General features: G+C 47.7%; 53 protein-coding genes, 1 tRNA gene and 1 pseudogene (1 of these 55 running past the window's edge). 43 read left to right on the top strand and 12 right to left on the bottom strand.

Annotated features, from left to right (window positions below):
• On the bottom strand, window positions 1-798 hold a 798-nt coding region (locus tag B2U97_RS02960; protein ID WP_286823497.1), incomplete at its 3' end, for an AraC family transcriptional regulator.
• Between the two features lie 208 nt (window positions 799-1,006).
• Between B2U97_RS02960 and B2U97_RS02955 the strand changes: the two genes are divergently transcribed.
• The 7 genes from B2U97_RS02955 to B2U97_RS02925 are packed head-to-tail and all read left to right on the top strand — an operon-like array spanning window position 1,007 to window position 10,264.
• Window positions 1,007-3,331 (top strand): TonB-dependent receptor, encoded by a 2,325-nt coding sequence (locus tag B2U97_RS02955; RefSeq protein WP_286823496.1) that lies wholly within the window; start codon window positions 1,007-1,009, stop codon window positions 3,329-3,331.
• A 9-nt stretch (window positions 3,332-3,340) separates the two neighbouring features.
• Window positions 3,341-5,518: an FAD-dependent oxidoreductase gene (locus tag B2U97_RS02950; protein ID WP_286823495.1), complete on the top strand. Its 2,178-nt coding sequence runs from the start codon at window positions 3,341-3,343 to the stop codon at window positions 5,516-5,518.
• Window position 5,519: 1 nt separating this feature from the next.
• Complete coding sequence (locus tag B2U97_RS02945) at window positions 5,520-6,587, top strand: ABC transporter substrate-binding protein (protein WP_286823494.1); 1,068 nt, start codon at window positions 5,520-5,522, stop codon at window positions 6,585-6,587.
• Window positions 6,566-8,185 carry an ABC transporter permease subunit gene (locus tag B2U97_RS02940; RefSeq protein WP_286823493.1) on the top strand — a complete coding sequence of 540 codons (1,620 nt, stop codon included), beginning with the start codon at window positions 6,566-6,568 and terminating at the stop codon, window positions 8,183-8,185. The genes B2U97_RS02945 and B2U97_RS02940 overlap by 22 nt, the downstream gene beginning before the upstream one ends.
• On the top strand, window positions 8,169-8,837 hold the full coding sequence (locus B2U97_RS02935; protein ID WP_286823492.1) for an ATP-binding cassette domain-containing protein: 669 nt from the start codon (window positions 8,169-8,171) through the stop codon (window positions 8,835-8,837). The genes B2U97_RS02940 and B2U97_RS02935 overlap by 17 nt, the downstream gene beginning before the upstream one ends.
• Window positions 8,830-9,468, top strand: coding sequence for a CDP-alcohol phosphatidyltransferase family protein (locus B2U97_RS02930; protein WP_286823491.1), 639 nt, complete (start codon window positions 8,830-8,832; stop codon window positions 9,466-9,468). Before B2U97_RS02935 ends, B2U97_RS02930 begins: the two co-directional genes overlap by 8 nt.
• Window positions 9,461-10,264: a sterol desaturase family protein gene (locus tag B2U97_RS02925; RefSeq protein WP_286823490.1), complete on the top strand. Its 804-nt coding sequence runs from the start codon at window positions 9,461-9,463 to the stop codon at window positions 10,262-10,264. Before B2U97_RS02930 ends, B2U97_RS02925 begins: the two co-directional genes overlap by 8 nt.
• A 6-nt stretch (window positions 10,265-10,270) precedes the next feature.
• Here B2U97_RS02925 and B2U97_RS02920 read toward each other — a convergent pair.
• The 6 genes from B2U97_RS02920 to flgA form a co-directional block, all read right to left on the bottom strand.
• Window positions 10,271-10,347, bottom strand: a tRNA-Arg gene (locus tag B2U97_RS02920).
• A gap of 40 nt (window positions 10,348-10,387) precedes the next feature.
• On the bottom strand, window positions 10,388-11,551 hold the full coding sequence (locus B2U97_RS02915) for a flagellar assembly protein FlgT (protein WP_286823489.1): 1,164 nt from the start codon (window positions 11,549-11,551) through the stop codon (window positions 10,388-10,390).
• A gap of 97 nt (window positions 11,552-11,648) precedes the next feature.
• On the bottom strand, window positions 11,649-12,128 hold the full coding sequence (locus tag B2U97_RS02910; RefSeq protein ID WP_273024788.1) for an LPP20 family lipoprotein: 480 nt from the start codon (window positions 12,126-12,128) through the stop codon (window positions 11,649-11,651).
• 57 nt (window positions 12,129-12,185) lie between these two features.
• On the bottom strand, window positions 12,186-12,587 hold the full coding sequence (gene flgN, locus B2U97_RS02905) for a flagellar export chaperone FlgN (protein WP_153848898.1): 402 nt from the start codon (window positions 12,585-12,587) through the stop codon (window positions 12,186-12,188).
• Complete coding sequence (gene flgM / locus B2U97_RS02900) at window positions 12,587-12,910, bottom strand: flagellar biosynthesis anti-sigma factor FlgM (RefSeq protein ID WP_011234402.1); 324 nt, start codon at window positions 12,908-12,910, stop codon at window positions 12,587-12,589. The genes flgN and flgM overlap by 1 nt, the downstream gene beginning before the upstream one ends.
• 116 nt (window positions 12,911-13,026) lie before the next feature.
• Window positions 13,027-13,749 carry a flagellar basal body P-ring formation chaperone FlgA gene (flgA, locus tag B2U97_RS02895; RefSeq protein WP_011234401.1) on the bottom strand — a complete coding sequence of 241 codons (723 nt, stop codon included), beginning with the start codon at window positions 13,747-13,749 and terminating at the stop codon, window positions 13,027-13,029.
• 162 nt (window positions 13,750-13,911) lie between these two features.
• Between flgA and B2U97_RS02890 the strand changes: the two genes are divergently transcribed.
• The 19 genes and pseudogenes from B2U97_RS02890 (at window position 13,912) to B2U97_RS02800 (ending at window position 31,109) form a co-directional block, all read left to right on the top strand.
• The gene (locus B2U97_RS02890; protein ID WP_034819609.1) at window positions 13,912-14,847 is read left to right on the top strand and encodes a chemotaxis protein CheV; all 936 of its coding nucleotides are present in this window, start codon (window positions 13,912-13,914) and stop codon (window positions 14,845-14,847) included.
• 155 nt (window positions 14,848-15,002) lie between these two features.
• Window positions 15,003-15,839 (top strand): CheR family methyltransferase, encoded by an 837-nt coding sequence (locus B2U97_RS02885; RefSeq protein ID WP_286823488.1) that lies wholly within the window; start codon window positions 15,003-15,005, stop codon window positions 15,837-15,839.
• A gap of 99 nt (window positions 15,840-15,938) precedes the next feature.
• Window positions 15,939-16,343, top strand: coding sequence for a flagellar basal body rod protein FlgB (flgB, locus tag B2U97_RS02880; RefSeq protein ID WP_153848901.1), 405 nt, complete (start codon window positions 15,939-15,941; stop codon window positions 16,341-16,343).
• Between the two features lie 6 nt (window positions 16,344-16,349).
• Window positions 16,350-16,802, top strand: a complete 453-nt coding sequence (flgC, locus tag B2U97_RS02875) for a flagellar basal body rod protein FlgC (RefSeq protein WP_153848902.1) — start codon at window positions 16,350-16,352, stop codon at window positions 16,800-16,802.
• Window positions 16,803-16,816: 14 nt separating this feature from the next.
• Window positions 16,817-17,500 (top strand): flagellar hook assembly protein FlgD, encoded by a 684-nt coding sequence (gene flgD, locus B2U97_RS02870; RefSeq protein WP_273024796.1) that lies wholly within the window; start codon window positions 16,817-16,819, stop codon window positions 17,498-17,500.
• 15 nt (window positions 17,501-17,515) lie between these two features.
• A complete protein-coding gene (flgE, locus tag B2U97_RS02865) occupies window positions 17,516-18,871 on the top strand; it encodes a flagellar hook protein FlgE (protein ID WP_286823487.1) in 1,356 nt (451 codons plus the stop codon).
• 120 nt (window positions 18,872-18,991) lie between these two features.
• A complete protein-coding gene (locus B2U97_RS02860) occupies window positions 18,992-19,735 on the top strand; it encodes a flagellar basal body rod protein FlgF (RefSeq protein WP_011234394.1) in 744 nt (247 codons plus the stop codon).
• A 21-nt stretch (window positions 19,736-19,756) separates the two neighbouring features.
• Complete coding sequence (flgG, locus tag B2U97_RS02855; protein ID WP_011234393.1) at window positions 19,757-20,545, top strand: flagellar basal-body rod protein FlgG; 789 nt, start codon at window positions 19,757-19,759, stop codon at window positions 20,543-20,545.
• A gap of 34 nt (window positions 20,546-20,579) precedes the next feature.
• Window positions 20,580-21,254 (top strand): flagellar basal body L-ring protein FlgH, encoded by a 675-nt coding sequence (gene flgH, locus B2U97_RS02850; RefSeq protein WP_011234392.1) that lies wholly within the window; start codon window positions 20,580-20,582, stop codon window positions 21,252-21,254.
• 10 nt (window positions 21,255-21,264) lie between these two features.
• Entirely contained in the window at window positions 21,265-22,365 is a 1,101-nt protein-coding gene (locus B2U97_RS02845) for a flagellar basal body P-ring protein FlgI (protein WP_011234391.1), read from the top strand.
• 14 nt (window positions 22,366-22,379) lie between these two features.
• Window positions 22,380-23,348 (top strand): flagellar assembly peptidoglycan hydrolase FlgJ, encoded by a 969-nt coding sequence (flgJ, locus tag B2U97_RS02840; RefSeq protein WP_286823486.1) that lies wholly within the window; start codon window positions 22,380-22,382, stop codon window positions 23,346-23,348.
• Between the two features lie 90 nt (window positions 23,349-23,438).
• Window positions 23,439-25,454, top strand: a complete 2,016-nt coding sequence (flgK, locus tag B2U97_RS02835; protein ID WP_286823485.1) for a flagellar hook-associated protein FlgK — start codon at window positions 23,439-23,441, stop codon at window positions 25,452-25,454.
• A gap of 5 nt (window positions 25,455-25,459) precedes the next feature.
• On the top strand, window positions 25,460-26,674 hold the full coding sequence (gene flgL, locus B2U97_RS02830; RefSeq protein ID WP_272989683.1) for a flagellar hook-associated protein FlgL: 1,215 nt from the start codon (window positions 25,460-25,462) through the stop codon (window positions 26,672-26,674).
• Between the two features lie 215 nt (window positions 26,675-26,889).
• Window positions 26,890-27,339 (top strand): annotated as a pseudogene (locus B2U97_RS14115) (flagellin); the annotation flags it as partial.
• A gap of 249 nt (window positions 27,340-27,588) precedes the next feature.
• Window positions 27,589-28,344, top strand: a complete 756-nt coding sequence (locus B2U97_RS02820; protein WP_339613141.1) for a flagellin — start codon at window positions 27,589-27,591, stop codon at window positions 28,342-28,344.
• 215 nt (window positions 28,345-28,559) lie between these two features.
• Complete coding sequence (locus B2U97_RS02815) at window positions 28,560-28,970, top strand: flagellar protein FlaG (RefSeq protein WP_286823484.1); 411 nt, start codon at window positions 28,560-28,562, stop codon at window positions 28,968-28,970.
• A 12-nt stretch (window positions 28,971-28,982) separates the two neighbouring features.
• Window positions 28,983-30,374 (top strand): flagellar filament capping protein FliD, encoded by a 1,392-nt coding sequence (gene fliD / locus B2U97_RS02810; RefSeq protein ID WP_286823483.1) that lies wholly within the window; start codon window positions 28,983-28,985, stop codon window positions 30,372-30,374.
• 16 nt (window positions 30,375-30,390) lie between these two features.
• Window positions 30,391-30,813: a flagellar export chaperone FliS gene (gene fliS / locus B2U97_RS02805; RefSeq protein ID WP_286823482.1), complete on the top strand. Its 423-nt coding sequence runs from the start codon at window positions 30,391-30,393 to the stop codon at window positions 30,811-30,813.
• 2 nt (window positions 30,814-30,815) lie between these two features.
• Window positions 30,816-31,109, top strand: a complete 294-nt coding sequence (locus B2U97_RS02800) for a hypothetical protein (RefSeq protein ID WP_286823481.1) — start codon at window positions 30,816-30,818, stop codon at window positions 31,107-31,109.
• Between the two features lie 107 nt (window positions 31,110-31,216).
• Here B2U97_RS02800 and rpsT read toward each other — a convergent pair whose 3' ends face one another.
• Window positions 31,217-31,477, bottom strand: a complete 261-nt coding sequence (gene rpsT / locus B2U97_RS02795; RefSeq protein WP_054486760.1) for a 30S ribosomal protein S20 — start codon at window positions 31,475-31,477, stop codon at window positions 31,217-31,219.
• 193 nt (window positions 31,478-31,670) lie between these two features.
• Here rpsT and murJ point away from each other — a divergent pair, with 193 nt between their 5' ends.
• The 6 genes from murJ (at window position 31,671) to ispH (ending at window position 39,046) form a co-directional block, all read left to right on the top strand.
• The gene (murJ, locus tag B2U97_RS02790) at window positions 31,671-33,233 is read left to right on the top strand and encodes a murein biosynthesis integral membrane protein MurJ (RefSeq protein WP_114981612.1); all 1,563 of its coding nucleotides are present in this window, start codon (window positions 31,671-31,673) and stop codon (window positions 33,231-33,233) included.
• Between the two features lie 61 nt (window positions 33,234-33,294).
• Window positions 33,295-34,233: a bifunctional riboflavin kinase/FAD synthetase gene (gene ribF, locus B2U97_RS02785; RefSeq protein WP_286823480.1), complete on the top strand. Its 939-nt coding sequence runs from the start codon at window positions 33,295-33,297 to the stop codon at window positions 34,231-34,233.
• A 26-nt stretch (window positions 34,234-34,259) separates the two neighbouring features.
• On the top strand, window positions 34,260-37,094 hold the full coding sequence (gene ileS, locus B2U97_RS02780) for an isoleucine--tRNA ligase (protein ID WP_286823479.1): 2,835 nt from the start codon (window positions 34,260-34,262) through the stop codon (window positions 37,092-37,094).
• Complete coding sequence (gene lspA / locus B2U97_RS02775) at window positions 37,087-37,614, top strand: signal peptidase II (protein ID WP_253619815.1); 528 nt, start codon at window positions 37,087-37,089, stop codon at window positions 37,612-37,614. Before ileS ends, lspA begins: the two co-directional genes overlap by 8 nt.
• Before the next feature lie 10 nt (window positions 37,615-37,624).
• Window positions 37,625-38,065: an FKBP-type peptidyl-prolyl cis-trans isomerase gene (gene fkpB, locus B2U97_RS02770; protein WP_034819709.1), complete on the top strand. Its 441-nt coding sequence runs from the start codon at window positions 37,625-37,627 to the stop codon at window positions 38,063-38,065.
• Between the two features lie 36 nt (window positions 38,066-38,101).
• Window positions 38,102-39,046 carry a 4-hydroxy-3-methylbut-2-enyl diphosphate reductase gene (gene ispH / locus B2U97_RS02765; RefSeq protein WP_286823478.1) on the top strand — a complete coding sequence of 315 codons (945 nt, stop codon included), beginning with the start codon at window positions 38,102-38,104 and terminating at the stop codon, window positions 39,044-39,046.
• A gap of 5 nt (window positions 39,047-39,051) precedes the next feature.
• Here the strand turns inward: ispH and B2U97_RS02760 are convergent, their stop codons facing one another.
• Genes B2U97_RS02760 through B2U97_RS02745 form a run of 4 tightly spaced genes read right to left on the bottom strand, consistent with a single transcriptional unit; the run spans window position 39,052 to window position 40,494 of the window.
• A complete protein-coding gene (locus tag B2U97_RS02760; protein WP_034819765.1) occupies window positions 39,052-39,396 on the bottom strand; it encodes a PulJ/GspJ family protein in 345 nt (114 codons plus the stop codon).
• Window positions 39,377-39,571, bottom strand: coding sequence for a hypothetical protein (locus B2U97_RS02755; protein ID WP_034819768.1), 195 nt, complete (start codon window positions 39,569-39,571; stop codon window positions 39,377-39,379). Before B2U97_RS02755 ends, B2U97_RS02760 begins: the two co-directional genes overlap by 20 nt.
• Before the next feature lie 12 nt (window positions 39,572-39,583).
• A complete protein-coding gene (locus tag B2U97_RS02750) occupies window positions 39,584-40,084 on the bottom strand; it encodes a prepilin-type N-terminal cleavage/methylation domain-containing protein (protein WP_114981607.1) in 501 nt (166 codons plus the stop codon).
• Window positions 40,078-40,494 (bottom strand): prepilin-type N-terminal cleavage/methylation domain-containing protein, encoded by a 417-nt coding sequence (locus B2U97_RS02745; protein WP_286823477.1) that lies wholly within the window; start codon window positions 40,492-40,494, stop codon window positions 40,078-40,080. Before B2U97_RS02745 ends, B2U97_RS02750 begins: the two co-directional genes overlap by 7 nt.
• 167 nt (window positions 40,495-40,661) lie before the next feature.
• Here B2U97_RS02745 and flhA point away from each other — a divergent pair, with 167 nt between their 5' ends.
• The 11 genes in view from flhA to B2U97_RS02690 are tightly spaced (at most 56 nt apart) and all read left to right on the top strand, a layout consistent with a single transcriptional unit that may run on beyond the window.
• A complete protein-coding gene (gene flhA, locus B2U97_RS02740) occupies window positions 40,662-42,815 on the top strand; it encodes a flagellar biosynthesis protein FlhA (protein WP_011234371.1) in 2,154 nt (717 codons plus the stop codon).
• Between the two features lie 12 nt (window positions 42,816-42,827).
• Window positions 42,828-44,162, top strand: a complete 1,335-nt coding sequence (gene flhF, locus B2U97_RS02735) for a flagellar biosynthesis protein FlhF (protein ID WP_286823476.1) — start codon at window positions 42,828-42,830, stop codon at window positions 44,160-44,162.
• A 56-nt stretch (window positions 44,163-44,218) separates the two neighbouring features.
• Window positions 44,219-45,091, top strand: a complete 873-nt coding sequence (locus tag B2U97_RS02730; RefSeq protein WP_011234369.1) for a MinD/ParA family protein — start codon at window positions 44,219-44,221, stop codon at window positions 45,089-45,091.
• A complete protein-coding gene (locus tag B2U97_RS02725; RefSeq protein ID WP_034819776.1) occupies window positions 45,084-45,809 on the top strand; it encodes an RNA polymerase sigma factor FliA in 726 nt (241 codons plus the stop codon). The genes B2U97_RS02730 and B2U97_RS02725 overlap by 8 nt, the downstream gene beginning before the upstream one ends.
• A gap of 37 nt (window positions 45,810-45,846) precedes the next feature.
• Window positions 45,847-46,230: a chemotaxis response regulator CheY gene (cheY, locus tag B2U97_RS02720; protein WP_016341317.1), complete on the top strand. Its 384-nt coding sequence runs from the start codon at window positions 45,847-45,849 to the stop codon at window positions 46,228-46,230.
• Between the two features lie 13 nt (window positions 46,231-46,243).
• Window positions 46,244-46,993, top strand: a complete 750-nt coding sequence (locus B2U97_RS02715) for a protein phosphatase CheZ (RefSeq protein WP_286823475.1) — start codon at window positions 46,244-46,246, stop codon at window positions 46,991-46,993.
• 13 nt (window positions 46,994-47,006) lie between these two features.
• The gene (locus tag B2U97_RS02710; protein WP_286823474.1) at window positions 47,007-49,157 is read left to right on the top strand and encodes a chemotaxis protein CheA; all 2,151 of its coding nucleotides are present in this window, start codon (window positions 47,007-47,009) and stop codon (window positions 49,155-49,157) included.
• 15 nt (window positions 49,158-49,172) lie between these two features.
• On the top strand, window positions 49,173-50,333 hold the full coding sequence (locus B2U97_RS02705) for a protein-glutamate methylesterase/protein-glutamine glutaminase (protein ID WP_286823473.1): 1,161 nt from the start codon (window positions 49,173-49,175) through the stop codon (window positions 50,331-50,333).
• Window positions 50,334-50,345: 12 nt separating this feature from the next.
• Window positions 50,346-51,122 carry a ParA family protein gene (locus tag B2U97_RS02700; protein ID WP_286823472.1) on the top strand — a complete coding sequence of 259 codons (777 nt, stop codon included), beginning with the start codon at window positions 50,346-50,348 and terminating at the stop codon, window positions 51,120-51,122.
• A 3-nt stretch (window positions 51,123-51,125) separates the two neighbouring features.
• Entirely contained in the window at window positions 51,126-51,983 is an 858-nt protein-coding gene (locus B2U97_RS02695; RefSeq protein ID WP_286823471.1) for a chemotaxis protein CheW, read from the top strand.
• A 21-nt stretch (window positions 51,984-52,004) separates the two neighbouring features.
• A protein-coding gene (locus tag B2U97_RS02690; protein WP_011234361.1) for a chemotaxis protein CheW crosses the window boundary here: on the top strand, window positions 52,005-52,159 show its 5' portion. It continues 349 nt past the right edge of the window; only the first 155 of its 504 coding nucleotides appear in the window; its start codon is at window positions 52,005-52,007; its stop codon lies off the right edge, out of view.

Raw genomic sequence — 52,159 nt, 5'->3', positions numbered from 1 at the left:
CAACACCATGCTGACACACAGGGGTTGTAACCTGAGTTGGTCGACGAGTTTTTTCGGGGTTACGCCAGTTTTCTTTATACACCTTTCTGCAAAAGCACTGACTGATAAATAAGCGAGTTCTGCCAGTCGTTCTACAGTCCAGTCCGCGCCCGGCTCGTTAATCACGGCCATAATGACTGTACGCAACTGGCGATCACTCAGAGCAGCTAAAGGGCCGCGAAGAGACTTACCCTCATCAATAACTTGCCGCAGCAAATTCAGAGAAAGAACGTCACTTAGCCGACTAATGACAGTTTGGTATCCGGGAGACTGATTAATTGCCTCAGCTCTGATTAACTCAATAATATGTGATAGCTGCTGATGCTGGTCTGCTTGTTTTAGAATGAGCCAGGGTGGGAGTAGTTGAAATAGAGTATCATTTGCTCCCGGAGCGGAGTTAACGTCATAACAAACAACACCAGATTGTTCGTGGTCGCGCTGACAATACTGGGGAATATCGGATTCGTTTATGTCAGATGGAATTTGAGTCTTACTCAGAAAGTGAGAAACGCCTTTATTAACAAAAATAATGTCTGAGGCACTTAGTTTGATTGGTTCGACCGAAGAACCCGGTAAACCAAACCAGCAGTCTCCATTTGTGACAACATGAAACGCTACTTTTCCCGGCTCTTTGGCCATTAATGTCCAGTGGCCGCAAAGGCCTGATTCAAAGTGCAGTTCGGTACCCCGGGCAACTTGCTCTAGCAGTTCGTTGAGAGCTTCCGTTGTTTGAGTTGGGTTTCCTGTTGTTTTTGTCATTCCGTTATAAGCTTAAGTAGTGAATACTGACTATTATGCGTGATGCGTTTCAAGAGTAAAGGTTTTGAGCCTTTGCCATTGATTTCTGAAGGTTAATACCTTCAGAAGAACGATCTTATTTCTGGCGATAAACGTAACTGACTAGCGCAACAAATAACGCTTTTAGTTTCGTTTAGTAAGTCATTTGGTTTAATAAGGAAATACAAGAATGAAAAAGTGGTGGTGGCTAGGGTTCTTGCCGTTAACGGCGGTGGCACAAGAAAAACCAATGGAAGTTATTGAGGTTATTGGTCGCGACGACGGAAGTGTCGTGCTGCCATCGGAAGAAACAACCGAGGGTTTGTTCGGTTTAGCGGAGAGCCTGCAGGAAATCCCCCGTGCTGCCACGGCTATTAGTGAGTCGTTAATGGAAGAAGCTGCCATTAATGACTTACACGATATTGCGCGCTTTGCGCCTAACAGTTTTGCTGCGGCAGGTTTTGGTAATCCATCGCTGCCGACCATTCGCGGCCAACTGGGCGAGTTATTTGAAGCGGGCATGCGCCGTCAGGCCGGTAACAATGGGCTTGGTATTCCCATGTCGTTTAACGCCATTGAAGGTATCGCTGTTGTTAAAGGCGCGCCGCCGGTCATGCTGGGCACTACTCAACGCGTGGGTGGCTTTGTCAATTTGCAGCCCAAAAACGCTCGTCTGACTGAGTCGGACTCAACCTTGAAAGCCCAATTGGGTGAGTGGGAGCAGTACCGGTTACAGCTAGACCATAATTGGGTGTTAAAAGAGGGGGAGCAAGGCCTGCGAGTAAGCGCCGAATATGTGGATGAAGACAGCTTTTACGACTTTCATCAGCATCGCAGTAATGACCTTTTGCTGGCGTATAAGTTTGCGCCTAACGACGACACGCTGCTGGATATTTCCTTAGAATATTACGATGTTGACTGGACAGACAACGCAGGCATTAACCGGCCAACGCAAAACCTGATAGACCATAATTTGTATATTACCGGTCAGGGTGTTCAGCCAAATGGTTCGAGGGTTCCGGGGGCTGGGGCTGTTGTTAGCCCAACCGGAGAGGTTCGAATTGACCGCAGTACCACGTTAACTGACCCGCTCGACACCAATACCGCTGAAACCACTTTGTTGCACGCAAAGCTTCAGCACTGGCTGAACGATGACATGGTTCTGGTTAACCGCACGTATTATCAGTATTTAACCCGCGAAGGCATTAACCAGAACAGTTTTGTTGAAATTATTGGTGACGCTCACACCTTTGAAAACCGCACCGAGCTGCACATAAATAAGAAAACGGTAGTAGGTGTTAACTTACGAATTAACGATGTACTGGGTTACAGCCAGTTCTCAACCGAGGCGGATAATCCTATTGACTTGACGGGCCCGCTCAGTAACCGCCGCATTCCATTAACTAATGATCAGAAAGCCAGTTTAATCGAGCTGCGCCCGGGTCTCTGGGTATCGCCGGGCAGCCAGTACGATATTGACGGCGATGGTACGGGCGATTTTATTACGTCAGACACCACCGACTCAAAAAGCTACCAGTGGGGTGTTTTCGCTCAACACGAGCTGAATATTACGGACAAATGGCGAGTCACCGGTGGCGTAAGAGCGGACTATTATGACGTAGATGCGAAAGATCCCATTCCACCACAGGGTGTTCAAGCTGCAAGCGATACCTACAGTGACTGGCTAACCGCGGTAAGCTTATCAACTCAGTATAACTGGACACCCGATCTGACATTCTATGCAACCGCCTATGAGAGCGACTCTACGTCGAACGCGATGGCGGGCGGTACGGTATTAAATGCCGACGGTGAAATTGATTCGCAAAACTTTGCCACAGAAAATTCACTTTATGAACTGGGTGTTAAGTACGCTCCTAGTGGTGCCCGCTGGTATGCAGACGCTGTAGTCTTTGACCAAAAGCGAAGCTTGCGCAACCGCGATGGCTCTAACAGTGGAGTTCGTACTGAGGGTTTTGAAACTCAGTGGCACTTCTCTTCAGCTTCAGGAACTCACGAAGCCGGCTATTGGATAACTCTGGCGGCCAGTTATATTGACGCGCACTACGATAACTCTACAGCTTCACAGGGTACAGGTCAGGTAGCTGATGTGTTTGATGATTCACGCCCCGATATTATTGAAGGTACTGGTGTTGGCTCGCCTAAGTTCACCGCGTTTCCCGCTTCCAATCAACAATTACAGGGTATTCCGGAGGTGCAGGCGTCAGCGGTTGCCGGTTGGCGGATAACGTCCGAATGGTCGATAGGTGGCGATTTAAGCTATACCAAGCATTATCCGCTAGATTATCTGCAAACGGTGTTTATACGTGACCAGCACACGCTAAACCTGAACGCACGTTATCGCTTTGACGAGCAGTTAAGTGCCCGTATTGATGTGTTCAATGCTACCGATCAGGACAACTGGTCACCGGTATTTGAAGGCGGTTACTTTGGTGCAACCCTGGCCTTTCCGTCGCAGCCAAGACACGCGCGTTTAAGCGTCGATTACAAATTTTAAGGAAAGCTCATGTCACTGAAAAAGTTGTTGTTGCTGTTGGTTATTGTCGCGTTATTTATCAGCGCTTTTGCATTTGATTTAACGCAGTATCTGTCTCTGGATGTACTAAAAGAAAAGCAACAGCAGCTTAATCAGCTTTTTGTTGATTACCCCTTTCAAGTATTTGCAGTTTATTTTGTTGTTTATGTTGCGGCCACAGCGTTATCGCTACCCGGCGCGACTATTTTAACTCTGGGTTCTGGTGCCATATTTGGTCTGGGTTGGGGTCTTTTACTGGCCAGTTTTGCCAGCTCATTTGGCGCATTCCTCGCTTTTTTAAGTGCCCGTTTTATTCTGCATGACTGGGTTCAGGAAAAATTCGGTGAGCGGCTAACCGCCATTAATCGCGGAATGGAGCGAGATGGTGCGTTTTACTTACTCAGCCTGCGTCTTGTTCCACTGTTCCCGTTCTTTGTCATTAACCTGGTTATGGGTTTGACCAGAATAAAGGCGTGGACTTTTTACTGGGTCAGTCAGGTGGGCATGCTATTGGGCACCGCTGTATACGTTAACGCAGGAACTCAGTTAGCACAGATATCAAGTCTGGGTGATGTGGTTTCAGCGGACCTAATCGGTGCTTTTGTTTTACTGGGTATATTCCCGTTAATTGCCAAAGCGGTACTAGCCCTCCTTAAACGCCGCAAAGCCTTTAAAGGCTATAAAAAGCCTAAGTCCTTTGACAATAATTTAGTGGTTATTGGCGCCGGTTCAGCAGGGTTAGTCAGTGCTTACATAGCGGCCACAGTAAAAGCAAAGGTTACCTTAATTGAAAAGCACAAAATGGGCGGTGACTGCCTGAATACCGGTTGTGTACCTTCAAAAGCTTTACTTCATGTGGCCGAACTTGCTCATAATGCGCGTAACGCCTCAAGTGCGGGGGTTCATGTTGGCGAAGTGTCGGTTGATTTCAAACAGGTTATGCAGCAGGTGAAGTCGGTTATAAAAGAGATAGAACCGCACGACTCGGTTGAACGTTACACCAACTTGGGTGTGAATGTTGAGCAAGGCGATGCGCGCATTGTTTCACCCTGGGAAGTTGAAGTGAGAAGCAATGGCGAGACTAAACGAATCACCACCCGCAGCATAATTATTGCCACCGGCGCGAAGCCGTTCGTACCTAACTTCGAAGGACTGGATCAAGTCGACTATTTAACCTCAGACACGCTCTGGGAATTGGAAGAATTGCCCAAGCGCTTGTTAGTTCTGGGGGGCGGGCCTATTGGTTGTGAGTTATCGCAGGCGTTTCAGCGTTTAGGTTCACAAGTTACTCAGGTGGAAATGGCCGAGCGGCTTATGGGCCCGGAAGACGCCGACACAGTAGAACTGCTAACGCAGCGTTTAACGGCAGAAGGCATTGATATTAAGCTGAACCACAAAGCTTTGCGCTTCGAGCAACACAATGGCGAATCCGTGCTTATTGCTGAGCACACTGTTGATGACCAGAATGCCGACCAGAGTGCCGACCAGAGCAAAGACGTTGAGATACCCTTCGACAAGGTGCTAATTGCGCTGGGGCGGCAACCGAATATAACAGGATTTGGTTTAGAAGAGCTTGGCGTGCAAACCAATAAAACGGTAAGCACCAACGAGCTTTTGCAAACCAACTTCCCTAATATTTACGCCTGTGGCGATGTTGCAGGGCCTTATCAGCTCACCCATGTTGCTTCGCACCAGGCCTGGTATGCCTCGGTGAATGCCTTGTTTGATCCTTTCAAAACTTTCCGGGCTGATTACTCTGTCATTCCCTGGGTTACCTATACTTCGCCGCAAGTGGCGAATGTGGGGTTAACCGAGCAGCAGGCGAAAAAAGCCGATAAACCTTACGAAGTAACCGAGTACGACATCGGTGAACTGGATCGCGCCATTGCCGATGACAGTGCCTATGGCCGGGTGAAAGTGCTGACCAAGCCCGGTAAAGATGAACTATTGGGTGTGAATATTGTTGGCCCGCAGGCCGGTGAGCTGCTGGCTGAATATGTGCTGGCAATGAAACACGGCATTGGTCTGAATAAAATACTGGGCACCATACACAGTTATCCGACTCTGGCCGAGGCGAATAAGTACGTGGCCGGCGAGTGGAAGCGCGCCAATGCGCCGCAGAAGCTGCTAACATGGGTTGAGAAATTTCATCGCTGGCGCCGGGGTTAATATGCGTTTTATTGCTGCCATCAGTTTATTGCTAGTGACACTTTTTTTCGCCGTACCTTTAAAGGCAGAAGTGGTTAACTTTTATGCCTGGGGTGGCTCGCCGGAAGTAAACAGTTACTTACGTTGGGCGCAAAAAGAACTGCAAGAGCAGGGCATTCAGCTGCGCCATAATAAAGTGGCGGACGCCTCCGAGGTGGTTAAGCAGATTATAGACGGCCATTCCAACGCGGATATTATCTGGATAAACGGTGAAAACTTTCATGCACTTAAAGAAGCTGGCGCTTTGCGTTCCATTGCCGGTGAAATTAAGGCAATGAATAATATTAACCCGGAGCTTAACTGGCAAACTGACTTCGGCGAACCGGTGGAAGAGCTGGAAGTGCCCTGGGGCGTTGGGCAATTTAATTTGATTAGCCGCCCCGGGCTTTTCGCCAAAAAAACGGTGAGCGCCGAGAGCCTACTTAACGCCGCCCGGGAAAATAAAGGGCGCATCAGCTACCCCAAACCGCCGGACTTTCATGGCACTACCTTATTAAAATCGTTGTTGTTGTCTCTGTGTCCGCAACAGCGCGACCTATTTCAGCAGCCGGTGAATAGCACCAATGCAAATGAACTAACAGAGCCTTTATGGAGCTATTTAGACAAACTGCACCCATTGTTATGGCAGCAGGGCGAGAATTTTCCTTCCTCAGCTGGTGAGCAAATATCATATCTGGCAAATGGCCAGTTACTGATGGCGGTCAGCTTTAATGCCAATGATTATAAAACCCTGGTAAATCATGGTCGGTTGCCTGCGGGCGTTGAGCGTCATACGTTGTCAGACAAAGCCATAACCAATAACCATTATTTGGCGGTGCCGAACAGTTCCAATAACCCCGAAGCCGCGAAAACGGCTATCGAATTTTTATTGTCTGAAAAAGCACAGCAACGCAAAGCCGATACCAACCGCTGGGGAGATCCTTCCGTTCTTAAAAGTGCGCAAGGCTCATCGCTGCTGGAACCCACCGACGACTTTCATGCCAGTTGGCAGGAGTATCTGGAGCGGGAATGGTCCGCACGTTATCAATAGTTGTCTGGTTATTGCTGATCATCCTGCCGGTTGGCAGTGGTGTGCTTTTTCTGCTGGTTACGTCATTTGACCCTGAAACCGGCGTCAACGTAATAGCCTTAACTGAGCTGCTGGCAGATTACGATTCAATAGTTTCAAGCCTTATACTCGCCGTAGCCGCGCCACTAGTTGCTTGCTATTTAGCGCTGTGGATGGCTCCGGTATTATTAAAAAACGTTCGTCTGCAGCAACTCCTGTCTCCACTTTTGTCCATTCCGCATGTGGCTTTTGCGATCGGCCTTATGTTGTTAATGAGCCCGTCCGGTTGGCTGATACGCTTAGTGGAAAGCGTCAGCGGCATGTTCCCGGCACCACCGGCAGGCTGGCCATTACCCGAAAAGTCGCTACTAACCGCTATGGTGGTTCTAATTTTAAAAGAGCTGCCATTTTTACTACTAATGGTATCAGCCCAATTAAAACAGCTGCCTGTTAATTCGTGGATGATCCAGGCGCAAAGCTATGGTTACAGCGAACGGCAAGCCTGGTGGCGCATTGTTATGCCGGAACTTTTAAGACGGCTGACGCTTCCTATGGCGGCTGTCATTATTTACTCACTGTCGGTGGTTGATATTCCGCTGTTAGTGGGCAGTAACACACCGGGCGTGCTGGCGCAGCGTGTGTATGAATGGAGCTTTCAGTTCTCTGCCGGTAGTCAGGTTAAGGCAATAACCGGTGCCTGGGTTTTACTGGCTATGGCTTTAATACTGCTATTAATAAATGCCCGGCATTATGCTTTCTATCGCCGCTTCGTGCTCGGTAAAAAAGTAACCCAACCCGTAAAACTCAACACAGATAAAGCCAGCCGCTATACCTGGATTCTTCTGGGTGTACTGTCGTTGGGGGTTATTGTTGTTTTAGCCCTGCAGAGCTTAGCGACACATTGGTTTTATCCAGACTTATGGCCGGCAGAACTGACTCTTGAACGCTGGCAAACCGAATGGGACTATTTGACTGAGCCAGCAGTAAACAGTTTTTGGCTGGCGCTGCTTAGTGCGTTATTTGGTACGCTAGCTGCAATTGTTCTACTACAGCAGCAACGACAGAAAGCCGCCGATTCGTTTTACTGGCCTGTACTTTTGGCTTTGTTTATTCCGCAGGTGCCTTTGGTACTCGGTTGGCAACGGCTAGTTGGCGGGCAACTGAGTAGTGGCTGGCAAGCCTGGTGGGTGTTCTGGTCTCATGCCGTTTATACTCTGCCTTACGCCTACTTGGTTTTGCACGGGGCTTATACCCGCTTTAACGAACAATGGTTAACCCGGGCGCAAAGCCTGGGCTATAGCGCCCGAGCCGCCTGGTGGCGAATTATGCTACCCATGATAAAGCAGCCCATAGCAGTGGCTTTTGCGGTTGCCTTTTCGGTTAGTATTGCTCAGTACCTGCCAACTCAATGGCTGGGGCAGGGCTTAACGCCCACTTTAACCACCGAAGCCGTTAGCGTTGCCAGCGGCGGCGACTGGCGTATTGGCAGTCTTTATGCGCTACTACAAATGCTATTGCCATTGGTGGTGTTTATTGCTGTCGGACTCATCAGGACAAAAAGTTATGCTGAACATTCGTAACCTCGAAATAAAAAGGCGCACAAAAAATGGCACCGAGCCTTTATTCAGCCTGAGTGAGCTGACGGTTGAAAAAGGTGAGATTGTTACCCTGATGGGCCCGAGTGGCGTAGGTAAGTCGACCTTGCTGCGCTGGGTGCTTGGTGAGCCCTTGCCTAACTTTCATATTCAGGGCGAGTTAAGCTTAAACGGCGAAGATATCGGCGAGCGCTCAATTGCCGCGCGCCAACTGGGCATGATGTTTCAAAAAGGCGGTTTGTTTCCGCACTTAACGGTTGAAGAGAACTGCTATTTTGCGCAAAAGCCACGTTCATCACTAAATCGCCAGCAGCAAAAAGACAAAGCTCTAGCCATGCTGAACAATCTGGGGTTAACGGATAAATGGACGGTTTACCCCGACAGCTTAAGCGGCGGGCAATACGCTCGCATCGCTTTAATCTGTTCATTACTAGCAGAGCCGCAGGCCATGTTACTGGACGAACCGTTTTCGTCATTAGATGCCAGTTTGCGAGAAGATGTCAGGCAGTGGACCTTTGCACAACTCAAAAACAAACAAATTCCAACCTTATTAGTCACTCACGACAGTACAGATGCTTGCGGTCGTGTGCTTGAAATACAGGGCACTGAGGTAAAAGGAGTCGCCGCCAATGTTTGATCCGAAAATACTGCCGCTAACCCGAAAAATTCTCGACCTCCCTGCGCGCTTACTCGTCCGTGCTGGCGTCAGTGCTGATCAGGTTACCATAACGGGTTTTATTATCGGTTTGCTGGCAGTGCCATTTTTAGCCTTTGAACTCTATGAACTAGCGTTAGCGGCTATTTTACTGAACCGCCTGTGCGACGGTCTGGACGGCGCAGTAGCACGACGCACTCAGTTAACCGACGCCGGCGGTTTTCTTGATATTGTGATGGATTTCATTTTCTACAGCGCGGTGGTATTTGGTTTTTTATTGGCGTCGCCGGAACAGAACGCCATTGCTGCGGGCCTGTTGTTAGTTACTTTTATGGGTACTGGGTCAACCTTTCTGGCCTTTGCCAGCGTTGCCGGAAAGCGCGGTATCGAAAACCCGGAATATCCGAATAAGTCGCTGCATTATATGGGCGGTCTAACCGAAGGCTTTGAAACCATTCTGTTTTTTGTGGCGTTTTGTTTGTGGCCACAGCACTTTCCGGTACTGGCCTATCTATTCGCTGCCGCTTGCTGGCTTACCGCAATAACCCGCATTGTTGCCGGTTACTGCACACTGAAACAGCCACCGGCAAAGCCGGAGGGCTCCAATGTCTGAAACGGCCTGGCGCTTAAGTATTTTTCTTGGCGTATTGCTTATTATGGTGTTGTGGGAATTTGCCTCGCCTAAACGCAAGCCTCGCTACAGTCGTAAACAGCGCTGGCCGGCAAACCTCGCCATAGTTGCCGTTGATACTATATTGCTGAGAGTTATTGCGCCCGTTGGCCTGACTGGAGCGGCGCTTCTGGCATCAGAAAACGGCTGGGGGCTTTTCCATTACTTGAGCAAGGCGGGTACGGAAATACCTTTTTGGTTGGTTATGGTAGTCAGCATTGTCGCACTGGATATCGTTATTTACTGGCAACATAGGCTATTCCACCGAGTTCCTCTGTTATGGCGAATGCACCGGGTGCACCATGCCGACCCGGACTTCGACGTTACCACCGGGTTGCGCTTTCATCCGGCCGAAATTGTGCTGAGTTTTTTCATAAAAGCAGCCGCCATTCTTGCTTTGGGCGCTCCGGCGCTAGCCGTTATTGTATTTGAGATTATTCTTAACGCCTGCTCCTTGTTTAATCATGGCAATGTGGCACTGCCCAAACCTGTGGAAAAGCTCGTGCGCAAAGTGCTCATTACCCAGGAGTTGCACCGCATTCACCACAGTACAGAAAAAGAAGAAACCAACAGTAACTACGGCTTTAGTGTCAGTTGGTGGGATCATCTCTTTCGTAGCTTCACCGCAAAGCCAAAGGCCGGTTCCGACAATGTCGATATTGGTCTGAACGAATACCGCGACGCAAAACTTACCACCAAACTTTGGGGGTTATTGAAGATCCCCATTACCCGGAATTAATAGACATGGCGTCCCCGGCAGGAGTCGAACCTGCGACCTGCCGCTTAGGAGGCGGCGGCTCTATCCGGCTGAGCTACGGGGACGTGCCGCGAATTATGCCAGAAGCTGCCGCGGGTTTCACCCTCAGTTAACCGGTACCACCCAGTCGTTCACCTGAACGTTGTGCAGCATGTTCCCTTTCGTCAACTTAGCGACGGCGGTGGACTGCTGCACCTGGGACACCTCAACTTCAAATTCACTCACCTGCCACTTCTGACGATAACGTCCCTGATCATCGGTAAAATGGCTGGGTTGCACAATTTTTAGCTTATCGCCGGTGTGTACGCCGTGCTTTTCACCTAAGTTGAATTGAACGGTGTTTTCATCAACGGCAATAATTCTGGCGCGCACCGGCTTACAAACCACCTGTTCTTTTACGCCGGAAGCTAAGTCGCGCAGGCCGCTATCCAGTGCTGCACCAAAAGGTTCATTCCAGAATTGTGCGGTGGCAACATCGACGTCGGTGGTGCGATCAAAGGTCCAGGGTTGGGTGTTCTCAACTCGTGCACGGGTTACTAGCTGCCCGGTGGTGGCATCGAGAAGGTAAAGTGTTAATGCATAATGTCGGTCGGGGTCGCTGGACCAAAACCAGCTAGATTTGGTATCCATCATGGCCAGGTCGTCAAACATGCCGAAAATAACGAACTGACTGTCATTAGCTAAGCCAATGCTGCGGGACATGCGGCCTAATTCTTCCAGGTTCAGGCCGCTGAGAGCCTGGTCTAAACCGGCTTGACGGTGCAGGGTGTGGGCAATCTGCAACTGGCTGCCAACGCCGCCTAATTCACGGGCTAAACGTTCGGCCGCTACTTTGCCTATTTCCCAAATTTGTCCCCAGGTACCATGGGCGCGGTCGCGCAGCTCAAACGGCACAACGGTAACGGAGTTTTTGTAGCTGCTGCGGGTACAGTCGCCTTCGCGGTTCCAGATATCCGCGCGAAGCAGAACAATAACGCGGTCGTCGCGTACTTCCTCGCGAACTATGGTTACTTGGTCAACATTGCCCTGGCTATTCCACTGGGTTTCAGTGTTTTGTAAAACGCCGTCTACGACTTGCTGAATACTGGAGATGTTACCGCCAGAGGTTAATAATGCCTGCTGAAGGGCGTTTTCGATGGCTTTCTCGCGTGCGGCATTGGTATCACCATTAATAATGCGGGCAGTGCCCTGAGCTTCCACCCAACGCGCCTCGCTTGGCATAGCAATAAAGAAAACAGAGGTGATAAGTAGCAGGGTTTTCCAGTTCATGGTGTTAATGCATCCCAAGTGTCAGTTTTTAGTCGTTACTTTACTATCGGAATTAACTGCAAAAACCCTGCCATGTTTAACTCAATAAAAGTGGAGCTTAATAATAGACAACGCGTTTCACTTTCTGCTGACGGTTGGTGCTTTGATACAGGCGGTGAACCTTCTCAAAGTCAAGGCGTAACTCCGTTGCATAATAGTCGCCCACGGTATAGGTCTTAACCACTTCTGCGCCACGAATAACTCCGTCTACAGAAGCCTGAAAACTGTCGCGGTTTAAAGCCCAGTCTTCCACCGAGCTACTACCGGCGATGCGCTGGCCATAGACTTGTTCAGCAAGCTCGCGGTAGGCGGCTAACTTAGAGGCGCGCATAGCGTTTAAGTCTTTTAGCTGTGCATTTTCGCCTTGCTGGGTTTCAATAGGGGCGTAGCCAACCGCATTCAACACCGGAAATTTGTCTGGTGTCTGGGTGTCCCATTCAACGTGTTTTTGATCGTACACAATTTTGTTGTAAGCACTACAGCCACTTAATAACAGCGCAGATGCAAGTAGAGCGAAAGAGAGTAAATGCTTAGCCATAACGACCTCTGATTGAACAAAGTACTTATGGTTATAACGGCTGGACTGGCAAAATCTTTAACGGATTTTACCTTTGCTATTGTAGGTAAGGGTATCTTTTCGTGCGGACTGTAAAATAGATTGTTTTAACTGCTCAATACTGTTTAGCGTTGACTGCACCACGCGTTCATTCACCTGACTTTGATGCTGAACGTCAGAGAGGGTGGCCTTAATGGCAGCAACCGCTTCAGCTAAGTCCGGGTCGTCTTTTAACTGTTCGTTATCCGGGTGTTGGGCCAACTGCTGGTCAAGTTCGCTAATATGGATAAGCGTTTTTTCTTTAGCGTCGGCAATAGCGTTAACATCGGCGTGTTGGCGCTCGACAATGGCATTAAGCTCACGTTGTTGTAGCAACGCAAGGTTTTCCAGCGAGTCTGCCATATCCTGTAATATATCGTTAACAGGCGCCAACACGGTCATTATTCGTTGCTGCCGTTACTGAACAGGTCAGACTCAAACTGAGCCAGTTTATTGGCCAGTTGTTCAACGTTAATTTTGTATGAGCCGCTTTCAATGTCGGCTTTTATTTTATCAACTTTGGCTTGGTCAATGCCGCTGCTGTTCATTGCTTTTTCCTGTAAGCCACTCAGTTGTTGCGCTTCGCTGGTTAACGAAACGGCCTCACCACCTTTTTGCGAAACCGCAGCAGGCTTAGCCGGAGCATCGCTCTGTACTTGACGGTTGCTGGATTTGCTATCAATGTTGGCATTTTTCAGCCCGGCATTGTTAATGTTAATTGACATGGTTTTTAGCCTCGCTAGATAATATGTCTCGGTTACTTATCGACCACACTTAAAAATACTTTAATAAAAATTTTAGTACGTAGCCTGACGCTCACGTCAGGTTCTGATTAAGCATTTTATAAATTAACAGTCACTTCGTTTAGTCCTGTGACAACCGCTTGTATTGATTTGTTCGATCGTGCGTTCTCAACAACAACCGATTCACCTTTGAGACCATCAGCCAGGGCTCTTCCGGCGGCAGTAATTCGCAACGTTTTATCTTGTGCAACTATTGTAACGCTTTGCCCCTCACATACAAGACATGTATCGCTGGCACTTATTGCCTGACCTGCAGCAATGCGCTTTTTAATGCGGGCTCCAACTAAAGCCGTCATGTCAGTAAACACATTTGAGCGAACCCGGTTAAGGTCAACTTCGGAAAACACTAAATCACTCTCGCTTATCATTTGACCCGGAGCCATAGGTGAGGCTGCGGTAACAACATTTTTGTAGCGATAAATTCGAACAGGCACATAGGTGCGCCAGTTAGTTTTGCCTACACATTCAATTTCAATGGTAGTGTAGCTGTCGAGGTTGGCGTTAGTTGCCAGGCCTACTTTTGGTGGCTGCGAACAAATTTTGGGAGCCATGCGCGGGTCGAGGTTATTGGCAACGACTTCCACACGACCATTATCCGGCGCTGAAACCCGTTGTTCCACATAATTGTGAGCCAGTTCCTGTAACGCTTTGTAATTAAAGCGCAGACTTTCATCTGAACCGCTCGTTTTTGCGTTAACGGAATTAATGCCACAAGTTATAAAAAAAATCGAACTGATCAGCAGCGATTTACGTACTATCATAAAAATTCCTGATGTTATCCGTTAAGGTTATCTGGTCGAGTGCCGAAAAAAACGGTATAACGTCAAAAGATCGGCAGTTCGATGGTTTCAGTATGGTTAATGTAGATACAAGCAAATACCGTGCCGAAGTAGAAGTAGCCTGCCACATAACAGGAGTGAACAATGGCTAGCATTCTCGATTCAGTGAATCAACGCACACAAATGGTCGGTCAAAACCGACTGGAACTATTAATGTTTCATCTAAACGGTAGGCAGCGCTTCGGCATCAACGTATTTAAAGTACGCGAAGTATTGCCATGCCCTAAACTTACCGCAATGCCTAATCGTAACCCTCTGGTTCGTGGCGTTGCGCATATCCGTGGTCAGGCTATATCCATTATTGACTTGAGTATGGCGACCGGTGGTCGGGCGCTAACCGATATTCAGAATCGTTTCGTCATTATTGCTGAGTACAACCGAACCATTCAGGGCTTTTTGGTTGAAGGGGTTGATCGCATCATTAACATCAACTGGGAAGATGTGATGCCGCCGCCCAAAGGTACCGGAAGAGATGCGTATCTTACCGCGGTGACCAAAGTGGAAGATGAATTAATTGAAATTATTGATGTGGAACGCATTTTAGCTGATATTATGCCGGCTAATATGGATGTCAGCGAAGAAGTCGCGAATGCACCTATCAATGTTGCAAAAGAAGATTTAACCATTTTGATTACGGATGACTCTTCGGTTGCCCGTAACCAGATAAAACGTGCATTGCAGTCTTTGGGTATTACGCTCGAAGTTAAAAAGAACGGTAAAGAAGCTTTAGATTACTTAAAAGATAAAGCTAAGGAAGTGGGGGGCTTAGTTCATCCTCATGTGCCCGTTCTGGTTTCCGATGTAGAAATGCCAGTTATGGACGGTTACACGCTTACCGCTGAATTGAAGGCTGATCCAAATTTACGCGATATTCATGTTATTTTACATACATCATTGAGTGGTGTGTTTAATCAGGCTATGGTGAAGAAAGTCGGTGCCGATGATTTTATTGCAAAATTTCATCCGGATGAGCTGGCGACCGCCGTACAAAAATGGCTGAACACAGAAGTTATTGCGTAGCCTGATGCTATTGCATCAGGTGCGATATTCGACCTGCCGTGAACGTCAGGCTACGGTCTCGTAGCAAACTTAGGTGCCGGGTAAGAATATTGAACCTGACGTTAAACGTCAGGCTACGAAACGAATGAAACTGAAACGGAAGTTGTTTATATAACGTGATAGATCGCGAATTAAGTTTATCGGAATATCAGGAATTTCGTCAGTTCCTTGAGCATCAATGCGGTATCGTATTGGGCGAAAGTAAACTGTATCTGGTGAAGAGTCGGCTGAGCCCTTTAATGGGCCGGTTTAATGTCGATTCGCTGGCGGAGCTTGTCAAACGCTCAATGAAGCTAAGTGAGCGGGCGTTACGGGCAGCGGTTATTGATGCCATGACAACCAACGAAACCTTGTGGTTTCGTGACACTTACCCGTTTGAAATTCTGAATGACCGTATTCTTCCGGAATATAAAAATCACACCGGGCCTTTAAAAATTTGGTCTGCAGCCTGTTCCTCGGGGCAGGAACCTTATTCCATTGCCATGACCTACTTAGAGTATAAGGCGAAGAATCCGGGTGGGTTAAGAGCCGGTATAAAAGTTACGGCGACCGATATTTCTAATAAGGTGCTTGAGCAGTGTGCAATTGGTGAGTACGATAGCCTGGCTCTTGCGCGTGGTTTGTCGGCTGAGCGTAGAAAGAAGTTTTTTACTGACGCCGAAACTAAAGCCGGCTCCATGAGAGTAAAAGACGAGCTGAAGCAGTTTATTCATTTCCGTCACTTAAACTTGCTGGACAGCTATTCTTTGTTGGGCAAATTCGATGTTATTTTTTGCCGCAATGTTCTTATTTACTTTGCCCCTGAAGTAAAGCGGAAAATTATTGCCCAATTCCGGCAATCGCTGAACCCCGGCGGTTATCTTTTCCTTGGTGCATCCGAATCAATTTCAGGACTTACTGAGGATTTTGAGATGATCCGCTGCCAGCCAGGCATAATTTACCGGAGAAAATAGTTTCCTGCAGGAAATGTCCGTCTGAAAAAGTAATAACCCTCCTTAAATTGGCACACTTCCTGCATTGTCTTCACCATCGAACACTGTGGAGACAAAAATATGGCACTTTCCATGGACAAGCTTATGGGAATACAGCAATACACGCTGGGTGTACGCACTCAGCGCGCGGAGCTTATTGCCAATAACATCGCCAACGCTGATACCCCCGGCTACAAAGCTAAAGGCCTGGACTTCCAGCAGGCGTTGCAACAAGCGCAACGCGGTATGGAAAATTACAAGCTGGCACGTACTCACGAAAAGCATTTCAGCGTTGAAATACAACCTCAGGGAACTGAAAAGTTCCGCGTACCCACGCAGCCGGATACCGGCGACGGCAACACCGTTGATGTGCAGTTGGAACAAAACTTGTATGCACAAAATGCGTTGGAGTATGAAATGACCATGAACTTTCTTGATGGCCGCATCAGCGGTGTGAAGAAGGCCCTGGGCGGACAAGGGAGATAATAAGTCATGAGTCTTTTTAACATTTTTAATGTGACCGGTTCGGCTATGAGTGCTCAGTCAGTGCGGCTGAATACAACGGCAAGTAACCTGGCAAACGCTAACTCAATCAGTAGCAGTATTGATGAAACCTATAGGGCCAGAAACCCGGTTTTTGCAACAGCTTTAGCCGATGCTAACGGCAATTACCGCGGCAACAGCCTGACGAATCAGACCCAGGCCGGTCAGGAAGCTGGTGTCAAAGTACTGGGTATTGTAGAAAGTCAGGACCCGCTGCAAATTGAGTATGCTCCAAATCATCCTATGGCTGATGAAAGCGGTTATATCTACCGTCCAAACGTCAACACCATGGAAGAAATGGCAAATATGATTTCGGCTTCGCGTTCCTACCAGACCAACGTACAGGTAGCGGACACTGCCAAAACAATGACACAACGTTTATTGCGTCTGGGTCAAGGGTAAGCAGGAGATAACAAATGGAAGGCGTAAGCACTAATTCCTACATCGACAACATGAAGTGGAAAAAAGAAGACGATGCCAGATATGCTGATCCGGATGAGCGGAGCAAGCTTGAGCAGGAAGACTTCTTCAAGCTGTTAACTGAACAGTTGAATATGCAGGACCCGTCTAAGCCGGTCGAAAATGATCAGATGATTGCTCAAATGACCAGTTTCACTATGGCCGAGGGAATAACTGGCCTCTCTGAGCGTTTTGACCAATTTGCCAGTGATATGACGTCAAATCAGGCGTTGCAGGCCTCGACTATGGTTGGTCGTAAAGTGTTGGTACCAACCAGCAAGGCTAACTTGGAAAGCGGAGCAGGAATTAGCGGCATGATAGCCACTCCGCAAACGGCTCAAAATGTGAAGATAAGTATTAAAGACTCAACCGGCGCTACCGTCAAGACCATTGAAATTGGCGATATGGCTCAGGGAACTAAAGAGTTTGAGTGGGATGGAAAACTGGAAAATGGTGATGAAGCTCCAGCCGGTAACTACTCTTTCTCAGTGAATGCTCAAGTGGCAGGGCAGAGTGAAGAATTGCCCATACAAATGCACGCTCGCGTGCAAAGTGTCAGCACCGGCGGTGACCGCGGTGTCGTTTTGAATTTAAAAGGTTTAGGTGGCATCAAGCTTTCTGATGTAACTGAAATTAGCTAACAGGTGAGGTGACTTATGTCATTTAATATTGCACTCAGCGGTATCAACGCATCACAAAAAGACTTAGATGTAACCGCGAATAACATATCAAACGTAAAAACAACGGGTTTTAAGCAGTCGCGTGCTGAATTCGCTGATGTTTACGCAACCAGTATTTTTAATGCGGGTAACACTAAGGTTGGTGATGGTGTTTTGACCTCATCAGTTGCGCAGCAATTTAGCCAGGGGACCCTGGATTTTACAGAAAACTCGTTGGACATGGCGATTAGTGGTAACGGTTTTTTTGCGACCACTGACGGATTAGGTTCTCGCGACATGACTTACACTCGTTCAGGCGCTTTTAAGCTTAACGAAGATAAATTTATTGTCGATAATCAGGGCAATTACCTGCAGGGTTATCAGGTTGATCGTAATAGTGGCACAAACTCTTCTACCGCATTGGCTACGACTCAGCCTATCCGTATTCCGGACGTTGCTGGCGCGCCGCAAAGCACAGACAACGTGTTTACCGCGTTTAACGTGGATGCGCGTCGTTCACCAATTGACGGAACAGCTAACCCATTTGATCCCGAAACACCAAGTACTTACCACAGTTCTACGTCCGCTACGATTTACGATTCACTAGGTGAATCTCATACGTTGTCAACTTATTACGTGAAGCGCGGCAACAACCAGTGGGATGTTTATGCGACTTTTGACGGCGACGAAATTGATTTAGCTCCAACCGGCACGGCGACATCGACGCCACCTGCAAGGGACTCTGTTAATGGCTACTCAGGTTTAGAAATCAACTTCTTAGGCAGTGGTGAGCCGGACGTGCCTGCAGGACAGATAACATTTGACCCGGGCACTATCGACTTATCTGGTAATAACGCCGATGGTGACCCCTACCTGAATAATGGTGCGTCCGCACAAACGGTTCAGTTCAACTTTCAGGATTTGAGCGGTACTACAAGTCCGACACAGTTTGCATCTGACTTTGAAGTAACCAACCTGGATCAGGACGGTAGTACTGTTGGTCGTTTGACAAATGTGGACATTGATAAGGCAGGCTTAATTGCCGCAACCTACTCTAATGGTGATGTCCAGTATTTAGGACAGGTTGCGATTGTCCGTTTTGCTAATGAGCAAGGCTTAACCCAGATAGGTAGTACAAAGTGGCGGGAAAGCATTGATTCTGGCGAGCCTTTAGCTGGTGAAGCCAACACCGGGACTTTCGGTGGTATTGAAGCATCAGCACTTGAAAACTCTAACGTTAATCTGACCAAAGAACTGGTTGATTTGATTACCGCCCAGCGTAACTTCCAGGCCAACTCGCGTTCGTTAGAGGTTAACAACACCATTAATCAGACGATTCTTCAGATTCGATAATAACTTCTCGGTTATTAGCTTAAAAAAGACGCCTTCGGGCGTCTTTTTTGTTTTTGGCACGAAATCTGCATTATCTACATTATAGAACCCAGATGACAAAATTTTGGCTGGAGGTCAGCTATGGACAAGATGCTATGGGTAGCAATGAGCGGCGCGAAGGAAAATATGAACGCTGTCGCTGTTCGTGCCAACAACTTAGCTAACGCCAATACCACGGCGTTTAAAGGCGACTTGCAACAGGCGCGGGCCATGCAGGCCTTTGGTGAAGGTTTGCCAACTCGGGTATTTTCTATGACGGAAAGCCCCGGGCAAAATTTTGCCAGTGGAGCAATACAAACAACCGGCCGGAACATGGATGTTGCCATTAAAGATCAGGGCTGGATTGCAGTCGACGATGGCAGCGGTAATGAACGTTATACCCGCAATGGTAGCCTTGAAGTCGGCACTGATGGCTTGTTGAAAAACTCAACAGGGCAGACAGTGCTCGGCAATAACGGCCCCATATTTGTTCCTATGCCGATAGATAATCTGGTTATTGGAGCGAACGGGAATGTCTCTATACGTCCGATGGGAGCTCCGGCGAACGCGATGGAAGTGATTGACCGCATTAAATTAGTAAACCCGCCGAACGGTAATATGGAAAAAGGCAACGATGGCCTGTTTAAGTTAAAAGACGACCAACAAGCTTTCGCCGATGCCAACGTAAAACTGCAAATTGGCGCTCTGGAAGGCAGTAATGTAAATAGTGTCGAAGAAATGACGCACATGATTGCCTTGCAGCGCCAGTATGAAATGAACGTCAAATTAATGAAAACGGCCGACGAGAATGCTCAGCGTTCTGAGTCGCTGATGAGAATGAGCTAAGTTTAGCCCAGGAGAAAGACCATGAACCCAGCATTATGGATAAGTAAAACCGGATTGGACGCGCAGCAGCGCGATATTTCAGTTATTTCCAACAACCTGGCGAACTCCAGCACTATTGGCTTTAAAAAGAGTCGGGCAGTGTTTGAAGACTTGCTGTATCAGAACATCAACCAGCCGGGCGGTCAGTCTGCACAAGACACCGAATTACCTAATGGTTTAATGCTGGGCGCAGGTACCAAAGTTGTTGCAACGCAAAAGTCTCATACCCAGGGCAACGTGCAGACCACCGACAATTCGCTTGATGTGATGATTGACGGAAAAGGTTTCTTTCAGGTGCTAATGCCGGATGGCAATATTTCCTATACCCGTAATGGTCAATTTTCTTTAAATGAAGAAGGGGAAATTGTGACTTCGGGTAATGGTTATACCATTGAGCCTGCTATTCAGATACCGGAAGACGCTATGTCGGTCAGTATTTCACAAGAAGGTGAGGTTACTGTTACGCAGCCTGGTAACCCGGATAACGTAGTGGTTGGTCAGATTAACCTGGTTAACTTTATTAACCCGGCGGGCTTACAACCTATGGGACAGAACCTTTATAAAGAAACCGCAGTAAGTGGTGCTCCTTTAGAGGCGGTTCCGGGTGTTGACGGAATGGGTAACACCATTCAGGGCGCGCTGGAAACTTCGAATGTGAATGTGACTGAAGAGTTGGTGAACTTAATTGAGAGCCAGCGCGGCTACGAGATGAATTCTAAAGTGATTTCGTCTGTGGATCAGATGCTGAGTTACATTAACCAGCAGCTTTAATTGTTGTCGTCATTAAATAATAGCGGGTGACTTTATGCGTTCTTTACTTTTCTCTTTAACCGCATTGGTTTTAGCCGGTTGTGTGCAAACGCCGCATAAACCCATGCCGGATGACCCATATTACGCACCCGTATTGCCGGAAGAGCGTGCTCAGCCTGTGGTGCCAACGGGTTCTCTGTTTCAGGATGCTTACGCGGATAATTTGTATTCCGATATTAAAGCTCGCCGGTTAGGTGACATTATTACGGTCACTTTGCGGGAACAAACGACAGCCAGCAAAACGGCTACAACGGAAACATCAAAAGAGAGTACAGCTGAATTAGCTGCACCCACGGCGTTTGGACGTAATATTACCGTCGGCGGTAATCCGCTGTCTGCCGGTATTAATGGCACTCGAGAATTCAGTGGTGACGGCAGCTCAGACCAAAGTAATCAGTTGAATGGTGAAATTACCGTAACAGTTATAAAAGTGCTGCCAAACGGTAACTTAATTGTTCGTGGTGAAAAGTGGATGCGCATTAATACGGGTGACGAGTACATTCGTTTAACCGGCATGATCCGTCCCCAGGATATAACAGCAGCAAACCAAATCCCGTCAACCCGTGTCGCCAATGCGCGCATTGAATACTCGGGTACCGGTAGTCTGGCTCAGGTTCAGGAGCAGGGGTGGTTAACTCGCTTCTTTAACAGCCCGATATGGCCATTCTAAGGAGTAAGGTATGAGAACGCTTAAAATTTTTGCGCTGGCGGTAAGTTTATTGTCAATGCTTGCGGCACCGGTACAGGCTTCGCGTATAAAAGACATTGCTTCGGTTCAGGGAGTTCGTTCTAACCAACTAATTGGTTATGGTTTAGTAGTCGGTCTGCCTGGTACCGGAGAACAAACGCCTTTCACCGATCAGACTTTCCGTACCATGCTGGGCAACTTCGGTATTAATATTCCGGCAAATGAACGTCCAAAAATTGATAATGTCGCGGCAGTTGCCGTGCATGCGGAGTTACCGGCCTTTGCTAAACCCGGACAAAAAATTGATGTGACGGTGTCTTCTGTCGGCAGCGCCGATGGTCTGACCGGCGGCACTTTGATGCAGACTTTTTTAAAAGGCGCCAATGGGGAAGTTTATGCGGTAGCGCAGGGCAGTCTTATTGTAGGTGGCCTGGGGGCTGAAGGTAACGACGGCTCTCGTATAGTTATTAATACGCCGACTGTCGGTCGTATTCCTAATGGTGGCGTTGTTGAGCGTGAAGTGCGCTCTGGCTTTGGCTCTTCCGATTATCTTACCTTTAATTTGCATCAGTCCGATTTCACGACCGCGAAGCGCATGGCTGAAACCATTAACAATTTAGTTGGCGATGGTACAGCCCAGGCCGTTGATGCGACTTCGGTCCGGGTGCGAGCTCCCCGGGATTTAAGCCAACGCGTAAGCTATATGTCGACGCTTGAAAATCTGGAAGTTCAGCAGGCATCTGCGTCAGCGAAAATTATTGTGAACGCGCGTACCGGCACCATTGTCGTGGGTCAGAACGTCGAGCTGAGACCGGCAGCCGTTGCCCACGGGAACATGCAGGTTACCATTGCTGAGAATGTGAACGTCGATCAGCCGAACCCATTTGCTGACGGTGAGACAGCTATAACGCCGCAGTCGATTATCGACGTGAATCAGGAAGATGCACGCATGTTTGTATTCCAACCGGGTACAACATTGAATGATTTAGTGCGAGCGGTGAATCAAATTGGTGCGGCTCCCGGCGACATGATTGCGGTGCTGGAAGCATTGAAACAGGCCGGTGCATTATCCGGTGAACTCATCGTTATTTAACGGCAACGATAATTATGACGGTTTCAGACTCTCATCTAAAACAAGCGCAACACGCTATGGATACGCACAGCCTGGACGGGCTGCGTCAGCGTGCGTTTAAACCAGGTGATAAAGAAGCGTTGATGGAAGCCGCGCAGCAGTTTGAAGCTATATTCCTGAACATGGTCATGGGCAGTATGCGTAAGGCCAATGCGGTGTTTGAGAAAGACAATTTATTGGACAGTCGCTACACCAATATGTACCGCGATATGTATGACCAGCAATTGACCTCTGAGCTGTCTAGCCAGGGCAGCTTAGGTTTAGCGGAATTGATGGTAAAACAGTTGGGTGGCGACGACAGTTATGTTTCGGAGTCTATGAATCGTAGTGGTGCCAACCTTGATGATCCTCGCATGAAAAACCGTGCCGACATGAGCACTCAACTGAGTGATCAGGGCGGTATTGATGCCGGTTTGTACTATGGTAATCAGCGCGTTAATACCGCGAAACTAAGTGACGGGAACGCAACTTTTGATTCGCCGCAGAGCTTTATTGCGGCATTAAAACCTCATGCCGAGAAAGTGGCTAAAGAGGCTGGCCTGGATCCTGACGTTTTAATGGCGCAGGCCGCGTTGGAAACCGGGTGGGGGAAACGCCTAGTGCCCGGAAGACACGGTGGCTCTAGCAATAATTTATTCAATATAAAAGCCGATACGCGTTGGGATGGCGATAAGTCTCATGTGAGTACGCTGGAGTTTGACGGAGAAGTAGCTCGTAAAGAGCGCGCAGCGTTTCGTTCATATGCCAATGTGGAACAGAGCTTGCAGGACTACGTTGACTTTATGAAAGAGCATCCGCGTTACCAGCAGGCATTAAAAGTGGCTGATGACCCGGAGCAGTATACGCAAGCACTGCAGGACGCTGGTTACGCAACCGATCCTCAGTATGCACGGAAGATTCAGTCGGTATTAAACAACCCGGCTTTTGTCGATAAAGAAATTTAGTGGTGCCACAGGCGGCAAAAAATTGCCGCTCAAACTAAATAATATTTGCTGGGTGCCGATAACGGTCACAGAGTAACTGGAGAGTCATTAATGAGTTTTGACTTATTGAATATCGGTAAGAACGGCATATTAGCGCATCAGCAAAGCCTGCAAACCACCGGTAAGAACATTAATAATACGAACACGGACAGTTATGTTCGCGAGCGCACCGAATACTTCGAGTCTTCATACGGTGGGCTGGAGCGTGTGCGTGTGCAGCGTATGATTGACCAGTTTGCTAACCGCCAGTTGCGTACCGATATTTCAAAGGTCAGCTATTATGAAGCGAACCTCCAGCAGGCTGAGCAATTAGATACCTTACTTGGTGACAGCACCACGAATGTTGCTTCCTCTGTAGAGAGCTTCTTTAATACCTTACAGGACGCAAATAATGATCCCGGCTCAGTTACTGCCCGGCAGTTAGTTCTTGCTGAAGCTGACGCTATGGTAACTAAGTTTAATGACTTTTCCAGTTATCTGAGTGACCAAAAAAGCATTATTAACGACAGGCTGAAGCTGTCGACTGACCGCATTAATTCAATATCAGGAAATTTAGCTGAACTGAACTCAAAAATTCAGTCATCGGCCGGTAAAAATAGTAACAACGGTGATATTAACGCCTTATTGAATAAGCGTGACGAACAACTGCGGGAGCTTGCCGAGCTAGTGGAATTTAGTACCGTAGAACAAAAAAACGGTGCTATTGCGGTTAACCTGAAAAATGGTCAGCCATTGGTTTTAGAAGATGGTCGCTTTAATGCGGTTGCGGTGAAAAGTAACCCGGATACTGAACGTTTAGAAATGGTGCTTCAAAAAGAACATGGCGGCGGTAAGAAAAGTGAGTTTTACGTGCCAACCGATGAAGTCGGTGGCTCTGTCGGTGGTTATCTGGAATATCGCGATGAAGTGTTAATGCCCACCCAAAAACGTTTGGGGCAGTTGGCAATTCGTATTGCCGACTCAATGAATACTCAAAACCAGAAAGGCATGGACCTGGATAATCAGTTAGGCAGTAAAATTTTTGATCTAGCTAAAACGGAGTCACAAGCGCTGCCTTATTCTGATAATGGCGGTACTGGCGAAATTAGCGTCAGCGTGTTGGAAGGAAACAGTAAATCTTTTCCGTCAGAAAATTTACGTATTACCAAAACAGGTAACCCGGACGAATATGAGATAGTTCCGGTGAACAGCGACGGCACAGTAGTCAGCGGCGCGAATACAGTTACTGTCACTCAGGCATCACCCGGCTCAGTCGATATTGTTGAGCTGGGAATTTCTTTAGACCTTTCCGGGGCGGCGAACGCTGGAGACCAGTTTCTGGCAAAGCCAGCTGAAGGTGCGGCGTCTGAAATCAGTTTAGCGATAAGAAGACCAGAAGACATTGCTTTGGCCAACCCTATTCGGGTAAAAGATGGGCTGGATAATCAAGGCGCAGCGGCTATCGAAATTAATTCGATTAATACACCGGATGATTACTACGATACTACTAATAACACCTTGCTTGGCAGTGCGCCTGCTCGCATAGAAGTCACTGGCCAGACAGGTAACGCTTATGACCTGGATGTATTCGATAAAGACGGTAACTTTATAAATTCCATTACTGGAACCACAGATCTTAATGGTATTTTAGGCCAGGCTGGTTTAACCGACCCGGACTACGAAGTTGATATTAACGGTGAACCGGCGGTAGGCGATGAGTACATCATTGAGTACAACACCAACGGCTTCGATGACAACAGTAACGGACAGTCCATGGCCGACTTGCAGCGGCAGCAATTGGTCCGCCGTTCTGGTGGTGAGGAAGCAGAGCCCACTATGACTTTCAATGAAAGTTATGGACGATTGGTGTCGGATGTGGGGAGCCGGGTGAGTCAGAACCGCGTACTGCGGGACTCAGCCGAAGCGATTAGATCACAAACTGAAGCACTTTACGAATCGCAATCGGGTGTGAATTTGGAAGAAGAAGCGGCTAATCTTATTCAGTATCAGCAAGCTTATACTGCGTCTGCCCGAATTATTACAACGTCGCAGACTATTTTTGATACGCTGCTGACGTCCTTGAGGTAATAACTATGCGTTTAAGTACTAACTTATTTTTCCAGCGTGGGCTGGACAGTTTACAAACCTCTCAAAGTCAGCTGGATAAAATTCAGCTGATGCTGACCAAGCAGACAAAAATATTGAGCCCTGCTGACGACCCTATTGGTAACTCGCAAGTGTTGGCGCTGAATGAAAAAATTGGTCAGAACGAGCAGTTTGAGCGTAACTCCGTAACCTTAGAAAATAATTTACGCCGTGAAGAAAGCGTTTTAAGTAGTATCACTGATGCTATTCAGAAAGCGCGTACTCTGGCCGTGCAAGCGGGTAACGGTAGCTACGATCAAACCAACCGAAAAGCGATAGCCTCAGAACTGCGAAATATTGAAACCTCGATTTTCGACCTGACTAATGCTCAGGACGAATCGGGTGAGTATATTTTTGCGGGTTACCAAAACCGTACTCAGCCAATGGAATTTGATGATGCGACTCAGTCGTACCAATATGTCGGTGACCAGGGGCAACGCACTATTCAATTGTCTCCAACCCTTTATCTACCGGCTAACGACCCGGGTAATAGGGCATTTTCAAATGTGTCTAAACGGGTCGACTTTGAATTGACCGGCGGCAATGACTTTATCAAAAAAGTAGAAGTAACAGACCGCAATGCGTTAATTACTGATACTGAAGCCCGCATTGATGCCGGTGATCCAACCGACTTTACTGTTAACTTTACCGGACCGGATACTTACGAGATTGATGATGGCGTCAACCCAGTAGTAGCGGGAACGGTTACCAACGGTAAAGTGGAATATAACGGTATGAGTCTGGAGCTTGATAAAGATAATATGCCAGTAGCTGGAGATTCCTTTAGCTATAGTATAGGTGAACCGGTTTCGCGTAATTTGTTGACGCAACTCGGTGATTTAGCTGATGTGTTAGACGCCTCAGGCCCGGAAAGTAAAGGCTTCCATGAAAGCGAGATAGCTTTTGCTTTGGACGACTTTAATACGGTTATTGGTGACCTGACTGATACTCAGGCATCGGTGGGGGCGCGGTTAAACGTTATGGATAATGCAAAACTCAGTAACGCCGATATTGAAATTGTGAATAAAAAAGCGCGGTCGGATATTTCTGACGTAGATTACTCTGAAGCGATGACGGATTTAGTAAAAAACGAAACCATATATTCCGCGGCTCAGCAGATATTTACTCGGGTCAGCCGCTTGAGCCTGTTCGATTATATCTGACCAATGTTGTGTAGCCTGACATTTATGTCAGGTCATATATCCATGCTGACGTTTACGTCAGGCGACACAACAAATACCCACCCCACATAAAAAAATTTAAAATTTTTCAAAAAAATCCTAAAGCTCCCCAAACCCCGGCCGATACCCTTTGTGAGAGGAAACTTTAACCAGGCGAAACACGAAGCCGAACACTTCCTCCAGCTTGGCAACAACGAATGAATCCAAGCTTAGGCCAGAAACTGAGGAGCATTATTATGCCATTATATGTAAACACTAACGTCAGCTCATTGAACGCACAGCGTCAGCTGATGGGCTCAGGTAACTCGCTTGACCAAGCATTTCAACGTTTGTCGTCAGGCTTCCGTATCAATAGCGCTGCAGATGATGCTGCAGGCTTACAAATTTCAAACCGTTTAAGCTCACAGGTTAACGGCTTGAACCAGGGGAACCGCAACGCAAATGACGCTATTTCTATGGCGCAGACTGCTGAAGGTGCACTGGACGAATCAACAACTATCTTGCAACGTATGCGTACACTGTCTATACAGTCAGCAAACGGTTCTAACTCAGACGTTGACCGTGGCGCGCTGCAAAAAGAAATTGGTAACCTGCAACAAGAGCTTACTCGTATTGCAGAAACTACCAGCTTCGGTGGTAAAAACTTGCTTGACGGCAGCTTCGGTACTGAAAAATACCAGGTTGGCGCTAACGCAAACGAAACTATCTCTGTTAGTCTTCGTGATGTTGCAGCTAATGCTATTGGTAACAACAAGATTACAGGTGCTGGTAGTGTTTTGGGTACGCAAACTGCGCTAGCTGAAGCCGACTTCAGTGATGGCTTAGCGCCTGGTGACATCACTTTAGGCGGACCAGATGGCAACGCGGTTATTGGCGTAACAGCTACTGATAAAGCAATGGATATTGTCAATAAAGTTAACGATGCAGGTACAGGTGTTACTGCTTCTACGAGAGTTGAAGCGACAATTTCCAACTTCCAGAGCACAGATGCTGGTACATTAGAAATTGGCGACGAGAGCTTTGACCTTGCTAAATATAACGGTTCACTGACTAAGCTTTCTGAAGACCTTGGTAAAGCCGGTATTGACGCGACTGTTGATGGCGGTGAGTTGACAATCGTTGCTGAAGATGTAAACGGTGTTCAAATCTCTGGTGGTGTTGCCGGTAACACAATTACATTAGCCGGTTCTGGTGGTGGTAGCTTTGCTGTTGATGGCACTAACACTAGTGTAGTTGTTGACGCGGAGCTTCAGCTTGAATCACGTGATTCTTTCTCTATTACTAATGACACAGCGGCTGATGAAACTGAGATCTTCGGCGCAAGTGGTTCGACTTTAAGCGAGATTGGCCAAGTTGATATCAGTACTTACGAGGGTTCTCAAGATGCATTAGGTACTATTGATGCGGCGATTGCTCAGATTGATTCTCAACGTGCAGACTTAGGTGCGGTTCAGAACCGTTTCCAGTCAACGATTCGTAACCAATCGAACATCGCTGAAAACCTGGAAGGTGCGAAGTCTCGAATCAAAGATGCGGACTTTGCGGCTGAAACTGCAAAACTGACTCAGTCTCAGATTCTGCAGCAGGCATCACAGACTATCCTGGCGCAGGCAAACCAGCGTCCACAGGCAGCACTACAGTTACTGGGTTAATACCCGCCCTAACTTACTAGTGTATAAAAACGGAGCTTCGGCTCCGTTTTTTTATGTCCGCAAGAAAGTTTCTAGCTGAAAAAAGCAGTGGTTAAAAAAACTTCAAATAAAAGCTAAAGTTTATAGTACTCTATACCGATAACATACAAGGACAGATGTTTTTTTAGTCCGTTAAAAACTTAATTGATGTTTTTGATAGGGAACAGGTGATTATTATGGCGGATATATCAATGGATACCCGCGATTTCAGCCTCCTCTCAACAGGGAAAGGATCGGTACAGACACAGCAGCCTAAAAAGCAAGATGTGATTGATACTGTAAATGAGGTACAGGACAAGGTAGCTGAACGTACAGATAAGTCTCAGTTAAGCCAACAACTGGAGGAACCCAGTGTTGGAGATATGGTCGAAGAAATTAATAAATCCTCGATTATACGCAACACCAGTCTGCAGTTTATTTTTGACGAAAAGGGTGATCCGCCAGTTGTCGAAGTTATGGATACTGAAAGCGGTGAAAAAATTCGGCAAATACCTTCCGAGCTTGCAGTCAAGTTAGCTAAAGCTATAGAAGAAATGGCCGATAACGAAGAAAGTCGGGCAGGAATTTTGTTCGATAACGAAATTTAGAGAGGTGATGATATGCCATTAGTTTCATCAACAGGTGCCCGTTCAGGTTTAGATCTGGAAGGCATCATTAAAGCGACGCTTGAAGCGGAACGCGTTCCGAAAACGAACCGACTTGATCAACAAGAAGGACGGTTGCAGGTAGAGTTGTCTGCAGTTGGTGAAATGCGGTCGGTATTGTCAAAACTTCAGGATGCCTCGGAAAAGTTATCTGGAGGCGATTTATTCAGCGCGATGAAGGCGTCGATTAAACAGCCTGAGTCGGGCGATGTAGTAACCGTTGAAAGTACAGATGATGCGGGAGCTGGTGACTTTAATATTTCTGTGACTCAGTTGGCGAAAGGGAGTCGTGCGGTATCGGCTGATGGCGCTTTTGCTGATTCAGATACAGAGGTAAATACCAACGCAGGTTCTTTGACTTTTGGCGCTGGTGATAATAGTTTTACTCTGGATATTGAAGCAGGCTCAAGTCTGGAAGATATTCGTAAAGCCGTGAATTCTTCACAGGATAATTTTGGTGTAACTGCCGATATTATTAATACAGGAACCGAAGCTAAGCTGGTATTTCGTTCAAGCGTAAGCGGTGCAGGTAATGACTTAACCGTTACCAATGATAACGCTGAGTTTGATGCGATTTCTACTCAGGCGAATGGTGGCGGCGCAGGTGGTATGGCTATTGCCGATGCGGATAAAGCAACTGATGCGATTATTGAAATTGATGGTATTCAGGCCAGAAATGACACCAATACGTTTGAAGATGTTATTCAGGGCTCGACCATAACCGCGGTTAAAGAAAGTGAAGATGCTGAAACAGCCAAACTTTCTATCGCTCGCGATGAAGACGGTATTAAGAAATCAATTGATGCGTTTGTAAAAGCTTATAACGGTGTCGTTGGCTCTTTAAATGAAATGGGTGGCGAAAATAGTATGCTTCAGGGCGATGCTACTATCCGAAGCCTTAAAGGGCAGTTGAATGATGTATTGACTTCAACATTTGGTGAAGGCGGAGAAAGCTTATTCGATTTAGGCTTTGGCATGGACGAAGACGGTAAACTTGAAGCCGAAAACCCGGTGACCAGTTTTAGTGATGTGCTGAAGGATAATCCGGCGGCATTGGAATCTGTTTTTGGTGGCGAAAACGGTCTGGCGTCCCGAATGGATAGTTTCTTAGATGGGTATGTAAAGGGTGGCGGATCATTGGAGATGCGAAAAGACTCAATTGACCAGAGTCTTGATCGAGTAACTAAAAGTCGCGAAGATTTGGCCCTTCGTATGGAGTCTATGGAAGAGACTTTACGAGCGAAATATCAAGCACTTGACCAACTTGTTGGTCAATTACAAAGCCGCGGAAATTCGGTCAGTGCTCAGCTTGCTAACCTTCCTGGCTTTACCCGGAATAACGATTAATTAGAGGTAATATCGTATGAATGCCAAATTAAAAGGCTACACTAAAGGTTCTCTGCAAACCCGCGTTGCTGGTGCTGACCCTTATCAACTGGTACAGATGTTGATGGCGGGTGTGCTGGAAAACCTGAATTACGCCAAAGGTGCTATTCAGCGAAAAGACTTAGAAAAGAAAAGCCATTATCTAAGTAAAGCTCAGGCTATTGTCGATTCTTTGCGCTATAGCCTGGATGACACTGCGGGTTCTGACGCTGCCGGTAACTTACGTGAGTTATACATGTATATGAGCACTCGTATTGCTGATGCATCTATTGAGCGAGACGTTAACATTATTGATGAAGTCGCGCGTTTAATGTTGGACATCAAAGGTGCATGGGATCAAATTCCAATGGAACAACGTGACGTTGCTATGAATCAAATGCAACAAGCTTCAGGCGCTTAAGTTTGAAAGATAAGATGCATTCCGAGAAGTTAGCGCAGCTAAATGAGCAGCTTAAACAAGAGATAGCGGATTCAGAATTTGAATCTGCTAACACTACGTTGGCCGAACTGATTAGAAGCCTTAACCATCTTCCTGACAATTGGCAAGAGTCTCAGCAGTGGGTAACTGTGGTTGCTGAAGCAGATGAATACTTGACTGAAATTCAGCCAACATTGGAGGCTGAGCAGGAAAAAGCCCGGTCTGCGATGAGTAAAATTACAAAAAGCAAAAAAGGCGTTAAGGCTTACACTAAGTAAAATTAAGGTAGATAGCGCAACAACAGGCTGTTACGACAGACATAAAAAAACCGGCATATGAGCCGGTTTTTTCGTTCCTGCGCCTAAGCCCAGGTCAGTAATTCTTCTTACAGTGCTTTGATCTTAGCATTCAAACGGCTTTTATGACGTGCCGCTTTGTTCTTGCTGATAAGACCTTTAGTTGCGTAACTGTCCAGCATTGGGGTTACGTCTTTCATTGCAGTGTTTGCTGCATCTTTGTCTTTCTTTTCAATAGCTGCGATTACACGTTTAAGGTAAGTACGCATCATTGAACGACGGCTTGCATTGTGGCGGCGATTTTTCTCGGCCTGAATCGCACGCTTTTTAGCAGACTTAATGTTAGCCAAGGTGAACTCCTAAATTCATTAACAGAACGCTTCTCTTATAAAGGCCGCAGATTATGCCTTTTCTGCTGTAAAAGTCAACAGCGAAAAGGGAAAAACTCACCGCTTTAAGTCAGGTTTTGATAAAATAGCATCCACCATTGGTCTCAGTTACAATCAAAAACAGAAACTTAGCTGTCAGCCGAAAGGATCTCTCTTGTCAAAAGCTTTGCTCCGTTCAGGATTTATCGTCAGTGCTATGACTCTTATATCGCGTGTATTGGGTTTGGTGCGCGATGTGGTCATTGCCAACCTGATGGGTGCCGGTGCTGCAGCGGATGTGTTCTTTTTTGCTAATAAAATTCCCAACTTTTTACGTCGGCTATTTGCTGAGGGCGCTTTTGCCCAGGCTTTTGTGCCGGTGCTCACGGAGTACAAGCAGGGCAAAGAACTGCCCGATCAGCAATTACTTATTGCCCGGGTCTCGGGCACCTTAGGCACCATTGTGACGGTGGTCACCATTTTCGGTGTGGTAGCTTCCCCGGTTGTGGCTGCGCTTTTTGGTATGGGGTGGTTTTTAGACTGGTGGAATGACGGCCCGCAGGGACAAAAGTTTGTCCTTGCCAGCGACTTACTCCGCATTACTTTTCCTTATTTATGGTTTATCAGTTTTGCCGCTATGGCCGGAGCTATACTCAATACGCTGGGCAAGTTTGCCGTAGCCGCTTTTACACCGGTATTTTTGAATGTCGCCGTTATTGCGGCGGCTATCTGGTTGGCTCCGCAGCTTGAGCAACCGGAATATGCACTGGCCTGGGGCGTCTTTTTCGGTGGTTTTATCCAGCTGTTATTTCAGCTACCGTTTCTGAAAAAAGCGGGGTTATTAGTTAAACCACTGTGGGGCTGGAAAGACCCGGGCGTTACCAAAATTCGCAAACTGATGTTACCGGCTATCTTTGGTGTATCGGTTAGCCAAATTAATTTGCTGCTGGATACCCTCATTGCCAGCTTTTTAATGACCGGTTCCATAAGTTGGCTGTACTACTCCGACCGATTGCTGGAGTTTCCGCTGGGTCTTTTTGGCATTGCCATTGCTACGGTTATTTTGCCCGCGCTTTCATCACGTCATGTGGATAAATCGACTGAAAACTTTAGTGCTACGCTGGATTGGGGTATTCGCATGGTGCTATTACTGGGTGTACCGGCCATGGCGGGGCTTTTTGTATTAGCAGAGCCGATGCTTATGGTGTTGTTCATGCACGGCGCCTTCAGCCCGGACGATGCGCGTATGGCGTCGTACAGTCTTATGGCCTATTCCACCGGTTTGCTAAGTTTCATGATGGTAAAAGTTCTGGCAACGGGCTTTTACTCCCGCCAGGACACTAAGCGCCCGGTTAAGTACGGCATTATTGCTATGGCAGCCAATATGGTATTTAACATTGCTTTGGCTATTCCATTCAGCTATGTCGGGTTGGCACTGGCAACGGCGGCGTCTGCGGCTATTAACGCCGGGTTATTGGGTGTTACTTTATGGCGAGAAGGGGTTCTGAAGAAACAACCCGGCACCGGGCGTTTTATTCTACAGGTACTTCTCGCAACAACTGCGATGATAGCGGGTGTGCTGTGGTTAAGCCCGGACATTGACGCTTGGCGTACCAGCTCGTTGGTTGAGCGGCCCTGGCTTTTGGCTCAGGTGATAGGATTCGGCGCTGCCATTTATATTGGCGTGTTGGTTATCACTGGCATGAGACCGAGACATTTCCGTGCGCGCGAGTACTGATTATCGCCTCGGTATCAGTTATAATCGCGTCTTTTCCGGAAAACATTAAGATTGTGCGGGCATGGAACTGATTCGCGGTACTCATAATCTCAGAGCTGAACATTGTGGTTGCGTATTGACCATAGGTAACTTCGATGGTGTTCACCTGGGGCATCAGGCGGTGCTTAGTCAGGTTCGGGAAAAAGCTCAGCAGTTGGGTGTGCCTTCCGCGGTTATGACCTTTGAGCCGCAACCGCAAGAGCTTTTCCAGCCTGAAAAAGCGCCTGCACGGTTAACCAACTGGCGTGAGAAATACCTCGCGTTACAGGCACAAAATGTCGACCGGCATATTGTTATTGAATTTAATAAGAAGTTTGCCAGCCAGCCAGCCCGCGAGTTTATTGAACAGACTCTGGTGGGTAAGTTGGGCGTTAAGTTTTTGGTCGTGGGCGATGACTTTCGTTTTGGCTACAAGCGAGAAGGTGACTTCGAGTTGCTGCAAAAGGCCGGTAAAGAACTGGGGTTTGAGGTGGTCGATACTCGCAGCTATCGTCAGCAACAGCAACGAGTTAGCAGTACCGCTATTCGTCAGGCACTAGAAGATGGCGACTTTGAACAGGCCGAACAAATGCTCGGGCGGCCTTATCAAATATGCGGAAAAATCGTACACGGCCGCAAAAATGGCCGGACTATTGGTTTTCCCACCGCGAACGTGCCGTTAAAACGTTTAAAAAGTCCGTTACATGGGGTGTTTGCGGTAACAGCTCAGTTTGGTAAAGACGAAGAAATACATTCCGGCGTTGCCAACCTGGGAACCCGGCCGACATTAAATGGCGACGAAGTACAGCTGGAGGTGCATTTGTTTGAGTTTTCAGGCAATCTGTACGGTCAGCAGATGACGGTCACACCGGTGGCCAAATTACGTAATGAGCAACGCTTTGCGTCGTTGCAGCACTTACAAGAACAAATTGAAAAAGATGCCGCCCGCGCACGTGAAGCATTAGCGTGCCGGAGTCAGTAACTATGCGGAAATGGAAACAGTGACCCATGAGTGATTACAAACACACCTTAAACTTGCCAGAAACAGCATTCCCGATGCGCGGCAACCTGGCTCAGCGCGAGCCAAAGATGCTGGAGCAGTGGTATGAAACTGACCTGTACGGTCAAATTCGTAAAGCTAAAGCGGGCAAGCCAAAATTTATTCTGCACGATGGCCCTCCGTATGCGAACGGGCAAATTCACATTGGTCACGCCGTAAATAAAATTTTAAAGGACGTTATTGTTAAGGCAAAAACCTTAAGCGACTTCGACGCGCCTTACGTACCGGGCTGGGATTGTCATGGTCTGCCAATTGAACTGCAGGTAGAGAAAAAACACGGCAAACCAGGTAAGAAATTAAATCTGGCCGAATTCCGCGAAAAGTGTCGTGAATACGCAATGACCCAAATCGACCAGCAACGTACGGACTTTAAACGTCTGGGTGTGCTTGGCGACTGGGATAACCCCTACCTGACTATGAACTTTAAGCAGGAAGCCGACAGTGTTCGTGCTCTGGCAAGAATTATTGATAAAGGCCATTTGCACCAGGGCTTCAAGCCGGTGCACTGGTGTACAGACTGTGGCTCCGCGCTGGCGGAAGCGGAAGTAGAATACCAAGATAAAAACTCGCCGGCTATTGATGTGCGTATGCCGGTTGCGGCTACGGCTGAAACGGTTGAGCGCTTCAGCACGCCGGAAGGGCATGTGGGTGAAGGCAATGTCAGCATGGTTATCTGGACCACCACACCGTGGACCATTCCGGCTAACCGTGCGGTGACTCTGGCCGACGGGCTTGAATATACCTTAGTGCAGGTTGAAGCCAGCGACGACCAGCCCGCAGAACGTGTGATTTTAGCCGATGACTTGGTGACCGATTGCATGGAGCGCTGGAACATTGCGCATTACCACAAGCTGGGTTTCTGTAAAGGCAGAGACTTAGAAGGTCTGCAATTACAGCATCCGTTGTTTGAACTGCAGGTTCCGGTCATTTTGGGGGATCACGTGACTACCGAGAGCGGTACCGGTTGTGTGCATACGGCACCGGGTCATGGTGTTGATGACTTCTTAGTGGGTCAGAAATACGGCATTGAAGTTTACAACCCAGTAGGTGACAACGGTGTCTACAAAGACGACACGCCGCTTTTCGCCGGACAGCATGTATTTAAAGCGAACGAACCTATTGTTGATAAGTTACGCGAAGTGGGCAACTTGATGCATGCCGAGAGCTACCGTCACTCGTACCCGCATTGCTGGCGCCATAAAACGCCCATTATTTTCCGTGCGACGCCGCAGTGGTTTATTAGCATGGACAAGAAAGGTTTGCGCGCAGGTGCTTTAGAGCAAATTAAAAAAGTCGACTGGTTCCCTGAGTGGGGACAAAGTCGTATTGAGTCTATGGTTGAAGGGCGCCCTGACTGGTGTATTTCACGTCAGCGCACCTGGGGTAACCCTATTGCCATTTTCGTAAACCGTGAAACGGAAGAGCTGCACCCGGACACTCTTGAGCTGATGGAAAAAGTAGCTCAACTAATTGAAAAAGACGGCGTGCAAGCCTGGTTCGACTTAGAGCCTGAAACTTTGTTGGGCGACGAAGCTGACAAATATCGCAAAGTCACTGACACTTTAGACGTTTGGTTTGACTCTGGTGTTACGCACCATTGCGTATTGCGTGAGTTTGACGGCTTGCGCTGGCCTGCCGATTTGTATCTGGAAGGTTCAGATCAGCATCGCGGCTGGTTCCAGAGCTCGTTAGTGACCGGTGTCGCCATGTATGACGAAGCGCCGTATCACCAGGTATTAACCCATGGTTTTACTGTGGATGCGCAGGGTCGGAAGATGTCGAAGTCTATCGGTAACGTGGTTGCTCCGCAGGACGTCATGAACAAACTCGGCGGAGACATTCTGCGTTTATGGGTCGCGTCAGCAGATTACTCTGGCGAAATGACGGTTTCTGATGAAATTCTTAAGCGTTCAGCGGATGCGTATCGTCGTATTCGTAATACCTCGCGCTTTTTGCTGGCGAACTTAAGCGGTTTTGACCCTAAACAGGATTTGGTTGCCAAAGAAGATATGGTTGAACTGGATCGCTGGATTGTAGGGCGTGCGGCGGATTTACAACAAGAGTTGCTGGAAGCCTACAATAACTACCAGTTCCACAGTGTGGTGCAAAAACTCATGCATTTCTGTTCCATTGAACTGGGCAGCTTTTACCTGGATATTATTAAAGACCGACAGTACACCGCGAAATCTGAAGGTTTAGCGCGGCGTTCATGTCAGACGGCGCTGTATCATATTGCCGAGGCGTTAGTGCGCTGGATGGCTCCAATTTGCAGCTTTACCGCTCAGGAAATTTGGGACTTGTTACCGAACGAACGCAGCCAGTATGTCTTTACTGAAAGCTGGTATCAGGGCTTTGATGAATTTTCTGGTGTTAAAGACGCTGAGAACGAGTTCTGGATGCAGTTATTGGAAATTCGTGATGTCGTTAACCAGGCGCTGGAGCAGTCACGCCGCGATGATGTTATCGGAGGTTCGTTACAGGCAGAAGTAACCTTGTACGCTGATGATAAACTGGCGACAGCCTTGAATCGTTTGGGTGAAGAGTTGCGTTTTGCACTGCTGACATCGGAAGCGCAAGTGGCCTCTATTAATGACGCACCTTCAGACGCCGTTAAAGCGGAGAAAATGGCTCTGGCCGTTAGTGTGACAAAATCTGAATACAAGAAGTGCGAGCGTTGCTGGCATCATCGCGAAGAGGTGGGGACTTTAGAGAACCACTCTGATTTATGCCAGCGCTGCGTAACCAATATTGAAGGTGAAGGTGAGGAGCGTCGTTTTGCCTGATTTTTCTAACCAGACTAACCGTGCAACTGGGCTGCGTTTTTTGTGGCTGACCTTGTTGCTGGTGGTTATTGATCAAATTACTAAAATTTGGGTGGCTGGTGAGTTTGAGCTTTATGAAAGCCGAGTTTTAATTGACGGGCTATTCAACTTAACTTATGTACACAATTACGGTGCGGCCTTTAGCTTTTTAAGTGACGGTGGCGGTTGGCAACGTTGGTTCTTTACCGCCATTGCTATTGCTATCAGTGTGGTGCTGCTAATTTGGATGCGCCGCAACCCAGTGGGTTTATGGCGCCAAAATTTAGCTTTTTCCCTGATTATGGCCGGGGCTATTGGTAATGTAGCTGACCGTTTAATGTATGGTTATGTCATCGACTTTTTTGATGTTCATTATCAGGGGTGGCACTGGCCTGCCTTTAACGTAGCCGACATGGCCATTACTATTGGTGCCGCACTCATGTTGTTGGAAGCCTTTTTTGATAACCGCCGGGACAAAGCCGAGAACGGTCACGGGCAGTAAGGAGTCTCATTTGAGTCGTTTACCTATAGAGCACGGACGGGAAGTGGTTATGCACTTCACCATTAAACTGGCCGATGGCTCGGTTGCAGACAGCACAAAAATGTCAGGTAAGCCAGCCAGGTTCCGGATGGGTGATGGCAACCTGACCGAAAACTTTGAAGCGTGTCTGGTAGGGTTGCGCGAAGGTGCCGAGCGTGAGTTCACTTTGGAGCCTAAAGACGCCTTTGGTGAACCGAACCCGGACAACTATTATTATGTTGATTCGGCAAAATTTAACGATGAAACCAAACCGGAAGTTGGAGCCATTTTGGCTTTTACTCAACCGGATGGTACCGATTTACCGGGAATTGTTCGTAAAGTTGAAGGTCCAACAGTCACCATCGATTTTAATCACCCGTTGGCCGGACAAACGGTGATTTTTGAAGTAGAGATTATTAGCGTTGAGCCATGATTGGTTAATAAACCGGGCTGAACGCAGGAGGAACTGATGCAAATTTTGTTAGCGAACCCTCGGGGTTTTTGTGCCGGAGTTGATCGCGCTATAACTATTGTTGAGCGGGCTTTAGAGATATTTGAGCCGCCAATTTACGTGCGTCACGAAGTGGTTCACAACAAATACGTTGTCAGTAAACTGCGCGAAGCCGGTGCGGTCTTTGTTGAAGAGTTGCATGAAGTACCAGACGACCAAATTGTTATTTTTAGCGCCCATGGCGTTTCTCAGGCGGTAAGACAAGAAGCCAAAGATCGCGGCTTGCGGGTATTTGATGCGACCTGTCCACTAGTAACGAAAGTTCATATGGAAGTTACTCGTGCCAGCCGTAAAGGCCACGAATGCATTTTAATTGGCCATGCAGGACACCCTGAAGTTGAAGGGACTATGGGGCAATATAAAAACGATGAGGGCGGTATCTACCTTGTGGAATCGCCGGAAGATGTTGCTAAGCTCGAAGTGAAAGACCCGGGAAACCTGCATTACATGAGCCAGACTACGTTATCGGTTGATGACACGGCCGACGTAATAGATGCCTTGCGTCAAAAGTTCCCAGAGATAAACGGGCCACGCAAAGACGATATATGCTATGCCACTCAAAACCGTCAGGATGCGGTACGCGAATTAGCCAGCGATGCTGATATCATGTTAGTGGTGGGCGCGCGCAACAGCTCAAACTCAAACCGCTTACGCGAGCTTTCCGAGAAAATGGGAACTCCGGCATACCTAATTGATGACGCCAGCTGTATTGATAAAGCCTGGTTAGAGGGTCACGAGAAGGTAGCAGTCACCGCTGGCGCTTCTGCACCAGAAGTTCTGGTCAAAGAAGTGATTGCTAAGCTACAGGAATGGGGCGGTAAAACTGCAGTAGAACTGAGCGGCCGCGAAGAAAATATTACCTTTTCAATTCCACCAGAGCTAAGGCCGCACCCGGTAGGTTAAACTGGTTATCGGGAAAGCCAGAATGTCTGGGCGAGCTCGTTATCATTTCCCCAGTAAACGGTTACCTCGATGGTCGCGTTGAACTGATCTATAGGGGTTAACTCTGCTGTTAAATGAAGCTGCCCTGTTTCCTTTGATAGTTTTGGATTATTGCCTTGAGTCCACGTTTGTTGAGCCTCACTTAAATAAGTCATCAAAACCTCCACAGCCTTCGCTTTTGTGTGGGCATGGTCAATCGCCGATAATCCAACCTGTAAAAGCCGCAGGCTACTGACGGACCAAAGAGCTACTAGTGCAGCTCCGACCAACACTTCAACCAGAGAAAAGCCTTTATTCTTGTGACAGTTCATAAGCCCTGCGCTCTGCTTCGAAATCTTGCTGAAGTTGTTGAGAAAGTTGTAGCCATTGATGATGTTGCTGAGCCTCTGTCATTTGCGCGTAGAAAAGCAGTGCAGCTAAACTGGCCGAGCTCAAACTTATAAGTGTTACTAAGGTGAGTATCAGAGCGAATCCTTTCGCGTTCATAGTAAGCTCCATTTAGTTAACCAGAGGAGTGATTGTTCGTTTGAAAACATGTGCCTGAGCATTGTGAGTAACGGTAAAAGTTACAACGAGTTTTGATAGCCCACTACCAGATTCCGGAGCGTAAGAGTCAGCAGTAAATTGCGTGACTTTGAATTGAGACTTATCGGTTAGGGATTGCCAGCCATACCCGGCGCAATCGAGAGTCATTGAGTTATGCTGTAGCTGTTCATTCCTGACCCTGAAGCCGGGCGAGCCTCCATTTTGCTGAGGAAACAAATAGCAATTGCTCTGAGGGTTTGAAATTTGCGTTGCGGCGGTATTTTTTAAGGTTTCAAAAAACTGATTTGCGACTGACTGAGCACTTAATAGTAAATTGACCTGCATTAGCTTACGGTGTTGCACTCCTGTTTGCCATTGCATTTGCTGCTGTGCTGCCAGAACAACTATCGCGCCAATAGCCGAAGCTATAAGAACTTCTACTAAACTACTGCCGCGCTCAGAAACTATTAACATGGGGGGATTCCCGGAAGTGAGTCACCTTCACTTAAGCACAAACGAATACGAGCGACACTGCTGATGATGACTTTTATCTGTCGGCTTTTACCTATTAGTTTGATATGTCCGGGTGTCGCGGCAGATGACTCTCCATAAAAAGTAAGCGACGCGGAAGAACTGTAAGTGTATTCGGTTTGAATACCTGAGGTTTGCGAGTCACGGCTAAATGTAACTAAGTCAACTTCGATAGATTCCTTATTTGCTATGGACCTGGCTTTTACCAGCTGCAAATAAGACAGCCAGCGGCCAGCCTCTTTTTGAAGCAACAAAGACTCTGTCTGCTGAGTAAATATTGGCAGGGCAGAAGCACCAAGCACCGCACTGACAGCCATTGCCACGACCAATTCCATAAGAGAGTAACCGCGCATAAAAACACATTATTTTGAAGAAGAGCAACGAGTATAGAAGCTGTTTAAGCTTTGTCTGTAAGCCCCAACTGAAACGAATGTAAGATAACCTCCGAATAAAACGAAAGCTGGCTCGATTCTTGAATAAAACACCGCAGGTTCAACTTTTTGACGCAACAGGAAGACGTATGGCGGGCGGTGCCGAAAAGTTAGTAAATTTTAGAAATTTCACGCAGAACAATGCGCATCTGATCAAAGGTTTTGGAACACCCTTGGCCATTATGGCCATTCTGGCGATGATTGTTTTGCCAATTCCGGCTGTGGTGCTGGATGTTCTCTTTTCATTTTCAATTACTTTGTCACTGGTAGTTATGCTGGTGGCGGTTTATACCCAACGTCCGCTGGATTTCGCCGCTTTTCCTACCGTTTTGCTTATTGCTACGGTACTACGCTTAAGCCTTAACGTTGCCTCTACGCGTATTGTTTTATTAGAAGGGCATAACGGGCCAGGTGCTGCAGGCTCTGTTATTGAAGCTTTTGGTAGCGTGGTCATAGGTGGTAACTACACTGTCGGCCTGGTGGTGTTCGCCATTCTGGTTATTATCAACTTTGTGGTTATCACCAAAGGTGCCGGCCGTATTTCAGAAGTAACCGCTCGCTTCACCCTTGACGCTATGCCTGGTAAACAAATGGCCATTGATGCTGACCTTAACGCGGGCCTAATTAACCAGGAAGAAGCCAAAGCACGACGCAGCGATGTAACCCGTGAAGCTGATTTCTACGGCTCCATGGATGGTGCCAGTAAGTTCGTAAAAGGGGATGCCATAGCCGGTATCCTTATTCTCTTTATTAACATTATCGGCGGTCTGCTCATTGGTATGATCCAGTACGGCCTGACCTTCAATGAGGCAGTGGAAGTTTATACGCTGTTAACCATCGGTGATGGCCTGGTAGCACAAATTCCGTCATTGTTACTGTCAGTTGCGACAGCCATTATCATTACGCGTGAAAATAACAGCCAGGACATGGGCGATGCAGTTGTTCTGCAATTGCTCGATAACCCTAAGGTTTTGGTCATTACCAGCGCGGTATTGTTTGCCATGGGGGTTATTCCCGGTATGCCGCATTTTGCCTTTTTAAGCATGTCTGCGGTGTTAGCCGGCGCGGCTTACTTTAAACTTAAGAAAACCAAGACTGAAGAAGGCGAACTGGTTGAAAAAGAACAGGAACAGCAAGTTCAGCAGGCGCAACAAAAAGAGCTCAGCTGGGACGACGTACGCCACGTTGACACTATAGGTCTGGAAGTTGGTTATCGCTTAATTCCTTTGGTGGATAAGCAGCAGGGCGGTGAATTGCTGTCACGCATTAAAGGTGTTCGTAAGAAGCAGTCTCAGGAGTTTGGCTTCCTTGTTCCCGCCGTACACATTCGGGACAATCTCGATTTAGGCCCCAACAGTTATCGCATTACTCTTATGGGTGTGACCATGGGCGAAGCTGAAATTCGTCATGACTGGGAGATGGCGATTAACCCGGGGCAGGTATTCGGTGAACTGGACGGTGAGAAGACAAAAGATCCTGCCTTCGGTCTTGATGCCGTCTGGATCCGTCCTGAGCAACGCGAGCACGCTCAAACTCTGGGTTATACCGTGGTTGATGCTGCAACCGTAGTCGCTACGCACTTAAGTCAGATTGTAACCAACCATGCATCTCAGTTGCTGGGTCACGAAGAAGCACAAGAGTTGCTGGACCGTCTGGGGCGTACTCATCCTAAGCTGGTTGAGGGGCTGATTCCGGATCTATTGTCACTGGGCAACTTTGTGAAAGTACTGCAGAACTTACTGGACGAAGGCATCGCGATCCGTGACATGCGCACCATTGTACAAACTTTGGTTGAGTATGCAGGACGCAGCCAGGACCCAGAAGTACTGACGGCTGCAGTCAGAATTTCACTGCGCCGGTTAATTGTTCAGGACATTGCTGAAGGTGCGGCAGAATTACCTGTCATAACTTTGGCACCAGAGTTGGAACAGATGTTGCATCAGTCATTGCAAATGGCTGGTAATGACGGAAATCAGCAAGGCGCCGGAATCGAACCTGGTTTGGCCGAACGCCTGCAACAGTCATTACGCGAAGTGCATCAGCAGCAGGAAATGAACGGGGAACCTTCAGTACTGCTGACCTCCGGGCTTCTGCGGTCAACCATGGCGCGATTTGCGCGTCACGCTACCGATGGTATGCGCGTGTTGTCCTATCAGGAAGTACCGGATGATAAACAAATTCGCATTGTCAGCTCAATTGGTGGACAACAAAACGGTGGTGAACAAACCGCCACACAAGAGTAACGGGAGTCGCTTGTGAAGATTAAACGCTTTTTTGCCGAAGATATGCGCCGTGGTTTGCAACAGGTTAAAGAAACCTTAGGTCCGGATGCGATTATCCTGTCCAATAAGAAAGTGAATGGTGGTATTGAGCTGGTTGCAGCCATTGACCCCGATGCGCAACAGGCACAGCCAATGGCTGAGCAAGCACCGAATGAGCCTGCCGCGTCAAAAACGCCAGAAGTGCCGGCCGAGTCTTTGCAAGAGTTATTGCAGCGTCAGGCTCAGGCTGAACAGCCCGCACAACGCACCGCTGCGCAAGCGGTTACTGAAGCGTCAAAACGGCCAGAACCGAAAGCCGAACCACAAGAATTTAACGCTTCTCAACTCAGCGACGATATTTTTCCTGAACAAATAAACGCACCAGCAGCAGACGACTCCCAGGCCATTGCTGAACTGCGCTCTCAGGTCAATGGTATTCGCCAATTGCTGGAACACCAGTTAAGCGGCTTGATGAAACAAGAAATGGATCGTGAAGAACCGACCCGCTCTATGCTGATGAACCGTTTAATGGATATGGGCTTAAGCGAGCGAGTTGCCGACCAGATTGCTTGTTTTATTCCTGAAGGGGGATCAGATGACGAGGCCTGGGAACAGACTCTGCATTTACTAGAAGGTCAGCTGAATACAACCTCTGACGACATTTTGACGCGCGGTGGAGCGGTTGCTTTAGTCGGCCCTACCGGGGTCGGTAAAACCACGACCATTGCGAAGTTAGCCGCTCGTTATGCGCAGCGCCATGGTGCCGATAAAGTGGCTTTAATTACCACCGACACGTTTCGGATTGGTGCCAGTGAACAATTACAGACCTATGGTCGTATAATAGGGTGTCCGGTCAAAGTGGCAAAAAATGCGCAGGAACTGGCAGATGCATTACTTGCGCTACGTCAAAAAAGTCTCATTTTGATTGATACGGCAGGCATGGGTCAGCGCGATAAGCGTTTGAACGAACAGTTAAGCCAGCTTATTCAGAATTCAAGACTGCGTATTCGCCCGTATCTGGTGTTGTCGGCAACATCACAAAGCCAGGTGCTGATGGATGCTGTTAAGCAATTTAAAGCACTGCCTTTGTCTGGCTGCATTTTCACTAAGCTGGACGAATGCTTAAGTTTAGGTGAGAGTATCAGCGTAGCTATAGAACATGGCTTACCGGTTGGTTATTTAACAAATGGTCAGCAAGTGCCTGAAGATATTCGGGTAGCGGATGCGAACTTTATGGTTGCCGAGGCTGAGCGCCTGCTTGATAAAAGCATTTGTTCCTCAGTGTCAGACGTGCCAAAATCGTACTGGAATGAGGCGTTTTCTCGCTGAATGAGCCAATATAATATGAAGCTGTTATCAATCTAGTCAGAAAAGAGATACGCCCGATGGATCAAGCAAGCGGTCTGCGAAGAATGAAACAATCGAAAGTAAAAGTTATTGCGGTAACTGGTGGTAAAGGCGGCGTTGGGAAAACCAACGTGTCGCTGAATATGGCTATCGCAATGGCAAAGCAGGGCAAACGAGTATTAGTGCTGGATGCCGACTTAGGTCTGGCTAACGTCGATGTTATGTTAGGCCTGCGGGTTGAGCGCAACCTTTCTCATGTGTTGAGTGGGCAGTGCGAGTTAGAGGATATTCTGATTGAAGGCCCGGCAGGAATTAAAATTGTTCCGGCAACATCGGGAACGCGCTCTATGGTGGACTTGAGCGAATCTGAACACGCCGGGTTAATTAGAGCCTTCAGCCAGCTTCAGGGGAACTATGACGTATTAATTGTCGATACTGCAGCGGGTATTGGTAATACCGTTGTCAGCTTTGCCAGAGCGTCACAGGATGTTTTATTAGTGGTTTGTGATGAACCCACATCAATTACTGATGCATATGCACTGATAAAAGTATTGAGCCGGGAGCAAGGCCTGTTTAAATTCAAGGTGGTTGCCAATATGGTACGAAATCTGCGCGATGGACAAGTATTGTTCAATAAATTAACTAAAGTAACCGATCGATTTTTAGACGTCGCTTTAGAGCTTGCCGCGATTATACCCTTTGATGATAACTTGCGTTTAGCTGTTAGAAAACAACAGCCTATGGTGCTGGCTTACCCGAAATCACCTGCTTCTTTAGCGATAAAAGCTTTGGCTAAGAAAGCCATTGACTGGCCTGTTCCGGCTCAAGCCGGCGGGCATTTAGAATTTTTTCTTGAACAATTGATAACTTCTGCCGATAACGAGAGTAAGCGGGATGTTGCCAATGAATAAAGCTGCCGTTTATGCCGCCACTGCTGACAATCGAAATGCTATTATTGAACAGCATACCGGGCTGGTTAAGCGTATTGCACACCATATGATGGCTAGACTTCCAGCCAGTGTGCAAGTGGATGATTTGATCCAGGCAGGCATGATTGGCTTATTAGAAGCTGCGCGTAACTTTGATAACAGTAAAGGCGCCAGTTTCGAAACCTTTGCCGGCATTCGCATTCGTGGTGCTATGTTGGACGAAATTCGTCGTGGTGACTGGGCTCCGCGCTCGGTTCATCGTAATCATCGACGCGTACTGGAAGCCATTCGTCAGGTTGAAAATGAAACCGGACGCGATGCAAAAGACACGGAAGTGGCCGCAAAGCTGAATATGGGTATGGATGAATATCATCATATTTTGCGGGATGTCAGCACGGGACGAATTGTTGGTATTGAAGATCTTGGTGTATCAGAAGATGCTATCATGCCAGAGCAGGTAACGGGTTCAGCTTATGAACCACAAAGAGATGTTGAAAATGCTGCGTTTCATAAAGCGTTGGTTTCGACAATATCTTCGTTACCAGAACGTGAAGCTTTGGTGCTTTCGTTGTATTATGACGAAGAATTGAATTTAAAAGAGATAGGTGAAGTGCTGAGCGTGAGTGAATCACGAGTCAGTCAAATTCACAGTCAGGCAATGTTGCGACTGAAGTCGCGAATGCAAAATTGGGTTGAATAAACTTTGGTTGTAATCGAGAGCCTCAGTGGAGGGTGCTTTGGATAAAAATATGAAAATTCTCGTTGTGGACGACTTCTCTACAATGAGACGAATCATTAAGAACTTACTTCGTGATCTTGGCTTTACCAATATACAGGAAGCCGATGACGGTAATACCGCATTGCCCATGTTGCAGAACGGTGATTTCGACTTTGTCGTAACCGACTGGAATATGCCGGGTATGCAGGGAATCGACTTGCTGCGTGAAATTCGCAAGGACGATAACCTGGCTCATTTACCGGTGTTAATGGTAACAGCGGAAGCCAAGCGAGAGCAGATCATTATGGCAGCTCAAGCTGGAGTAAATGGTTATATTGTTAAACCATTTACAGCCGTAACGTTGAAAGAAAAGCTCGACAAGATTTTCGAACGAATCAGCTAAAGGGCGAATGACTATGTCTGATAACGCCCATGATATTTCTCTGGAGCAAGCCAAGGAACTCGTAGCCTTGCTTGAAGACGGGAAGCAGCAGCAGGCAAATCAATTACTGGAAGACGTTTACAACCGTCGTAACGACAAGTTGTTTACTTCTGTCGGCCAGTTAACACGCGACCTCCACGAAGCACTTCAGGATTTTCAGGTAGACCCTCGCATTGTGCAAATGACACAAGATGATCTTCCTGATGCGCAAAACCGTTTGTTGTATGTCATTGAGAAAACCGAAGACGCAGCCAATAGAACAATGGATGCGGTAGAGGCTTGCCTGCCTTTAGCAGATGAGATGCATCAGCGTGTAGAGAAGGTCATGCCGGCCTGGAACAGGCTGATGAGTAACGATATTGAGTTAAATGAATTCAAGTCTTTATGTCATGAGGTCGATGACGTACTTAAGCGCTGTGGTGAAAACATGCCACAAGTGCATGGGTTGATGACTGAAGTATTGATGGCTCAGGACTTTCAGGATATTACCGGGCAAGTCATTCGCCGGGTTATTCAATTGGTCGAAGACGTTGAAAAGAACCTGATTGAATTGCTGAAGATATTTGGTAAAGAAGAAGAACGTCGTAACGCGGAAAAAGCAGGGTCTGCGCCTAAGAAAGATGCAGCCCATGCCGAAGGCCCAATTATCGATGCTGATCAACGCGATGACGTGGTTGGCGGACAAGACGAAGTGGACGATTTGTTGTCCAGTTTAGGTTTCTAGGAGCATCAGTCGCATGAGCTTTGATATGGACGAAGACATTCTGCAGGATTTTTTGATCGAGGCTGGAGAGATCCTCGAGCAACTATCTGAACAGCTAGTTGAACTGGAAAATGATCCGCAAAACAAAGATCTGTTGAATGCTATTTTCCGTGGCTTTCATACGGTTAAAGGTGGTGCCGGGTTCCTGTCTCTGGGAGCTCTGGTTGATACCTGTCATGGTGCGGAAAACGTATTCGATACCCTGCGTAATGGTCAACGTACTGTCACTTCCGACCTGATGGACGTGATTCTTCAGTCTTTGGATACTATCAATACTCAGTTTGCGCAGGTGCGCGCCAAAGAAGAACCTGAAGCAGCTTCACCGGAGTTGCTGGAATTACTGCATAAGTTGAGTGAACCAGAGTCTGAGGACGAAGCGCCTATAGAGGTTCCAAAAGATGAACCTGCCGAGGAAACAGATCCGGAACCAGAACCTGCAGCAGAAGAAAGCAGCAGCGACAGCATTGATGAAATTCAGGACGATGAGTTCGAAGCGTTACTGGATGAGTTGCATGGTGAAGGCAAAGGTCCCGGAAAAGAAGACAAGCCAGCGGCGTCCAAGCCCAAGGTAAATGAAGACAGTGATGAGATTTCAGATGATGAATTTGAGTCATTGCTGGATGAACTTCATGGCAGCGGGAAAGCGCCTCAAAGTGCTGAGAAAAAACAAGAAAAGCAGAAAGAGCCTGCAAAAGACGACGAAATAACAGACGACGAATTTGAATCCTTGCTGGACGAGTTGCATGGCAGTGGCAAAGCGCCGACACCGAAAGGTGATAAGCCTGCTAATGAGCCAGCACCGAAAAAGCCTGAACCCAAAGCGCAGCCAAAACCTGCGGCAAAACCAGCATCGAAACCAGAACCGAAGCCTGAGCCGAAATCAGAGCCTAAAGCGAAACCAGCAGCGGCTCAGCCGGTAGATAAAAAGCCAGCTGCACCAGCGCCTGCTCCGGTTGAAACTACTGTGCGGGTTGATACCAAGCGCTTAGATGAAATTATGAACATGGTCGGCGAGCTGGTACTGGTCAGAAACCGTTTGTTGAGCCTGAGTAATTCTGATGAGTCAGACAGTGCTGAAATGGGCAAAGCTATTTCGAACCTGGATGTTGTCACTGGCGACTTACAGGGCGCGGTGATGAAAACCCGGATGCAGCCAATTAAGAAAGTGTTTGGCCGTTTCCCCCGGGTTGTCCGTGACCTGGCTCGTAGCCTGAAGAAAGAAATCAATCTTGAGATGTACGGTGAAGAAACCGATTTAGATAAGAACTTAGTTGAGGCTCTGGCCGATCCTTTGGTGCATTTGGTTCGTAACTCTGTTGACCATGGTATCGAAATGCCGGATGAGCGTGAAGCGAATGGTAAGTCGCGCTCAGGAACCGTCACCTTGTCGGCGTCTCAGGAAGGTGACCATATTATGCTGTCGATTAAAGACGATGGCGCTGGTATGGACGCTGAAAAACTGAGAGGCATAGCCGTTAAAAAAGGCATTATGGACGCAGACTCCGCTGCACGTTTAAGCGATGAAGATGCTTATAACTTGATTTTCGCGGCGGGTTTTTCGACCAAAGAACAAGTTTCGGATATTTCCGGTCGTGGAGTTGGCATGGACGTGGTTAAGACCAAAATCAGCCAGCTCAACGGTAGCGTTAAAATTAACTCAGAGTTAGGTAAAGGTACTGAACTCTTGATTAAAGTGCCGCTGACTCTGGCAATATTGCCGACGCTAATGGTCGCCGTAAAAGATCAGACTTTTGCTTTGCCGCTTGCTGTTGTCAGTGAAATTATCGACCTGGATATGAAGCGCACCAATACCGTAGACGGACAGTTGACTCTCATTGTACGTAACCGGGCGATTCCGTTGTTCTTCCTGGAAAAATGGCTAGTCCGTAACCATGATGGTTCAAGTCGTAAAGAACAGGGTCATGTAGTGGTTGTGCAAATTGGTAACCAACAAGTTGGCTTTGTGGTGAACGCACTGATTGGTCAGGAAGAAGTGGTTATTAAACCCTTAGATAAGTTACTGCAGGGTACGCCAGGAATGGCCGGAGCAACAATTACCAGCGATGGTGGTATTGCTCTGATAGTTGATGTGCCCAGCATGCTTAAGTATTACGCCAAAAGATAACGGGACAAACCGTTCATGACTGTAAAAGTTCTCGTGGTAGACGACTCGGCGTTTTTCAGACGCCGGGTAACTGAGATTTTAGAAGACAATACCAACATTAAAGTGATTGGTAGTGCGAATAATGGCGAAGAAGCGGTAGAACAAAGCCGAACCCTTAAGCCGGACGTTATTACCATGGACATTGAAATGCCGGTAATGAACGGCATTGATGCTGTAAAAGCCATTATGAGCAGCAATCCTTGTCCTATTTTGATGTTCAGCTCGCTGACTCATGAGGGGGCGACAGCAACGCTGAACGCACTCGAGGCGGGAGCTGCGGACTTTCTGCCGAAGAAGTTTGAAGATATCGCCCGTAACCGCGACGAGGCAGTAAAAACTCTACAGGATCGCGTTATAGCGATTGCTAGGCAGCTGGTAAGCCGAACGTCTGCGCGGCCATCAACACCGCCGCCTGTTGCGAAGCAACCCGAACGTCCGTCAGAGCCCACTACAGCGCTGGATCGTATTCGGCAACGTAATAATGAGCTGCAAAGTCAGCGCGAAAGTGATGCGCGTACAGCGACATCGGCTGGTGCATTAACAATAAACCGGGCTTATCAATTACTGGCGATAGGAACCTCAACCGGTGGCCCTGTCGCATTGCAAAAAATACTCACCCAATTGCCCGGCAATTTTCCTTACCCTATTGTTATGGTTCAACATATGCCTGCGGCTTTTACCAAGGCCTTTTCACAGCGTCTGGATGGTCTGTGTCAGGTGCATGTTAAAGAAGCCGAAGACGGTGATGTGCTAAAAGCCGGAACCGCGTATTTAGCGCCAGGTGGCAAACAGATGATGGTTGAAGGCCGCCCGGGTAGCGCAAGACTAAGAATAAAAGATGACACTAGCGGGCGCATTACTTATAAGCCGAGTGTCGATTTAACCTTTGCCAGCTTATCGAAAACCTATATGGGCAAAGTGCTGGGCGTGATTTTAACCGGCATGGGAGCAGACGGGCGTGATGGCTCACGTATGCTGAAAGACCAGGGCGCGACTATCTGGGCTCAGGATCAGGCTAGCTGTGTTGTGTACGGAATGCCACAAGCGGTTGCTCAGGCGGGCATTTCAACCCGTAGTATTAGCCTTGAAGGAATGGCCAAGGCTATTATGAAAGAAGTCGGTTACAGCGGCTTATAGCAGGATGAGTGAATGATCGTATGGACGGTAGCTAATCAAAAAGGCGGGGTCGGCAAGACCACCACAACCGTTGCGCTGGCAGGCCTATTGGCTGAACAGGGTAAGCGAGTCCTTTGTATTGATACTGACCCCCATGCGTCATTAACCTACTATTTTGGGATTGATTCAGAATCGCTGGAGTCCGGCTCTTTTGATGTCTTCAGTGCTGGTAAAGCTGTAAGTGCAGATTTGATGCGCCGCAGTATTTTGCCTACCCAGTTTAAGCATCTGAGCGTTATGCCTGCCACTATGGCACTGGCGACGCTGGATCGTAAACTCGGCACTCAGGATGGTATGGGGCTGGTCTTAAAACGTGGACTGGCAATGGTCGCTGATGATTTCGACTATGTTCTTATTGATGTGCCGCCGGTGCTGGGGGTTCTTATGGTCAACGCCCTTGCCTGTTGCCAGAGAGTATTGATTCCAGTTCAAACTGAGTTTTTAGCGCTCAAAGGGCTAGAGCGCATGATGCGAACCTTAACGTTAATACATAAGTCTCGCGGTGAGAATTACTCGTATACCATTATTCCGACGCTTTATGACAAGCGGACCAATGCGTCTTTACAAACCTATAAGAAACTTATTGCACGCTATGGTCGCTCGGTCTGGAATGGCATGATCCCAATAGACACGAAATTCCGCGATGCCTCTAATGAGCAGCTAACGCCTTCTGCTTATGCACCGAAATCGCGAGGGGTGTTGGCTTACCAGTCACTATTAACTAATTTGAAGCAGCTGGAAGAGCGTTGATTTATGACGACTAAACGCGATAACAGTGAAGCCGCAATGGCAGAATACCTCAACGCTTTACTGCTTGAGGAAGAAACGGTTGAGTTTGACAATGAACCGGTTAAACGGCTGTTAGAGCAAGCGGCACCTAAAATTCAGGCGGTTGCTGAGGAAGAAACGGTTAGCTTAAACCGCGAACAGGATTTATTACCTTTAGTTTCTGCAAAAGCGGACGATAGCTATAAAGAACCAGAGGTTGAAACGGTTACGGAAACAGAAGTTGAAACAGAAACTGTTGACTTGACAACCACTGAGACAGACATTGATACGGAAGTACATACTGACACCGAAACGGAAGTGGAAACTGAAGTTTTTGAGGTTTCTGAGCCTCCACCGGAGCCACTTTCCGATGCTATGTCAGAGTATATGGAACAGGACTTTCAGGCATTATTTTTTAAAGTGGCGGGCTTAACCCTGGCCGTGCCGTTAAAAAGTCTGGGGGGCATCCATCAACTGGGCAAAATTAGTCCGCTGATGGGAAAGCCGAAATGGTTCCGCGGTATTATGACCGAGCGTGACAATAAACTGCAGGTGGTTGATACGGCTCGTTGGGTCATGCCGGAAAAATGTACGCCGGAGCTGGAAGAGAGTTTAGATTATCAGTACTTAATTACTTTGAATGACAGCCCATGGGGACTGTTGTGTGAAGAATTAGTGACCAGTGAACCTTTGCAGCCGCAATCGATTCAGTGGCGTAAGGAAACAAATAATAAGCGACCCTGGCTTGCCGGGGTTGTCCGTGACAGAATGTGTGCATTGCTGGATGTTAACGCATTGATTACACTTCTGGATAAAGGTCTGGGACATATCCAGCAAGATTAATAACGCATGGCGGAGTAAGAGATGAGTAAAGACAATCGCGCTATCAAGAATGAAACTGACGTTGATGGGAATGACGAAGTTCTGCAGTGGGTAACTTTCCAGCTGGAACAGGAAACTTACGGTATCAATGTAATGCAGGTTCAGGAAGTGCTGCGCTATAGCGAAATTGCTCCTGT

The sequence above is a fragment of the Idiomarina sp. UBA3176 genome, assembly GCF_002364295.1.
Lineage (GTDB): Bacteria > Pseudomonadota > Gammaproteobacteria > Enterobacterales > Alteromonadaceae > Idiomarina > Idiomarina loihiensis.
This window is presented reverse-complemented; position numbering and strand designations above follow the sequence as displayed.

Coding starts and splice junctions, on each gene's coding strand:
- B2U97_RS02945 (WP_286823494.1), top strand. CDS start 5,520: ATGCGTTTTATTGCTGCCATCAGTTTATTGCTAGTGACACTTTTTTTC.
- B2U97_RS02755 (WP_034819768.1), bottom strand. CDS start 39,571: ATGAACGCGAAAGGATTCGCTCTGATACTCACCTTAGTAACACTTATA.
- B2U97_RS02845 (WP_011234391.1), top strand. CDS start 21,265: ATGAGAACGCTTAAAATTTTTGCGCTGGCGGTAAGTTTATTGTCAATG.
- B2U97_RS02890 (WP_034819609.1), top strand. CDS start 13,912: ATGGCTAGCATTCTCGATTCAGTGAATCAACGCACACAAATGGTCGGT.
- B2U97_RS02700 (WP_286823472.1), top strand. CDS start 50,346: ATGATCGTATGGACGGTAGCTAATCAAAAAGGCGGGGTCGGCAAGACC.
- B2U97_RS02820 (WP_339613141.1), top strand. CDS start 27,589: ATGGATATTGTCAATAAAGTTAACGATGCAGGTACAGGTGTTACTGCT.
- B2U97_RS02940 (WP_286823493.1), top strand. CDS start 6,566: ATGGTCCGCACGTTATCAATAGTTGTCTGGTTATTGCTGATCATCCTG.
- flgJ (WP_286823486.1), top strand. CDS start 22,380: ATGACGGTTTCAGACTCTCATCTAAAACAAGCGCAACACGCTATGGAT.
- flhA (WP_011234371.1), top strand. CDS start 40,662: ATGGCGGGCGGTGCCGAAAAGTTAGTAAATTTTAGAAATTTCACGCAG.
- B2U97_RS02925 (WP_286823490.1), top strand. CDS start 9,461: ATGTCTGAAACGGCCTGGCGCTTAAGTATTTTTCTTGGCGTATTGCTT.
- B2U97_RS02815 (WP_286823484.1), top strand. CDS start 28,560: ATGGCGGATATATCAATGGATACCCGCGATTTCAGCCTCCTCTCAACA.
- B2U97_RS02935 (WP_286823492.1), top strand. CDS start 8,169: ATGCTGAACATTCGTAACCTCGAAATAAAAAGGCGCACAAAAAATGGC.
- B2U97_RS02860 (WP_011234394.1), top strand. CDS start 18,992: ATGGACAAGATGCTATGGGTAGCAATGAGCGGCGCGAAGGAAAATATG.
- B2U97_RS02955 (WP_286823496.1), top strand. CDS start 1,007: ATGAAAAAGTGGTGGTGGCTAGGGTTCTTGCCGTTAACGGCGGTGGCA.
- B2U97_RS02750 (WP_114981607.1), bottom strand. CDS start 40,084: ATGTTAATAGTTTCTGAGCGCGGCAGTAGTTTAGTAGAAGTTCTTATA.
- B2U97_RS02710 (WP_286823474.1), top strand. CDS start 47,007: ATGAGCTTTGATATGGACGAAGACATTCTGCAGGATTTTTTGATCGAG.
- B2U97_RS02930 (WP_286823491.1), top strand. CDS start 8,830: ATGTTTGATCCGAAAATACTGCCGCTAACCCGAAAAATTCTCGACCTC.
- B2U97_RS02950 (WP_286823495.1), top strand. CDS start 3,341: ATGTCACTGAAAAAGTTGTTGTTGCTGTTGGTTATTGTCGCGTTATTT.
- ispH (WP_286823478.1), top strand. CDS start 38,102: ATGCAAATTTTGTTAGCGAACCCTCGGGGTTTTTGTGCCGGAGTTGAT.
- flgN (WP_153848898.1), bottom strand. CDS start 12,587: ATGACCGTGTTGGCGCCTGTTAACGATATATTACAGGATATGGCAGAC.
- flgE (WP_286823487.1), top strand. CDS start 17,516: ATGTCATTTAATATTGCACTCAGCGGTATCAACGCATCACAAAAAGAC.
- flgA (WP_011234401.1), bottom strand. CDS start 13,749: ATGATAGTACGTAAATCGCTGCTGATCAGTTCGATTTTTTTTATAACT.
- B2U97_RS02910 (WP_273024788.1), bottom strand. CDS start 12,128: ATGGCTAAGCATTTACTCTCTTTCGCTCTACTTGCATCTGCGCTGTTA.
- ileS (WP_286823479.1), top strand. CDS start 34,260: ATGAGTGATTACAAACACACCTTAAACTTGCCAGAAACAGCATTCCCG.
- B2U97_RS02705 (WP_286823473.1), top strand. CDS start 49,173: ATGACTGTAAAAGTTCTCGTGGTAGACGACTCGGCGTTTTTCAGACGC.
- flgM (WP_011234402.1), bottom strand. CDS start 12,910: ATGTCAATTAACATTAACAATGCCGGGCTGAAAAATGCCAACATTGAT.
- flgL (WP_272989683.1), top strand. CDS start 25,460: ATGCGTTTAAGTACTAACTTATTTTTCCAGCGTGGGCTGGACAGTTTA.
- B2U97_RS02730 (WP_011234369.1), top strand. CDS start 44,219: ATGGATCAAGCAAGCGGTCTGCGAAGAATGAAACAATCGAAAGTAAAA.
- flgD (WP_273024796.1), top strand. CDS start 16,817: ATGGAAGGCGTAAGCACTAATTCCTACATCGACAACATGAAGTGGAAA.
- flgB (WP_153848901.1), top strand. CDS start 15,939: ATGGCACTTTCCATGGACAAGCTTATGGGAATACAGCAATACACGCTG.
- B2U97_RS02760 (WP_034819765.1), bottom strand. CDS start 39,396: ATGAACTGTCACAAGAATAAAGGCTTTTCTCTGGTTGAAGTGTTGGTC.
- flgC (WP_153848902.1), top strand. CDS start 16,350: ATGAGTCTTTTTAACATTTTTAATGTGACCGGTTCGGCTATGAGTGCT.
- B2U97_RS02695 (WP_286823471.1), top strand. CDS start 51,126: ATGACGACTAAACGCGATAACAGTGAAGCCGCAATGGCAGAATACCTC.
- flgK (WP_286823485.1), top strand. CDS start 23,439: ATGAGTTTTGACTTATTGAATATCGGTAAGAACGGCATATTAGCGCAT.
- fliS (WP_286823482.1), top strand. CDS start 30,391: ATGAATGCCAAATTAAAAGGCTACACTAAAGGTTCTCTGCAAACCCGC.
- fliD (WP_286823483.1), top strand. CDS start 28,983: ATGCCATTAGTTTCATCAACAGGTGCCCGTTCAGGTTTAGATCTGGAA.
- flgG (WP_011234393.1), top strand. CDS start 19,757: ATGAACCCAGCATTATGGATAAGTAAAACCGGATTGGACGCGCAGCAG.
- B2U97_RS02915 (WP_286823489.1), bottom strand. CDS start 11,551: ATGAACTGGAAAACCCTGCTACTTATCACCTCTGTTTTCTTTATTGCT.
- B2U97_RS02715 (WP_286823475.1), top strand. CDS start 46,244: ATGTCTGATAACGCCCATGATATTTCTCTGGAGCAAGCCAAGGAACTC.
- B2U97_RS02745 (WP_286823477.1), bottom strand. CDS start 40,494: ATGCGCGGTTACTCTCTTATGGAATTGGTCGTGGCAATGGCTGTCAGT.
- flgH (WP_011234392.1), top strand. CDS start 20,580: ATGCGTTCTTTACTTTTCTCTTTAACCGCATTGGTTTTAGCCGGTTGT.
- ribF (WP_286823480.1), top strand. CDS start 33,295: ATGGAACTGATTCGCGGTACTCATAATCTCAGAGCTGAACATTGTGGT.
- B2U97_RS02725 (WP_034819776.1), top strand. CDS start 45,084: ATGAATAAAGCTGCCGTTTATGCCGCCACTGCTGACAATCGAAATGCT.